We start from the raw sequence: 57,671 nt of genomic DNA on the forward strand, positions 1-57,671 counted from the left end.
TTTCTCGCCTTTGGTAGGGATCGAAAAGTTGGGTTTTAAACGCACCATTCCGATCTCGAGGAACGGTGAGATCCTCAATTCGACCATATCTTGTATCTAATATACGTTCGTAAGAGCCATTTTTACTGTTCTTAAGCTCTGGATGTTCAACTTCGAAGAAATTTTTCATCTCTTCCCTCATCAACATTTCAGCTTGTTCTTTAATTATCTTTTTTAACATGGGTTCTAATTGATTCATAAGTTCTTCATAGTTTATACTTATAGACATAGGTGGGGCACATCCTTTAAATGTTTTTTGTGGTGATTAACATTAAGGATACCCCACCTTGTTTTTTTAAGCCTAAAACTTACTTACACAGACTATTGTACGTCATCGACTTCGTCCTACGGGGTCTCACCATGTCCTCTAATCCCACAGGAGTCGTGTCATTTCCCCGACCACCTTGCCATGAAGAAGAGGGACGGAACATCAACCAATCTTAGAAGTTGCCACGTAGCCATTGATATAACAGCATGTTTGTCCTCTGTTTTCATTATGGAAGAAGACCTCCTATTCGGTTCCGTTCGTGAAAATAAGGCTAAGCAGAGAGGGCTGGAAAAAGCGGACTAGACGAAACCCACGGAGCAAAGCGAGGCCACTGAAAAAGTCTTTACAAGGCAAAATACAATGAGACCACCTACTATATATATCGGTGATCCCATCGACTTTGCCTTATATATTGATTGATTTAGTTCTAATTCTCTTATATTATCAATTTTTCAGTGTCCTCCTCCACGATTCTCACGCATAAGGCGTTCTGCTCACGTGAAGATGTTTCCGTTCTCCTCACAAAAGCAAGAAGGTCCGGGAAATTGCGAGACTCCACTTTAAAAGCGGAGGCGCCTTGGTCAGCGGCGTATGGACTGGACTGAGCTGTCGGAGATAAAGGAAACACGAAGAACATCGTGATTCGATGTTGACTTATCGTACAGAAGCGAGGGAAGTCTTACTAGCCGCTAGGCGCTGGAGCTGGATAACGCCGATAGGATTGATGAACTAGATTTAGCCTTCGTCCTTATAAACGTAAGAGCTGGGATGAACATGATCGGTGAGATCCCGCAAGGCGTAGCCTGAGGAAGCTCACCACATGCCCACGGAAAGTGAGTGATTTCCCGGACCTTCTAACGCCATCCTAGGTAACGGAAACTACCGAAATGTCTCGAAGCTGAGTCTTCCATAATCAGGAGCGTTAGTTAAATAAGCCCAATATAAAAAAAGCTCCACCCTAAAGGATGGAACTCGTTGATATCTCCTATTCTTCTTCTGCCCATTTTTTCAATGTCCTATATACTTCATCTTTCTTAACTTCCTCAATTTGATAAATATCAAATAGTTCTGAAAGCCATATCCCATCAATAGCTAGACGAATGATCGTAGCCTTAACAGGGTCAAGACCATCATTTTCAATCTTATCCTGCCAATTTGAATAAGCCTCTCGAATGGGGTGTAATAAATCTGAGTTTACAGCTTTAGCTGCGAGTAACCCGGCATTCATATCCTTATTCTCATAACTTTGATTAAATGTTACATTCAGGAATGAACGGGTCCATCTTCCTTTCTCTACTGGGTCGAGTTCAGCATTATTACTGATTTTTTCTTGATAATTACTAGCTAAATGTTCTACCATCCCCTGAACTAACGCTTCTTTTGATGGAAAGTGATAGAGCAATCCGCCTTTACTTATCCCTGCCTGCTTAGCTACCGCTTCTAACGTTAAATTAAAAATCCCCTGATCACTAACAATTTTGGATGCAGCGTGGAGAATCTCTATTTTCCTAGAACTTCTACCCATTCAAATCTCCCTTAATAAATTATTTTATTGTCTTAACTATACATTCTGGACGGTACAGTTTCAACTATATTACTTTTTTCCCGAGAAAGACATGATTCTATGTCTACCATTTATCCAAATGACTGCACTGTAATGAATTAAACCCCTATTAACATTCATTAATACCAAGAGTTCCTAATCTTATTATAATAAATCAACAACATTAACAGAAATTTCTATGCCATATATATCATGATTACTGTTCATATAGCAAAAAGTCTCATCCTTATTTTATCTCTAAGGATGAGACTTTTATCAATCCATATACCCCTCCCGGCATAGAGAATGCGTCTTACCTATGCTATAGAATAGAGCATCACCACCCTACACGATTCTCACGTATGAATATGAAGCTTCTGCTCACGTGTTTCCGTTCTCCTCACAAAAGCAAGAAGGTCCGGGAAATTGCGAGACTCCTCCTTTAAAAGCGGAGGCGCCTTGGTCAGCGGCGTATGGACTACTGAGCTGTCGGAGATAAAGGAAACACGAAGAACATCGTGATTCGATGTTGACTTATCGTACAGAAGCGAGGGAAGTCTCACTAGCCGCTAGGCGCTAGGCGCTGGAGCTGGATAACGCCGATGTGATTGATGAACTAGATGTAGCCTGCGTCCTTATAAAACGTAAGAGTTGGGATGAACATGATCGGTGAGATCCCGCAAGGCGTAGCCTGAGGAATCTCGCCACATGCCCACGGAAAGCGAGTGATTTCCCGGACCTTCATACGCCATCCTTTGTAACGGAAATTAGTAAGGATCCGCTTCATGTCCTTTTTCTTCTGCTTCGTCAACCGCATCAGCCGCCCCCGTACTTCCCATGGGAGAGCCGCCTTTCTTAGGGAGCTTTCCTTTTGTTGGAGTGATTTCCTCTCCAAACTCTTCGTTCATGCTAGCCTTGGCAAGATCAACATCTATCCCTAATCCATTGGCTACTTGTTTTCCATAGTCTTCATCACATTCCGAAAACATTTGAATCATTTTATGTTGAATATGGGAGTGAGCAGGTTTAAGAGAATTAACTAGATTATTAATTAAGTCTTCACGTTCCCAGTCTTTCAATAAGCGGTATCTTTCTCCCGCCTGCTTAAAGTTATTTTCCCTATCAATGGTTTCCTTTATAAGCTTCCCTTCAGCGTAGGGCTGATGAGGAGTGACTTTATGGTTTGACTCCTCTAACCCATTTAAAGTAGAGGGTTCGTAATTGACATGAGGATTCGATCCTTCTGGGCGATCCACGTAGTGAGACATTTGACCACCTTCTTGATTTGTTGCCACATGTTTTCTCGGTGCATTAACGGGCAATTGTAAATAGTTTGCTCCGACACGATAGCGTTGGGTATCAGAATAAGAAAAGGTACGCCCTTGAAGCATCTTATCATCTGAAAAATCCAGTCCATCAACTAAAACTCCTGTACCAAATGAAGCTTGCTCAATTTCATTATAATAGTGATCTGGATTTTTATTTAATACCATTTTTCCTACTTTTAAAAAAGGAAACTGATCCTCTGGCCAAATTTTTGTATCATCCAATGGGTCGAAATCGAGTTCAGGATGCTCATGATCATCCATCATTTGTACACAAAGCTCCCATTCCGGATATTCTCCTCTATCAATCGCTTCGTAAAGATCTTGAGTCGCATGGTTGAAGTTCTCAGCTTGAATGGCATTTGCTTCTTCTTGCGTTAAATTTTTAATTCCTTGTTTTAGTGGCTCCCAGTGGTATTTAATTAATTGAGCTTCCCCTTTTTCATTCACCCAACGATACGTGTTAACACCAGACCCTTGCATATGTCGATAGTTTGCAGGAATTCCCCATGGTGAAAACAAAAAGGTAATCATATGCATGGCCTCAGGGGTTTGACTTATAAAATCAAAAATACGTTCAGTATCCTGTATATTTGTCACAGGATCTGGTTTAAAGGAGTGAATCAGATCTGGGAATTTAATCGCATCCCGGATAAAGAAAACCTTTAAATTATTTCCAACCAAATCCCAGTTTCCATCCTCAGTATAAAATTTAACAGCAAACCCACGCGGATCTCTCAGCGTCTCGGGTGAACCTGCTGGGTGAGTCACCGTTGAAAATCGAACAAGTAACGGTGTCTGTTTTCCTTCCCCAGAAAATACTTTGGCTCTCGTATATTTTTCTACTGGTTCATCACCGACTTTTCCATACGTTTCAAAATAACCATGTGCCCCCGTTCCACGAGCGTGAACCACACGTTCCGGGACGCGTTCACGGTCAAAGTGAGAGATTTTTTCGATAAAATCATAATTCTCTAACGTAGCCGGGCCTCGATTCCCAACTGTTCTCATATTTTGATTATTTCTAACGGGATGCCCTTGTCTTGTCGTTAATGTATCTTCATGCTCATCCTGTGAAAAACGCTCATCTTCTGCTCCACCAGGACCTTGTTCTTTATTTTTACCCAAATTCATCCCTCCTAGATATTCTTCATTTAACAGTTTTTCTCAAATGTAGGGTTTTTATCCCATTTTTAAAATCCAGAAAATTTAGAAAAACTATCTATGAAACATAGACAGATTACAGTATGTAGTGTATAGTTCTAACCAAATAAATCTTTAATTACATACCTAATTCACTAGGGGTGCCTTTACTTAAGGGCTGAGATTCAAGTATAACTTGGGGACTCTTTGAACCTGAACTGGTTTAAAAACCAGCGGAGGAAAGTGACCGAGATTCCACATCTCCTTGATGTGAGGTTCATAATAATTATTGAATGAATCTGCCACTTTCCTTTTTCGGGAAGTGGCATTTTTTATTGCCTTGGGAGGAGAAGGGAGGTGAGTTCTTTGGAGCTTGTCGCCGTTACAAATGGAAAGATGGAGGAGCGCCTTTTAATAGAAATTATTAGAAAGGTTGCTTCATCATTGGATTTTATTATTTTACGAGAGACTCAAAAATCTCCATCTGAGTACCTCTCATTTACAAAAAAATTATTAGAAACTGGAGTCAGTAAAGAGAAGCTATATATTCATGGACGGGCAGATATTGCCTATATGACTGGTATTCGTAATCTCCACCTCCCAGAAAACGGACTGCCTATACAAGATTTAAAACACACATTTCCTACATTAAGAATTGGTATGTCCGTTCACTCGCTTGCGTCCGCTCGTTACGCGGAAAAGCAAGGAGCTGATTATGTAATGTTCGGTCATATTTATCAAACAGACAGTAAAAAAGGAAAGCAACCAAGAGGTTTGAAAGATTTAGTAGACATCACTTCTTCCCTTCACATTCCTGTTATAGCTATCGGAGGCATCAAACCCCTTCAGGCTAAAGATTTATATGTAAAAGGCGCTCATGGTTTGGCTGTCATGTCAGGAATATTTGACGATAACAATCCACTTTATGCAGTAGGCCAATACAGGAAGGAGGCTAAATTATATGAAACAAAACTTTGATGTACTCATTGTTGGAGGCGGGATTATTGGTCACTCTATCTCCTATTATCTAAATAAAGCCGGGGTTCACTCAGTCGTCATAGAAAAACAGGAAAGCGGCAATAGAGCAACAAAAGCCGCAGCAGGAATGTTGGGTGTGCATACTGAAAACAAAACAAATAATTCTTACTACCAATTTTGCTCGGATAGCCGCAACCAGTATCAGGAATTATCTAAAGAACTGTGGGATTTAACCGGCATTAATATAGGACTTTCAAACTTTGGAATGATGCAAGTAGCTCAAACAGAACAAGAGAAAAATGCATTACTTTCAAAAAGAGAGCCTTTTTCAAATTTAGAGTGGATAAATCAAGCTCAACTTAGGGCAAGAAACGAGCACCTATCTAACCATATTAAAGGTGCGTTACTCATGAAGGATGACGGCCATGTTGAACCTGCAAATGTATGTGAAGCATTTAAGCGAGGTGCACTATTACATGGAGGGAAAGTTACCGAAAACACAAACGTAATCGGAATTGAAAAAGAAAGGTCTTCTCAAGATTTTTTAGTCCATTTAGAAACTGAAACCATTCCAGTTGAGAAAGTTGTTCTTGCTTCAGGTGCTGAAAGTGGATCTTGGTTTGAGAATACTGGACTAACTAACCCAATTGTTCCTACTAAGGGTGAATGCTTCTCCATTCGTCCACGTATAACTTCTCTAACCGAAACCATTTTCAATGAGAGCTGTTACATTGTTCCTAAATCGGACGGTCGTTATATTATTGGGGCCACCTCACTACCATATGATCATAGCACCCATACTTCTGCAGGAGGCTTAGAAGATTTGATGAACAAAGCATTTTCACTTGTACCTTCGTTAAGAGATGAACCATTTCTAGACTATTGGTCTGGAATCAGACCTGGAACATTAGATCATATGCCTATCATTGGTGAACATCCCTCCCTTCAAGGATTATATTTTGCCACAGGCCACTATCGAAACGGTATACTGCTAGCACCTGCTACGGGTGAAATGATTACAAATCTCATTGTGAAAAGTCCGGTGGCTCAAGGTTTAGAAGAAACGTTTTCACCAAATCGCTTTCAAACTCAAGGAGGAAGCTTACATGAGTATACAAGTTAATGGGAGAATCTTAGAGCTAGAAAAATCAGTAGTTACTATCGCTGATTTGCTTCAAAGTTATAACATTCAGCAGAAGATTTCTGTCGTAGAACACAATAAAGAAATTATTAATAAAAGTCATTATGAACAAGCGAAGCTATCTGACGGTGATACGTTAGAAATTGTTCATTTTGTAGGAGGCGGATGATTATGTTAACTATCGGAAATGAATCTTTCCAATCTCGTTTGATGTTAGGAACTGGAAAATATCCAAGCTTTGAGATGCAGAAAGAAGCTGTAAAAGTATCTGAAACGGAGATTTTAACCTTTGCTGTTAGAAGAATGGATATTTTTGACCCTAGTGAACCTAATCTCTTAGAGGAATTGGATTTGGAAAAATACACTTTATTACCAAACACCGCAGGAGCTAAGACAGCTGAAGAGGCCGTTAGAATTGCTCGTTTAGCTAAAGCCTCAGGGCTATGTGACATGATAAAGGTTGAGGTAATTGGTTGTGACAAAACCCTACTACCGGATCCTTTTGAAACTATGAAAGCCTCTGTTCAATTATTAGAGGAAGGATTTACTGTTCTTACTTATACTTCCGATGATGTTGTTTTAGCTAGGAGATTAGAAGAGGAAGGAATACACGCGATCATGCCTGGAGCCTCTCCTATTGGGTCAGGGCAAGGGATCTCAAACCCAATGAACCTTCAATTCATAATTGATCAAGCGAACATTCCAGTTATTGTAGATGCAGGAATAGGCTCTCCAAAGGACGCCGCATTCGCCATGGAACTTGGAGCCGATGGCATTTTACTAAATACGGCCGTCTCTGCAGCCAACGACCCTGTAAAAATGGCAGAGGCTATGAAACTGGCTATTCAATCGGGTAGATTAGGTTATAACGCTGGTAGAATGCCTAAAAAAACATATGCCACAAAAAGCAGTCCTGAAAGTGGGATGATTAAGTAATGTCAGAGCGTTACTCAAGACAGGAATTATTCACTCCCATTGGTTCCTCTGGACAAGCTCTTTTAGCTGAAAAACACGTATTCATTGTAGGTGCAGGTGCTTTAGGAAGTTCCAATGCCGAAATGCTTACAAGGGCAGGGGTGGGCAAAATAACTATCATTGATCGTGACTATATTGACTGGAGCAACCTGACCAGACAGCAATTATATACTGAGGAAGACGCCCGCCAGTACATTCCTAAAGCGAAGGCTGCCGAAAACAGACTACGAACGATTAACTCAGAAATTGAAGTCAATGGAATTGCTGATGAATTTTCAGCAGAAACTGCAGGTGAACTGCTTCAAAATGTTGATATCGTTATAGATGGGACCGATAATTTTGAAACAAGATTCATTATGAATGACATCACGGCAAAACATAATGTTCCTTGGATTTATGGTGGTTGTGTCAAAAGCCATGGAATATCGCTCCCTATTCTCCCTGGTGAAACTCCCTGTTTGCAGTGCTTAATCGATCAAATTCCTCAAGAAGGGATGACGTGTGACACAGTAGGTATCATTAGTCCAGTTGTGCAAATGACAGCAGCCTATCAAACTACAGAATGCTTGAAATTTCTAACTGATCATCCCATGTCTACTGAAATGGTTTACTTTGATATATGGGAAAGACAGCATTCTTCTATCAACGTAAAAAAACTGTTAAACCCAACCTGCTCCTCATGCTCTAGCCATGCAACTTATCCTTACCTAACAAAGGAAAAAGGGATTCGTACGGCTGTCCTATGCGGACGTGACACAGTCCAAGTAAGACCAAGTGCAACTATTAAGCTAACGCTGGAAGACTTGTCAATACGTTTAAAGCCAATCTCGCAAAAACTTCACCAAAATAGAGAGTTACTTGTATTTACTGTAGAAGAGTTTAGATTAGTCGTTTTCAAAGACGGACGAACCCTCGTTCATGGAACAAGTGATGTGTCTGAAGCGAAAAAATTATATCAACAGTATATTGGAGCATAAAAAACACCCTTCCATTTGAATGATGGAAGGGTGTTTTCACTTATAAAGCAATGGGTTTCATGCTCTAAGCAACATACGATCCAATGCCTTTTTCGCATCGACCGCCGTTTCTTCTTCTACTTCAATCAAATTTGTAGGCTCCCCTTGAGCGATTGACTCAAGGGACCATGCTAAATGAGGTAGATCAATTCGATTCATTGTCAAACACGGACACATGTTGGGATTCAGTGATATGATATGTTGATCAGGATGCTGATTGATGATTCGTTTTACGAGGTTCATCTCAGTACCGATCGCCCATGAACTTCCGGGCGGAGCTTGATCAATCATTTGGATGATATAGTTGGTTGAACCTGATTTATCGGAAAGTTCCACCACTTCTCTCCTACATTCCGGATGAACAATAATGTTCATATCAGGGTTCTCTTCCCGGACTTGATGAACATTTGCTATGGTGAAATTCTCGTGAACTGAACAATGTCCCTTCCACAAAATCACTTTCACATCATCAAAGTCGCCTTCATAAACAAGTTCTTCTTTAATAGGATCCCATACAGCCATCTTATCTAAAGAAATTCCAAGGTCATAGGCGGTGTTTCGACCTAAATGTTGGTCAGGCAAAAATAGAATTCGTTCTTTTTGAGTAAAAGCCCATTTAATCATCTTCTCAGCGTTTGATGAAGTGACTGTTGCCCCACCATGTTTGCCGACAAATGCTTTAATATCAGCCGTTGAATTAACATAAGTTAGCGGAAGGATCGTTTCACTAAATTCAGCCATTAACCGTTCCCAGGCTTTTTCTGTCTGATTGAAATTCGCCATATCAGCCATCGTACAGCCCGCTCGCATATCCGGCAGGTAGACTTTTTGGTTATCTCTTGTCAAAATGTCCGCTGTTTCAGCCATAAAATGAACACCGCAAAAGACGATTGCTTCAGCTTCATGTTGTGAAGCTGAAATTTGGGCAAGCTGCAAAGAATCACCACGTGCATCAGCAAACTCGATGACTTCATCCTTTTGATAATGGTGACCAGGTAGAAATAGACGCGTTCCCATCTGCTCCTTCACTAGTTGAACACGATAAGCTAACTCATTGCTTTCCATTTGCATATATTTTTCCGGTATCGTTGGTGAAGAACTTTTCATCGTTTCAAAAATATTCATTTCTAAATCCCCCTCCCATTCTTTTGCACATTGACACTAATATCTAACGAAGGTGCCGAATGAGTTAAACAACCTAAAGAAATGTAATCGACAGCGCAATCACTAAATAAAGGCAGGTCCTGTATCGTTATTCCACCAGAGGCTTCGGTTATGATATGCGATGGAACAAGTTGTAAAAACTTATGAATATCTTCCACGCTGCAATTATCAAACATAATACAGTCCACTTCCGCTTTGACAGCCTCCAGCACCTGTGCTTCCGTTTCCGTCTCGACTTCGATTTTCACCATATGGCCAACCTTCTTGCGCAATTCTTGTACGGCTTTCGTAATAGAACCAGCAAAGCTAATATGATTATCCTTAATCATGGCAGCATCTGATAGTCCATTTCGATGATTGAATCCCCCTCCCATTCTGACTGCATACTTTTCAAACATCCTGAGACCTGGCGTGGTTTTGCGAGTATCACTAATTCTCGTATGCTCACTCTGTAAATGGAAAACCGCATCTTGCGTCAATGTTGCAATCCCACTCATTTTTTGCACAAGATTTAAAATAACCCGTTCCCCTTTTAGCAGACTGCTCCATCTTCCACGAGCAAACGCAATGGTATCCCCTTGTATAATTTTCTCGCCATCCCTTTTTAATAATTGTACGTGAACCGATGGATCAAGCACTTGAAAACCTGTAAAGATCACGTTGCCTCCACAGAAAACACCTGACTGCTTCGCATGGAACACAATCTCTCCTTCATAATCATCTTCAAATAAGTAATCACTTGTTACATCGATATCCCCGATATCCTCTATAAAAAAATGCTCCACTGCTTGTTTAAGCTTTAATTGATTGATAGGATCTCCTCATTTCTAAAGTCTGTGTTGTTTGTTTCACTTGCCATGTGTCATTTTCACATGGAAAATCACTCCGGAAGTGACCACCCCGGCTTTCCGTACGTGTAAGAGCGGCATTTGTGATCAGCCAACACGTTTGTAACATCGAGACAATGGACCACTGCTGTTTTGTAAGTTGACTAAAGTCCGCTCTGATCCACTTGTCAAGTTCAAACGATTCAATCCATTCTCGTTGAACTTGCAATGATTCTTCATCACGAACGATGCCTACCCGCTTCATCATATGGGATTGAATTTCTTTTTTTGTAGGTAATGATATATTAGGCAGGGCTTCATAGTCTGAACTGCGATGTGCATGATCAAGGATAGAAGCTGGCTCCTTAGCGATAAACGTTGCAAGCCGCTTTCCATAAACTAACCCTTCAAGGAGAGAGTTACTGGCCAATCGATTGGCACCATGCACTCCGGTACAAGCCACTTCCCCGATCGCATAAAGACCAGGAACATTCGTGCTTCCAAGATCATCTGTCTTAACACCCCCCATGAGAAAATGACTTCCGGGAGCTACAGGGATTTTCCCAAAAACTCCATTTCGATGACATAACGCTGTAACCGTGGGAAATTCCCCTTCAAAATCTTTTATTGTTGAAATATCTAAATAGACAGATTTCCCACTCTCTAACCTTTCAAAAATAGTTTGTGCAACTATGTGCCTTGGTCCTAAATCGCCCATGGGATGAACCCCGTCCATAAAGTAATTTCCCTGCTCATCCACGATCCGGGCTCCTTGCCCACGAACTGCTTCTGATACGAGTCCTTTCGTTTCTCCATTAGTAAACAACAACGTTGGGTGAAATTGTACGAATTCCATATCAACCACTTTAGCTCCCGCCCAATAAGCGAGTGATATTCCATCGCCTGTCGCTGCTTCGGAATTTGAGGTGAGCGAATAAAGCTGCCCACAACCTCCAGTCGACAAAACGACATGCGGAGCAACAGTTATTCGGGACTGATCGTTCTTCGTTTTACTTTTGACCCCATAACAGTGTCCGTTTTCATTAACAAGCAGTTCATAAACAGATTGATCCTCCAACATTTGCACATTACGTCCTAGTTTTTTTAGTAAATACTGCACGATTGTACGACCTGTTTGATCACCACCGCCATGAATAATTCGTGAAAATCTATGCGCTCCTTCTTTCCCGAGCTGAAGGTTGCCGTCCTCATCCCGGTCAAATAAACAGTGATCGTCTATCAGTTCCTGAATTATTGCTGGAGCCTCGTGTGTTAAGTCATAAACTGCCTGCCGATTATTCAAATGTCTGCCGGCTTCTAACGTATCTAAGTAATGTGAAAAAGTATGATCATCAGCACTCACTGCTGCTGCAACTCCTCCTTGAGCTAGTGAAGAATTGCTCTTCCTTTTATGCGACTTTGTGATAATAATCACATGTAAATGCCTAGGAAGATGTACCGCAAGCTGTAATGCGGCTATCCCACTCCCTACAATAATTACATCTACTTTGTTCAAAACTTCACCTCCAATGTTTACATATGTATTTACACATATATTTACATAGATTAAAATTGAATTCAAGTCTTTTTTTGTGAGGAGAAAATGCAATATGAACTATTTTGACTATGCAGCCACATGTCCAATTAGTGAAACAGCTTTAGAAACGTATATAAAAGCATCACGTGAATACTTTGGAAATACTCAAAGTGTCCATGACATTGGCTCAAAAGCAGATTTATTAGTCGAGCACTGCCGGCAAACTTTAGCTAACCTTCTACAAGTGGAGAGGGAGGGAATTACTTTTACCAGTGGAGGGACAGAAAGTAATATGCTTGCATTAAACGCCCTTGCAAGTGCAAAAAATGGCAATCATATCATCATTTCAACAGGGGAGCATTCATCGGTGCATAACACTATTTCAAAGCTTTCCGAAGAAAAAGGATATGAGGTAAGCGAAGTGTCATTAACCAATGAGGGGGTTGTCAATACTGAAGAACTAAAACGGGTAATTCGCAAAGATACAGTTCTCGTTTCCGTACAGCACGTAAACTCCGACATTGGAACAGTTCAGCCGATTGAAAAAATTCATGAGCTTTGCCAGGCGAATGGGATTTGGCTTCACAGTGATTGTGTCCAGTCGTTTGGGAAAATTGATCTGTCTAAGGTCACTTCCCTGGTAGATAGCTTCTCACTTTCAAGCCATAAAATTTACGGACCTAAAGGTGTAGGTGCTTTATACATCCGTCCTACTCTATCCTTTGTGCCCTTTTTTGAAGGTGTATCTCACGAAAATGGCGTTCGACCGGGAACTCTTAATACACCAGGAATTGCTGCTTTCACTACCGCTGCAGAAAATAACTTGACCAATCTAGAAGTGCGCCAACAGCATATTAAAACATTAAAGAAAGAATTTTTGGCTAGTTTGGAAGATGTGACTGATTTCGTGAATTTAATTGGCTTTAGCGCAGATTCATCGATCCCTATTCTCGGCCTTTGTATGAGAGAAATCGATGGTCAACACATGATGCTTGAAGGAAATCGCAGGGGTTACTCATTTTCAACAGGAAGTGCGTGTAAGGTTCGCGGCGGCGGCCTGTCGAAAACTCTTTTATCGATGGGAATTTCAGAAGAAGAAGCGAGAACTTTTATAAGAATCTCTTTTGGATTTGACCAAAATTTGGAAGATGTTCGCGGACTGGCGGCCTCTATGAAGAAAGTGATGAAGGAGCGTAATTTTATTGGGTAAAGGTGAAGGGAAATTGTAGAGAAATATTTCGCGTATTTGTGATTGTTCCTTAACTCTGTATGATTGTTCCCTAACGGTGTTTTATTGTTCCTTAACTCAATACGATTGTTCCCTAACGATGTTTTATTGTTCCTTAACTCAAAATTCACTTCCATGATAAGAATAAATTATGTCTTAAAGCTAAAAATATAGGCAGTCACTAAGAAGATAGGTGGGCCTATAGATTATGACAAAAAAATCGGAAAAAAATAAAAAACTCTCATGGTGGCAACTTTCACTCATCGGGGTCGGATGTACAATTGGCACAGGATTCTTCTTGGGATCTTCTCTTGCCATTAATAGAGGCGGACCAGGCGTCATCTTCGTCTTTCTATTAGCTGCTATAGGTACATATATTGTTTTTCAGGCGTTAGCAAAGATGACGGCTGAGCACCCTGAAAAAGGATCATTTCGTTCCTATGCAAAAAAAGCATACGGTAGATGGGCAGGTTTTAGTAATGGGTGGGTGTACTGGTCTTCTGAATTATTAATTATGGGAAGTCAATTAACAGCACTAGCCATTTTCTCTCAGTTTTGGTTTCCCAATCTTCCTTTATGGATGTTGTCCACTGTCTTTGGAGTGTTAGGGATCGGAGTAATTTTCACAGGTGTAGCTGGGTTTGAACGAGTTGAAAATATATTTGCTGTAATTAAAACGGCTGCTATCTTCATGTTTATCGTTATCGCTGTATTGGCCTTAACAGGGACACTCAGCGGAGGCCGACCCGATCCAACAATGAGTATGGGATTTGATGGACTATTTCCTATGGGGATTACAGGGATTTGGGCCGCGTTACTTTACGCGTTTTATGCATTTGGTGGAATTGAAGTTATGGGGATTATGGCAAATGAATTAAAGGATCCAAAAGATGCGTCCAAATCTGGGAGATTCATGCTTATACTTCTCGCCTTCGTTTATGTTGTTTCGTTAGGGCTAGCTTTATTTCTCGTTTCTTGGAAAAAGTTCAATGCAGATGAGAGTCCTTTTATTACAGCCTTAAATCAATATGACTTGTCCTTTGTTCCGCATGTATTTAATGGGGCTTTAATCATTGCGGGTTTTTCCACCATGGTTGCCTCCCTTTATGCTATTACAACAATCTTAGCTACTCTTGCAGAAGACGGGGATGCCCCCGCTTTTTTTGCTAAAACAGGAAAACGAGGCGTTCCTATACATTCGTTAATTCTTACAATTGGTGGGCTAGCCTTATCAATCTTCGTAGCCCTATTATTGCCTGAGAAGATTTTCGAATATTTAACAACGGCTGCAGGGTTAATGCTTTTGTATAATTGGCTGTTTATCCTGTTATCTTATAAAAAATTAATGAAGTTGACTACTGCCGAACGAATAAAGAGGTTAGTTGGGTTCACCCTGATTGCAGCCGCTATTAGTGGAACAATGTTCGACTCCACGAGCAGAATTGGTTTTTTTATCAGTTTATTATTTTTACTCGTCATAAGTATCATTACGCTTATAATGAGGAAAAAGTGGCAGGAATCTCCAGAATAAGCTTGTCCCAGTTAAAAATGGAACAATAACTTAACGGCTTTATAACCAAAATAGGCGGCAAAACCAAACATGAAAAGTCCCGAAAAGATTGAAATACGCTTTAACGTTCGGGTGGTTAGAAATTTCCTGAACCCACTGGAAATCAACGCCATCGTAACATCCCATAACATTAAACCCAAAATAATCGCTGCCCCATATAACACTAAATGGAAGTGATCATACCGAGTAATTGTATTGGCTAACACAGAGCCATAAATACCTAACCAAAATAAAATTGACAAGGGATTCGTGACCGAAATTAAGAATCCTGTTGCGAAAGTTTTTTTTAGAGGATCCTTTTGCCTGCTTTGATTAACTTCTAGCTTTTGTGAACTCGTTATACTTTCAAAACCCGTGTAAAGCAATACAAAAGCGCCGAATGACCATAGGAAAGTTTGCATAAAGGGAATTTCTAAGAAATGTATAACCCCAAAGAAAACCGCTAAAATATAAAGGATTTCTCCAGTTACCGAACCTAGTCCAATAAGCCATGAATGAAAAAAACCATTTTTAATCCCCTGATCAATTTGAGCCGCATTGATCGGTCCGATGGGAGCTGCGAGCGATAACCCCAGAAAAACATAACTTAAAAATACAGCCAAATTATTCACACCTCCAAATGTGGCTAGCTTGTACTCATTTTATTCTTCACTACAGAATTGTATGACGAGGCCACTGAAAAAGTCCTTTTCTATTAATAATGAACTTTTCGAAAAACACTATCCCAAAATCTAACGGGTTCAGTTTTCGAGTACAAAACATGAAATAACATACGAATGAAGAGACCAAATTGCATATGATTTGGTCTCTTATTATTCCTTGTTATATCAACGATGATCGGTATTTAAAATATTTATAGAGATTGTGGACGATTATAATTAAACTAACGAAACCGTATTGTTGAAGACTTGAATTCGAGATGTTTGTGTGAATTTTGGGGCTACGGGAAACGGCTCGCTTTCCATGGGGCGAGCGCTGAGCCTCCTCGGACTTCGTCCTGTGGGGTCTCAGCTGTCCCGCACATCCCATAGGAGTCTCACCGTTTCCCTCCGCCCCTTTACCATATAAGTGTCTCGATACCACTTCAAGGCAGCCATTCCTAAGTTTGCATGCAAATCTTGATAGAAGGCGGTCTTATTAAAATCCTTGATATAGAGAGGTTCATTGCAATAGAACACGGATAGTGGAAGATAGTCCTTCTGGGAAAGGGATTCGTTTCTCACACATCGAATGAGGGGCTTGGGAATCTCCCCGTTTCCTCGCCACCCATCCTTTGCCTTTAATGAACGGCCCTACTGCCATGAGTCGTCTTCTGTGTTCGCTACACCATATGTAATCAGTGTGCAGTTGCAAACTCTCTTCTATGAATAGCCTACAATTTGAAGAATCAGTTACTGAGGTTTCCGTTTGCCTCACAATGGCAAGGATCTTTAGTTGAAGAAGAAAATATAAAGAAAAACGCTTGGATATTAAAATGTCCAAGCGTTTTCTTTACCAATTGTAATGGTATTTAGTATGTTAATTGGTTCGATAATTTTGTTGCTATTTTTCCCTCTAAGTATGTTTTTGTACTCCAAAACCGAACTATTTCCCCAAAATCACATTGTTTTTTTCTGTCAAAGCGGAGGATTAAGTCCAATTTGCCCTAATTTATAAACTGAAAATGGGGATAGAATTTTCAGGGTTTTGCTTTTCTTAAAATTTACCGGACTTTTTCAGTGGCCTCTTGTATGACTACAAGGGGCCTTCATTTAGAGGACAAAAAAACACATTGCTTGATCTACAATGTGTTTTTACCTTTACTGGTTGTTCGCATGATGAGTTTCTTCAATCAATCTTAATAAGTCCGTAGCCCGTTGGATTTGTTGGGCATTTGCTTCCGTATTCACCGATGGGTCGTGCTTCGCTTTGGATAGTTCTTCTTCCGCTATTTTCACTTGTGATTGAGCTTCAACAAAACCAGTTTGGTCTTCCTGTGCCCTCTCCACTGCTAGTTTTGCATTATTCAATTGATTCATGACGTGTTCGAAATCCATTTCTCTACCTCCTGTCTTTTCATTACTTTTGTTTTTTTTACAGCATTTTATTCATCTTCATTAAAATAAAGGAGTTCTATCATGCGTGCTTTATCCTTTTATAAATAACTAAAACCACCCGAAATTGCAGGTGGCTTTGCAGATTGAAAATTTTACATAGTTTTTTCTTGCAGTACTTGCTCTCGTTGGTTGTAAAATTTGTAATACAACGGATAAGCTCGCGTATACCAAAGTTGAATCATAGGACCAAGAAATAGCATCGGTGCTAATGTCCCAAGACCCACTGGGCCGCCAATAACAAAGGCAAGGCTTGTCATCATTACAGCAACTAGCGTTTGACCTAGCTGCAAGCTTAAATTAAAACGGTGACTGATTGCTAAGAATAATTGATCAACGGGAGCACGCGGGAATTGCGGAAGTATATAAATCGCAACACCTAGCCCCACAATAGCAACACCAGCCAGTAAGGTGGTTACTTGAAAGACAAATGGAATTGTAGATAAATCTATATTTGCAAAAACAACCTCAAGCCAAAAGTCCAAAATAATACTTTCTAATACTAATGGAATAATTGCTCGAATCTCTGGTCGTTGCTTCATTAACTTTGCGTTTATAAAAATAATAATAAATTGAAATACTCCGTACCAGATTCCCACGGTTAAACCAAGAATATCAGAAACCCCGATAAAAAAAGCTGTCCAGAAACCCGCACCGAGTGTTGCGTTTATAATGAGTGTAACTCCCAAGAAATTGATAACCATACCAAGAAGGTAAACCGAAGAACGATATAACATGACGGTTTTCCTCCCCTCTAATAAAATGTGTGAACTAAAGAGGTTTCTCTTAAAATTCGTCTCCACATTTTAATAGCGATTTTCTTACACGTCAATACATTTAATCACGGTAAAAAAAGGTTGGAGTTATTTTCCATTACTTATCCAGCAACGCTTTTCCCTTTAGATAAAATTCATCCATTTCATCCTTAGGTACTAGTGCACCGCCTGTTGCCCAAATAACATGTGTAGCGTCAGCCTTTTTAGATAGAAGATTTTTAATTTTCATAGGTCCTAGTAGTCCTGCTGTAGCAGATGGTTCAATATAAATTTTTTCACTATCGGCCAATAAAGCTAATAATTTATGAAATTCATCATCCTCTATTGTATAAATCGTGCTAACTAGATGCTTACTAATTTCACTCGCAAAGCGTGATGGGCGGCCAACTGCTAATCCATCCGCTTCGGTAAGATTATCTATATCAAAACCCTGCACACTAACCTTCTCATTTTCACCGGTCATCATCCCTATTAAAACAGACGGAGAATGGGTCGGTTCAACAAATACACAATGGACATTATCTCCGAAGGTTTGTTTTAGACCAAATGTGATACCACCAGGAGCTCCGCCAACCCCGCATGGCATGTAAACAATTAATGGGTGATCCTGATCAACTATTATATTACTATATTCGATTTGCTTCTTTAGCCTTAATGCAGCTACACTATAACCTAAAAATAAATGCTTTGAATCTTCATCATCAACGAAATATCCTTTAGGATCTTGTATTGTTAGGGCTCTTCCCTTCGCAATAGCTTCACTGAAATCCCCTGTGTATTCATATACCTTTGCGCCTCTATTTCGCAAAAGCTTCTTTTTCCATGACTTTGCATCTGCAGACATGTGAACATCAACATTAAAGCCTAGCTTCGTACTAATTGTTCCTATACTTAAAGCTAAGTTCCCTGTTGAGCCCACACCTATCGTATAGTTATTGAAAAAATCTTTGAACTTAGGAGTAGAGAATACTTCGTAGTTATCGTCTTTAGAAACTAAATCATTTTCTAACGCAAGCTTCTCTGCATATCTTAAAACCTCATAGACTCCTCCACGAGCTTTAATTGACCCGGCAATCGGTAATTGATTATCGCATTTTAAGTATAAACTGCCTTCGAACGTTTGCTGATAATACTCTTGCATTCTTTCTTTCATTTTTCGAATTTCTATTAAAGGTGATTCAACAATACCGTCACTCGTTTCAGGAAAAGCTTTTGCTAAAAAGGGCGCGAATCGTTTCCAAAGGCGCTCAGCCTCAAAAATATCTTGCTTGCTAATAGGAAGAGATGGTACCTGGCGCATCTTTTTACAGTTCGTATTAGTCCAAACTACGGGTTCAAGTTTAGTTATTTTATTTAATAGAGGAAATAACGTATGCCACTCCTTTATTGATTTCCCTAATACTTTAGATTGTTCCATTGAAACCCTCCTAACATTATTTAATATTCTTACCTTTTCTTGTTAATTTTAACATTTATCACCTGAATTCCAGGATAACCCAAAACACAAGCAGACTTTTAATATATTTCCGATACTGTAAAGAAAACAAGTATACAGATTCAAACATTGCAAAAAGTAAATTAAACAACAGTATAATTCGCCTACAAAAATGCTTGGATTAGATCTAATCCAAGCATTTTTACGGGTGTTTATCCTTATATTTTTCACGATTTTGTGAGTGGTAAAATCCTTTATGAATATGAAACTAAAAATCGGCAAACTGTACCGACATGGAATGATTGATTGGATGGGGGTATTTGCCTCACTTTCAGCGGACGTATTCAAGTCTCCTTATCAAGGGTCTCGCTAGCCCATTTCCGTAGGAGCCTTCCTTCGTATGTTTCTCCCACAAAAAAACGAAACTACTTACTTTTGATAGAGAGATTTTTTGATAGAGAGACTATTTAGAGTCATAAGAATTCAGAGCATTAACAGAATGAGCGATAGCTGAACCAGCTTTCAGAGCCGTTGCCACAAAAATACTTTCAGCAACTTCTTCTTTAGATGCACCTTCTTGCTTTGCCCCTTTTGTATGAATATCAATGCAATATGGACAGCCGGTAGTATGAGCCACGGCGATGGCAATTAGTTCTTTCTCTTTGGCTGACAAAGCTCCTGATTTCATTGCTTGTTTATCAAAATCAACAAATCCTTGAAAAGCCTCTCCGGATAACTCAGCAAATTCTTTAATACGACTAAAATATTGCTTTTTGTACAACTCTGGATCTGAACTCTCATCATAAGCTTGAAGTGCATTCCCGCCATGAGCCATTGCAGATCCTGCTTTTAGTGCTGTTGCCACAAAAATACTCTCACTAAGTTCCTCTTTTGATACTTCATTTGTTTTTGCGTTTTTCACATGAAGTTCAATACAGTAAGGGCACCCCGTCGTATGTGCTACGGCAATTGCAATAATTTCTTTAAATTTAGCGGACAGCTTCCCTGGAGCTAATGCTTGTTTATCAAATTCAACAAAAGCACGAAAAGCTTCAGGGGCTAACGGTTCCATTTCTGGCAATCTAGAAAAGTATGATTTTTTGTACAAAATTTCGTTACTCAAAGTAAATTCCACCTTTTCGTTTAGTATGTAATCATGATTCATTTTACAGAAAATTCTCGTAAATGACTAATCAAATATTATGTTCATTCGCTCAAAAAATAAAGTCTGCCATTTAATAGTAAGTAGTTCCGATACCGTGGAGAAAATCTAAAATAACAGGTGAAATAACATACTTAAACACACAATGTTTAGCACCATAAAGAACAGTATATTTTCTTGTTAAACTAAAGCCCCAGTTTGTTTCATAACAAAAAGATCCGTTTGCCGTATGGAGTTTGGCCGGGATTCTGAAAGACAAACAGTTAAAGAAACCGACTTTTTGAATCGTTCCAGTACATTCAAGCCTGAAATTCTTGAGTCTCTGTACACAGTTAAAAGAAACAGCTTACATCATTTATGGAACGCTATATTCTTTCAATTCAAGACCTCGATCTTCAAACAAGCTCTGCATGAATGTTTCAATGTCAACGCTGTTTCCTTTTTAAAACAAGGGTATGGTCAATTAGCTAGTAGACAGGCAGGAATTTCATCTTTTTGAGAACGAAATCCATTATTTTCACTCATTAGGATTTATGGATTCGATCCTTTCGTCTCCCGAATGATTATGCCGGCTATCCGGAAATTCATGGTTTTGGAGTAAAGGCAGATACATCGTACTTTAACAGTAACGGTAAAACAGCATGATTTCGATAAAAACATACGGCAAGGGGCGGTGGGGAAGGGGGAGACTCCTGTGGGATACGCGGGTTAGATGAGACCCCGGAAGGCGCCAGCCTGAGGAGGCTCAGCGCACGCCCACGGAAAGCGACTCCTTCCCCACCGCCCCTTTCTCCACACCATCATCTCAGAATCGAATCTTCAATAATCCTTCACAGACTCCACAATTTCCTACTTGGTCTATAAAAATCAACATAGCAAATAGGCATACCGATTAACATAGTAATTAGCACGTTGACAGCATCTATTGTCATTATGTTATTTGGGGTTGTGATTTTGTATGATAATTCACGTGTTATTATCCCATAACCATTGATATATAAGAGGAAAATAAGAGACCAAATCATATGCGATTTGGTCTGCTAATTACAATGCTATTTCGTATGTTTCTCCACCGATACGGAACTACTTAATTTAACAAACAGACTTTAAAACTTTATGCGGTCCTGATATTTTTCGATTAACTTACGATTATGTTCCTCTACACCATCCAAGTTACCACTTAAAAAGATCGGCGGTTCCTCTCCACTTTCTTGAAGACTTACGATAGTTTTCGCCAATAAGTCTTGGATAAGAGCCGCTCCAATCACAGATGAAACCGGAGCGAACGCTTGAGCAATTCCTTCTACTTCTAAAGCTGCATCACCTATAGGAACTTGGGTGTCGATCACAATGTCGACGACTTCTTCTAATCTTTTTCCTGAAGGATGCCGTGAAGGCTGTGTAAAGGAGTATTCCATCGACATTAAACCGATAACATAAGCTCCTTTCCCACGACTATAGTTTGCTACATCAATCGGAGCTGGATTACGGCCAGAAGTAGAAATTACGATTACTACATCTTCTGCTCGTACATCTTCTGCTGCTAGGTAACCCTCTGCGAAATTGGGCGTTTTTTCGTATTCACTTGATTGCACAGCTCCCTGACTAAGGGTGAGTGGTTCAATGATCATCGGACGAATCGGAACCAGCCCTCCCGCTCTATAATAGGGTTCTTGAGCGAGCAAACTTGAATGACCGCAGCCAAACAAATGGATAATTCCATCTTTATTAAGCTGCTCGGTTATCATCCGACTTACAGAGGTTAAATGTGTGCTTGTCGATTTTTCTAAGTTCATAAGCTGATCTGAGACTTTCGATAAATAGGACAACATATTCCTCTCCTTATGCACGATAAATATCACTAATAAATTTATAACGATCAGCACGGTAGGACGATTTAACGACTTCAAACGGGGTTCCATCGGTTAAGAAACTGTTCCGCTCAATATACAAAACGGCGGAGTCCGTGGGTATATCCAATAATGAGGCTTGATTTTCATCAGCAGTTGTTGCTTCGATCATTTGATTAGCCTTTCCAATTGGCTGCTTTTTTGTTTGTTCTATATAATGGTAAAGTGAACCAAGGACGATCGCTTCACTTAGCCCGGGAAACATAGCTACGGGAAGAAAGTTCTTTTCAATTGCCATTGGTTTTTGATCTGCATAACGAATTCTTTGAATTTGGTAAACATCCGCTTCTTCCTCGATCGCTAATTTTCGCGAGATATCCAGAGGTGCAGCTACCTTTTCAAATGAAATTAATTTACTACTCGCCTCCATGCCCCTCTTCTTCATATCTTCAGTGAAACTAGTTAATCCTTGTAGGGGCTGTTCGATTTTTTCATCTGCAACAAATGTGCCTTTTCCTTTTTCACGAAATAAGACTCCCTCGTTCACCATATTAGTCATGGCCTGTCTGACCGTCATCCGACTTACCTCATAACTTTCCGATAGCTCACGCTCGGAAGGGATCATATCGGAAGGGCGGAATTCATTATTTGATATTCGTTGTTTAATATCTTCTTCAATCTGATAATACATAGGGAGTGGTGACTTTTTATCAATCATATACTATTTGGTCTCCTCTCAATGCCCTACTTTCATATAAGCTTCTTCATCTACAATTAAAGTGACATTCTTGTGGTTTTTCAAGGCAGATGCCGGCATATTTTCGCTTGGCTCATCTTCTAATAGACTTTTGATTGCCGCTGCTTTCCTCTCACCTGAAGCAATTAAAATGACTTTTTCACTTTTTAAAATCGAACGAATCCCCATTGTAATCGCTTGTTTTGGAACATCCTCTAAGGAGTCAAAAAACCTAGCATTCGCTTTTCTGGTAGACTCTGCTAACTCTATGATGTGGGTTTCACTAGTAAAAGACGTTCCAGGTTCATTAAAACCAATATGCCCATTTTGACCAATCCCAAGCAGTTGCAAGTCAGGCGGGCCTACTTCTTCAATCAAACGTTCGTATCGCTCACATTCTTTGTCCTGATTGTTTGCTTTCCCATTAGGAATATACGTACGATCAGGATTAATATTAATTTCATCAAATAAATGTTGTCTCATAAAGAAATGATAGCTTTGAGGATCCGATTTGTCCAATCCGATATATTCATCCAAGTTCATTGTTGTCACTTGTTGATAATCAACAGCTCGCTTTTTATATCCTTTAATGAGTTCTTTGTAAGTTCCAAGTGGAGATCCCCCTGTTGCTAATCCTAGGACCGATTTCGGTTGATCATTTACTTGTTTTTCAATAAGTTCACATACTTTTTCACTTAATTCTTGATAGTCTTTCATGACAATAATTTTCATGCTGTGTCCTCCCTGCGATCGTGTGCAATTACTCCTCGACAAACCGTCATTACAACGCTATAATTCTCATCTAAAATCACTAGGTCTGCATCTTTTCCTTCAGTAATACTACCTTTCCGTTGATAAACTCCTAATTGGCGTGCAGCGTTTGTTGAAGTAATCTGTACGAGGTCCTCTATTTTAAGATTGGTATTCTGCTTCATATTTGCTACGGCTTCTTCTAAAGTTAAAATACTACCCGCTAATGTTCCATCAGATAAGCGCGCTTCCTTCCCCTTTACATTGACCTGTTGCCCCCCAAGGTCATAGGCACCTTCAGGAAGGCATTTTGCTCGCATTGCATCAGTAATTAAAATAGTCCGGTCTGCTTGAGTATGGTGGTAAGCCAACTGAACAGATTCTGGACGGGCATGAACGTGGTCAACGATCATTTCTACCATCAATTTTTCATTTAAAAAGGCCGCTCCAACAATACCGGGTTCACGATGATGCATTCCGCTCATTTGGTTGTACAAATGCGTGACGTGACGCGCACCTGATTGCACTGCCTCTGTCACTTGGTCGAAAGTAGCTTCACTATGCCCTATCGAAGCGACAATTCCTTTTTTACAAACATGTTTAATAAAATCTATTGCGCCAGAAATTTCAGGCGCTAAAGTAACCAGGCGAATATTATAGTCACTTGCTTGATTCCATTGATCAAAATGTTCTATAGAAGGAGGAGCAATGTGTTGTAGCGGTTGAGCTCCAGCCTTTTTTTTTGAAATAAACGGCCCTTCCAAGTGAATCCCTAACACTTCGGCCTGACCTGTTTCTTGCTGATTATTCATGTAGTTCCCAACATTTGTGACTGCTCGAGAAATATTTTCTTTTGATTGCGTCATCGTTGTAGCCAAAAAGCTAGTCGTCCCTTCTCTTGGCAAAATAGCCGCCATTCCCGCAATCGCTTCTTCACTGGCATCCATTACATCGTAGCCATCCGCTCCGTGAATATGACCATCGATAAATCCAGGCACAAGAGTCCAACTTTCTCCTTCTCCATCTATTGTTACATCCGCACCGCCTATTGGATGATGAGAGATAGCGAAGATTTTTCCGTCGTTGACCTGTATACAGCCTGAATTAATCGTTTCAGATTCTGTTACAATCGTTAGGTTAGTCCATTCGATACTACCTGACATCGTATTCACTCCTTATCATCAACTTAGGGAGAAGCAATGTGCTTCTCCCTAAATATTTATTGGATCGTTATAACCCCTGTTTGACCTTCTGATTGCTTTCCTTGCTGATGAAGCGTTACCGATTCATTTTTTAGGTTAGTAAAAATAATCGGTGTCACCACAGAAGGAGCTTTACTTTTCACAAATTCAAGGTCCACTCGGAGAAGAGGATCGCCTTGTTTAATAGACTGGCCAGCTTCTATTAACGTTTCGAACCCTTCACCATTTAGTTTGACAGTATCAAGTCCTACATGAAGAAGAATTTCCAATCCATTATCTGTTTCGAGTCCAATAGCATGTTTAGTCGGAAATACTTGAACCACTTTTCCGTCCACTGGTGAGCGGAAGGTATCTTCATCTGGGTCAATTGCAAAGCCAGGACCCATCATCCCTTGAGCAAACATCTCATCTGGAACTTCTTCAAGCGGCATGACAACACCAGAGTTTGGCATAACAAAATCATTCTCTTTTAGCTCGCGATTCCCTTGTTCCGTGTCTTTTTGTTTCGATTCTTCCTTTTCATTATCAATCGGAGGCGCTTGATTTCCTTGCTCCATCCGTTTTTTTATCGCTTCCGCCAAAAATTCTACAGAAGTTCCGACAATTACTTGAAGGTTCTGTTTGCCCATCTTCATGACGCCCCGTGCTCCGTATGACTTCAAAGCTTTTTCATTTACTTGGTCACGGTCCGCCATTTGTAAACGAAGTCTCGTTGTGCAGTAATCTAAGGACTTAATATTTTCGGGGCCACCAAGAGCTTCCAGGTAACGATAAGCTTTCACATCATTATCATCCGTTTCTTCACCAGACTGTTCAACTTCTGGTGTATTCTCATCGTCCTCATCATCACGGCCTGGAGTTTTTAAATCAAGCTTCGTAATTAGGAAGTAGAATACAACAAAATAGATCGCTGCAAAAACAACACCCATAACAATGAGCAATAATGGATTCTGGGCGATCCCATAGTTTAATGAATAGTCGATCAACCCTGCAGAGAATCCAAAGCCATGCCTAATATCTAACATAAAGGCCACAACCATAGAAAGACCTGTTAATAAAGCATGAACAAGATAAAGCAGTGGAGATAGGAACATAAAGGAAAACTCAATCGGTTCGGTAACCCCTGTTAAAAAGGAAGTTAGACCAATACTTAAAAGCATTCCTCCAACGGCTGATTTCTGATGTTTTTTCGCAGCTGCATACATAGCTAAACACGCTGCTGGCAAACCAAACATCATGATTGGGAAAAATCCAGCTAAGAAGTAACCTGCATCTGGATCGCCATTTAAGAAACGATTAATCTCGCCTCGGACAACTTCACCAGATCCGGTCGTAAAGGTACCAAAATCAAACCAAATTAAAGTATTCATAACGTGGTGTAAACCTACAGGAATAAACAAACGGTTTAGCACACCATAGACACCAACACCAAGCTCGCCAGCGTTCAATATCCAGTTTGCCGTGGCATCCAATGCATATTGTGGAAACACCCATAAATAACCAAAGGCAAAGGAAAGAATAACCATGACTAGTGAAGTAATAATCGGTACGAACCTTTTCCCGCCAAAGAACGATAGAAACTCTGGGAATTTCACATCATGGTAACGGTTGTATAACATCCCCGCAATCACACCAGCAATAATACCCGCAAATACTCCCATATTAATATCTTCATTAATCGCTTCAATTCCGCCTTCAAGAACTAAAACACCAACAGCTCCTGCTAGAGCAGCTGCTCCGCTTCCATCCTTCGCAAATCCCATCGCAATACCAATCGCGAAGATCAATGAAAGGTTTCCAAGGATTCCATTTCCTGCAGCCGTCACGAAAGGAATGTCAAGCATATCTTCCATGCCAAGGCGTACAAGAAGTGCAGCAGCCGGTAAAGTTGCAATTGGGAACATTAAGGATTTCCCAATTCTTTGTAAGAAATTCAACATAAAAAAGTCACCTCTTTATTCATAAATTCTAAAATGAAAACGTTTCATATTTGTACTGTATCACGAGGTTATATAGTTGTCTATACCATTTTTAAAAATATAGGTTGCCTTCCTCAGATCTTGTTGTTAATTAGTGTTACAAAAAACATTGATTTCTTTATTAGGCAAGTTACTTATCTTATTCCGTTAAAGCCCCAGACTGTGGAAGACTCAACTTCGAGACATTCCGGTGGTTTCCATTACAAAGGATGGCGTTAGAAGGTCCGGGAAATCACTCGCTTTCCCACCAGCCCTTTCTCCACACAATCATCTCGGAATCGAGTCTTCAACAATACTGCCTGATGATTGAATAAACTTCTTTCTCAACTTGGACAAATATATCAACATTAACTTTTACATAGCCAAAGTATAACTAATTTATATTTTACGAAAAGACTACAACTCATATAAGATAGATAATGTTATGTCTTATCAAGGAGGGATATTATGTTCGACCAACCGATAGAAAAGCAGGAAGAAACAACTGCACTATCAAAAACCCAACATGGCATTTTCCTATTCTCCATCTTTTGTTTTTGGTTTTCTACATATATTTATATTCCGACATTTGGAGTGTACTTGGAAGACACTGGCCTGAATTACTCTGCCATTGGCATCATTTTAGGCGCTTACGGGATTTCTCAAGTCCTGCTTCGTTTACCACTTGGTGTATTCTTGGAGTGGCTTGACAGTTCAAAAAAGAAGTGGCTTATTTTCGGTTTTATCATGGCTATAGTTAGCGGGATTCTTCTTGTTTATTCTGAATCTTTTTCTCTCATACTCATAGCCAGACTTCTTGCCGGTGTTACAGCTTCAATGTGGGTAATGGCTACCATTATGTATGGACAGTATTTCCCAGTGTATAAAAGCACGAAAGCTATGAGCACCATGCAATTCATTACTGTTTTCACTCAGTTCATCAGCATGGTTCTTTGCTCGGTTCTTATCCAGTGGTATGGATGGACTTTCCCATTTTGGATTGCTACCTTAACAGCGGTGTTAGGGGCGGCCTTGTTACTATTTGTCCCTGAAGTTAGAAGGCCAACATCACGAAACACCTCCTCCTACTGGAACATCTGTAAGAAAACGTTCAAAGTGAAAAATTTAATGAATATTTCTATTTTATCCATTATTGGCCATGCTATTCTTTTTATTACTATCTTTGGTTTTTCACCAATCTATGTCGTAAATCTTGGTTATGGTGAACAAGCGATTACGTGGATCGTTTATGCTTTTTTTATCCCGCATGCGCTCGCATCGTTGGGATTAGCCTTTTATAGTTTGGATCCAGCTTACAATCGAGCAGCATTAATTATTAGCTTTGCTTTCTCTAGTCTATGTTTAGCTGTTCTCTCTGGGACAGACTCGATTGCGCTCGTACTTTTATCCCATGTTGGTGTCGGATTAGCTCTTGGTTTTGTATTGCCCATCTTACTTGGTGAGGCTGCTTCACTTGGCTCTTCAGACATGAAACTTCCAACGATGGGTTTCTATCAATCCTTGTATGCGATAGGAATCTTCCTAGGACCTATTGTGGCAGGAGAAATTGCGGCACGCGCTGACTTAGAGGCTGTCTTTTACTTTGCAACAAGTCTTTCTGTCATCGCTATTCTTGTATTGATATTAGGAAATTACGCGTCTTCTTCTAAAGCCAATTAAACGCAAAAAAAGCTGTGAGATCAACTTAGATCCACAGCTTCACTTTTATAAAACTATTTACTTTTCAGCTATTCCTGCGAATTAATTTATACGTACCTATCCCCTTTGCCAGTAGCTGCCCTTGATGATCATATAATTCACCTTCAGCCGTTACGGTTCGATACCCTTGCTGCAAAATTCTTCCCTTTGCCGAAACATCTCCATTAGAGATAGGGGCTAAGTAATTGATATTAAGGTTCATTGTGGTACAACGTGTCTTCGTTGTCGAACGTATGGCCATGCCTAAGATTAGGTCGAGCATTGTCGCATGAACCCCTCCGTGCAAGGTTCCATTAACATTTAATAGTTGTTCTTTTATAGGAAGATTAAGAAGCACGTTCCCTTCCTCAAATTCAACAATTTCAAAACCTATATGCGAGAAAAACGGACTAGCTTCAAAGCTTTCTCGTACCTCATCTATTACCTTGGTCAAGTTAACGTCACCCCTTTATTTCCCTTGAAAATTTGCTTTGCGTTTCTCTAGGAAAGCTTGCGTTCCCTCGTTTTTGTCCTCCGAATTAAACAAAATTGCCTGGGACAGTTTCTCAATCATTAATCCTGTTTTCATATCTGTTTCCGTCCCCATATGGACAGAAAGTTTCGCCAGTTTTACTGCTAAAGGTCCTTTAGCTAAAATCTGTGATGCTACTTCTTCTACTTTAGTAGCTAAATCTTCAGGCGCTACTGCCTCGGAAACTAATCCAAATTGAACAGCTTCTTGAGCATTCATCATTTTCCCTGTTAAAATCATTTCTAGAGCTTTCCCTTTTCCCACCAACCTTGCTAGTCTTTGGGTTCCACCGGCACCTGGAATAATGGAAAGAGTCAGCTCTGGTAATCCCAGTTTTGCATTGGTCGATGCAATTCGAATATCACACGCCATCGCCAATTCACAACCCCCTCCAAGCGCGTATCCATTAATCATAGCAATCGTTGGTTTGTCATAGCTCTCAATCATGTCGTAAACGTACTGCATTCCCTTAGGATCTAGAGCATCTACCGCGGATTTTTCGTTTAGCTGTTGAATATCAGCACCTGCAGCAAAAGACTTTTCTCCTTCACCTGTAAAAACTACTGCTCCTACTGATTTTTCATTAGTTAGTAGATTTAGCGCATCAACGATTTCATCCAGCGTTTCTTTGTTTAGTGCGTTACGTACTTCTGGACGGTTAATCGTAATGTAAGCCAACTCTTTCTTAGTAGTTACATCGATATTTTGATAATTCACCTTATCATTCCTTTCGATTAAATGGATTATTTAGAGGAAAGTACTTTAAAAGTTCCGACTCCTTTGGCAACGATGTTCTTCATTTTGTCGACAACCACTCCTTCTCCTGTAATCATTTTCTCATCCTTATAAGTAATCGAAGCAAAAGCTGTATAGGCTCCCTTATTTGTTAGGTCAAAAAAGTTCATATTAAGATTCACCGTAGTCGTCGGATTTCCCATCTCGCTACTAATTGTAGAACCAACTACAATATCTAGCATACTTGCAAACACACCTGCCGGGATCGTTCCATCTTCGCTCAGCACCTTCTCTTTAATATTAAGCTCTAGCTTGATAGGTTGATTTTCACCTTTATACTTCTGATACCCGATATAGTCAAAAAAAGAAGAGTGATTGTTCATTCGTAAATATCCCCCAAAGCTATCCTGTTTTCTTAATACCAATTAAACTTGTTCAATCATCATCGCCATCCCTTGACCACCACCAGCACATAAGGTGGCAATACCTAAAGATTCCTTTTTTCTTTTCATCTCATGGATTAATGTTGTGATGATTCTTGCCCCACTCGCACCAACCGGATGACCAAGTGCTATTGCACCGCCATTAACGTTCACTTTTTCTGGATCCAAAGAGAGCTCTCGAATGACTGCCAGCGCTTGGGCTGCGAATGCCTCATTTAACTCAACAAGCCCAATATCTTCCACTTGTTTAGACGTTCTTTCTAATAATTTTTTCACAGCAGGTACAGGACCGATCCCCATAACCTCAGGTGAAACACCGGATGTGGCCCAATCAATAATTTTTGCAACTGGTTGAAGACCTAACGCTTTAGCCTGAGATGCTTTCATAATTACGAGCGCTGTTGCACCGTCATTTCGTCCACACGCATTTCCTGCAGTTACCGTGCCATTCTCTTTAAAAGCAGTACGTAAAGATGAAAGTTTTTCAATGGTTGTTTGCGGACGAGGGTGTTCATCAGTATCAACAACAAACGATTTCCTTTTCTCATGTACTTCTACAGGAACAATTTCCTCTTTAAACCTACCTTCATTAATCGCCTGGAATGCTCTTTTTTGACTTTCAATAGCAAATGAATCTTGATCTTCTCTTGAAACATTGTATTGCTCAGCAACATTTTCGGCAGTCATACCCATCCCAAGATTTCCCCCATAAATTTCCTTGGGTTGTTGACCGGCTTCTGAGTTAGAATCTACTAACTCTGTTTTGTCACCGCCAAATCTTGAGTTTCTAAGATAGATAGGGGAACGACTCATACTTTCTGTTCCACCAGCCACGACTATCTCCGCCTGATTAAAAGCAATTTGTTGAACAGCCGAAGCCACAGCTTGCATCCCCGATGCACACAAACGATTAATTGTATAAGCAGGGGCTGACTCTGGTATCCCTGCACGTAAGGCAGCTACTCTAGCAACATTAGAAGATTCAGTAGTTTGTCTGACTTCGCCTAGAATAGCTTCATCTATTTGGTCTGGTGATACCCCCGCTCGATTGATCGATTCTTTAATAGCAATAGAGGCTAAATGTCCTGATGATAACCCTTTTAATGAGCCACCGTATCCGCCAATAGGCGTCCTGACAGCACTAACAATAACAAAATCATCTTTCATCGGTTAACCTCCTTTAGAATCTAGCTATACTCTTTTTTCAACTGGCCAGATATAATGTTTTTTTGAATTTCAGACGTTCCTTCATAAATCCTAGTAATTCGCGCATCGCGGAAAAATCGTTCAATTGGATAATCAGCAATATATCCGATCCCTCCATGAACTTGGACTGCTTTATCGGCGACCCGATTATAGACTTCTGATCCATATAGCTTCAGCATCGCTGCTTCTTTAATTACCTTTTTCCCTTCATCTACCATCCAGGCCACACGATAAGTGAAAGACCTTAGGGCTTCAATCTCAACCGCCATCTCCGAAACCATATGGGCAACTGCCTGATGTTCAATAATAGGAACACCAAACTGCTCCCTTTCTTGAACAAACTGCATCGATAAATCCAGCAGTTTTTGACATGACCCTAAATTTCTTGCAGCCAATCCTGCTCGGCCATTCGTCAGAATTTTTAAGGCGTTAACATAGCCTTCACCTTCGACTCCTAACACATTCTCTACAGGAACTTCGCAGTCTTCCATAATTATTTCTGCTGACTGAGATCCGTGTAAGCCCATTTTCGGCTCCACCGCACCCACTTGAAAGCTGGGAAAGTCCTTTTCAACTATGAATGACGTAATTCCTTTTGAACCTTTACTTGCATCCGTTACAGCCATAACTGTGAAAATGTCTGCGTCTGTGGCGTTAGTAATGTAATGCTTTGTTCCGTTTAATAGATAATGGTCACCCTGTTTCACGGCGGTTGTTCTTAAATTTGTTGCATTAGACCCAGCACTTGGTTCCGTGAGTGCAAATGCCCCAATCGTTTCTCCACTTGCCAACGCCGGTAAGTATTTTTTCTTTTGAGCTTCATTTCCTAGTTCTACAATTCCTACCGTTCCAATACCTGTATGTGCGCCAATTAATGTTGTATAACCATTGTGGGTTGCCCCTATTTCTTCATATAAAGCACACTTTCCTACCATTCCAATGCCTAATCCTCCGTAAGCTTCCGGAATACTAAGACCAAACAGTCCCATTGCTTTGGACATTTCTAGAATACGATCAGGGATTCTGTCCTCTTTTTCAATCTCCATGGCCACCGCTTCTACTTCTGTTTGTATGAAATCACGAACGTTCTTTTTCAAAAACTGTATGTCTTCCTCGAAATTAAAATCCAACGGTTTCACTCCCTTTACGAATAGTTGTAAAATCCCCTGCCCGTTTTCTTACCTAAATGACCTGCCTTCACATACTTCGTCAAGATCGGACAAGGGCGGTATTTTTCACCTAACGTTTGATGTAAATATTCCATGTTGCGCAGCCTTGTATCTAAACCAACTAAATCTGCTAATTCCAATGGTCCCATCGGATGATTTAACCCTAGTTTCATCGCTTTATCGATATCTTCAACAGATCCAACACCTTCCATTAGCATGTTCATCGCTTCATTACCGATATGACAATTCATTCGACTTACCGCAAACCCAGGGAATTCATTAATTCTGACACATTCCTTTCCAATCCTTTTACCGAACTGAAATGATTTTTCAATCGTTTCCTCAGACGTTTCCAAACCACAAATGACTTCGATTAGTTTCATCTTAGGTACCGGATTAAAAAAATGCAGAGCAATACATTGATTCGGACGATTGGTTTGTGCGGCAATTTCCGTAGGGCTCATCGTCGAAGTATTAGTTGCTAAGATGGCATGTTTAGGCGCATGCTTATCAAGCTCTTTAAAAATCTTCACCTTTAATTCCATAATTTCCAGGACAGCTTCAATGACTAAATCAGCATTTTGTACCGCCTCTTCCATGCTGATGGAATAATGAATATTCCCTCTCCTAATCATCGCTTCTTCCTCGGTTATTTTTCCTTTCTGAACACTTTTTTGAAATTGCTCTTCAATATATTGCTTGCCATCTTCCAAAGTTTCCTTATTAATGTCCTGAACGACAACTGGTAAATTTTCTAGCGCGCATGCAAAGGCGATTCCTCTGCCCATTGTTCCTGCACCAACAACAGTGATATTACCAATCACTGTTTAAACACCAACTTTCAACTTCTTGAACTCTTCCGTTAGCAAAGGAACCACTTCAAACAAATCTCCGACTATTCCATAATCAGCCACATTAAAAATGTTTGCTTCCGGGTCTTTATTAATAGCTACAATTGTTTTGGAATTCGACATTCCCGCTAAGTGCTGGATGGCTCCAGAAATCCCACAAGCTATATAAAGATCTGGTGTTACAACCTTCCCCGTTTGACCAATTTGCAGTGCATAATCACAGTATTCTGCATCACAGGCTCCACGTGAAGCTCCGACAGCGCCACCCAAAACATTAGCTAATTCATTTAATGGTTCAAACCCTTCTTCACTCTTCACACCTCTGCCTCCAGCAATTACAACTTTTGCTTCTGATAAATCTACTCCGTCCGTTGAATTACGGATAATTTCCTTAATCCGTGTGCGAAGGTCTTTAATCTCTACATTATTTACTGTTACTTCACCTGTACGATCTTCATTTTTTTTAAGGGGTTCAATATTATTCGGACGAATGGTTGCAAAAGCAATTCCTTCCTTAATTACTTTCTTTTCAAAGGCTTTCCCAGAATAAATCGGTCTTGTAAAAATAATTGTGTCTTCTTGTTGTTCAATACCTGTAACGTCAGATATTAGCCCTGTTCCTAACTTGCTTGCCAGTCGTGGTGCTAAGTCTTTACCTAAAGCTGTATGGGCAAAAATGATTCCCTCCGGCTTTTCTGTTTCGATCACGTTACCTAAGGCTTGTGTATAGCCGTCAGATGTATAGTTTTTTAGTTGCTCATCCTCAACAGTAATGACACGGTCCGCACCATAATGAATCATTTCATCAGACAACGATTGTACTGTTTCTCCTATCAACAGAGCTACAATTTCTCCGTCTCCAGCTATGGTTTTTGCAGCTGCAATGGTTTCAAAGGATACATTTCTTAAGTGATGATCACTAATCTCTCCTAGTACTAATACTTTTTTCATACGTGTTTGCCTCCTTTTTTAAATTACTTTTGCTTCCTTTTGTAGTAATGAAACTAATTCATTCACTTGTACGCTTACTTCACCTTCCAATACTCTTCCAGCTTGTTTTTCTAGAGGTAGATAGACTTCTATAGTTTTAGTCTTAGCTTCTACATCCTCTTCCTCAAGATCAAGATCATCAAGCTCCAACTCTTCAAGAGGCTTTTTCTTCGCCTTCATGATCCCTGGAAGGGAAGGATAACGAGGTTCATTTAGTCCTTGCTGTGCTGTGATTAGAAGGGGCAGTGATGTCTCAATAATCTCTTCATCTCCTTCAACATCACGGTTAATCGTTGCTTGTGTACCCTCTATTTCCAGGTTTGTAATCGTCGTAATATAAGGAATGCCAATAAATTCAGCCAGTCTTGGACCTACTTGACCAGATCCTTCATCAATAGCAACATTTCCTGCCAAAATGAGATCCACCTCTTTATCTTTAAAGTATTCTGATAATATCTTGGCTGTTGTGTAGGCATCACCATCTTCTAGATCATCCTCTGTATTTATTAAAACGGCTTTATCTGCTCCCATTGCTAAGGCAGTACGTAATTCCTTTGCTGCCTCTTCTTCACCTATCGTAACGACGGTCACTTCACCACCATGTTTATCCCTTAATTGAACAGCTTCCTCCACGGCATAGTCATCATATGGATTAATGATAAACTCAGCACTTTCTTCAACAATTTTTCCGTCTTGGATGACAATCTTTTCCTCAGTATCAAACGTTCGTTTTAGAATGACAAACAGATTCATAGTTGATCCTCCCTCGTATAAATAATTAATTAACTGTACTGATAAAAACCTTTTCCTGTTTTACGTCCAAGGTCACCTTTTTCCACTTTTTCTTCTATTAATTTTGCCGGTTTATCTTCCTCACTTCCGGTTTCCTGATAACGCTGCATCCTTACAAAATAGTTCACATCAATTCCAGTTAAATCCATTAATGCAAAAGGACCAATTGGATGGTTTAATGCTTTTGTGCACACCGTATCGATCTCTTCATGGGTTGCGTAACCATTTTCTAAAAGGAAGACGGCTTCATCCATTAACTTTCCAAGGATTCGATTAGCGATAAATCCGGAGATTTCTTTATTCAGCATGACAGGAACTTTCTTTATTCTCTCAACAAAGGTGAAAACTGTTTGAGCCGTTTCTTCAGACGTATGTGGTCCTTTAACTACTTCAACTAATTCCATGACCAAAGGAGGGTTGAAAAAATGCACGTTGCAAACCTTATCTGGATGTTTTACTACATCAGCGATTTTTGAGCTAACAATAGTCGAACTGTTGGTAGCAATAATCGTATGGTCTGGAGTCACTTCATCAATCTTTGAGAATAATTCCCTTTTTACGTCCAGCTTCTCTACTACTGCTTCTATGACGAGATCCACTTGATTAATAGAAGCTAGATTAGTATTAAAAGTTAAGCGTTCAAAAGCTTCTTCAACCTGGTACTCAGTAAGTTTTCCTTTCTGAATACGACGGTCCATGTGACCTTTCAGTGAATCCTTTGCTGTGGATAAACTCTCTTCTTCAATATCATTAAGAATGACGTGATAACCTTCTAGAGCACAGATCATAGCAATTTGTGAACCCATGGCGCCCGCACCAATGACAGCAACTTCCCGAATGGAATTTTCTTGCATTATTTTTTTCCTCCTTCAGTGATTTTTCTTTTTTCCTCTTCAACTAGTTTTCTTTTTAACAGTTTTCCAACAGTATTTCTTGGTAATTCGTTACAAATTTCGAATTGTTTAGGAACTTTATACCGTGTTAAGTTGCGGTAACAGTGTCCTTTTAACTCTTCAAAATCAATCGTACGTCCCTGCTTTGGCACAACAAATGCCTTGACTACTTCTCCGCTTTTCTCGTTTGGTATTCCAACGACAGCTGTTTCTTTCACATCAGGATGTTCATATAAAACGCTTTCAATTTCTTGCGGATAAATGTTAAAACCACCATTTATAATCATTTCTTTTTTTCTACCAACGATATAAAAGTAACCATCCTCGTCAGACATAGCTAAGTCTCCAGTATATAACCAACCACTTCTTAACGTTTGTTGTGTCTCTTCACTATTTAGCCAATACCCCTTCATGATCTGCGGTCCTTTGATTATTAACTCACCTACACAGTTTTCCGGTAATTCCCGGTTTTCTTCATCGACAATTTTACTGTCTGTCCCCGGAAGTGGTATGCCGATACTTCCGACTTTTCTAACGCCATTTGTTGGATTCCGATGGGTAGATGGAGAAGCTTCAGTTAATCCAAAACCTTCACCTATCACTGCTCCTGTTAATTTTTCAAAACTTTTAATAATCTCTACCGGCAAAGGAGCTGAACCACTTGAACAAAACTTCAAACAATGCAAACCATAAGATTCAACGTCAGGATGATTAACAAAGGCGTTATACATTCCAGGAACGCCAGGAAAAAAAGTCGGTTGATATTTTTTGATTTTCTCTAAAACATCGTCTACTTCAAATTTCTTAAATAACAGAAGGGATGCCCCAGTATAGATTCCTAGATTCATCGCACTAGTCATGGCGTACACATGATAGAGCGGGGTTGCTATAAGGACAACTTCTTTTCCAAAAAGCATGTTTTTTCCATACATGGCATGGCTTTGAATAACATTTGCCACAAGGTTAAAATGTGTTAGCATGGCTCCCTTCATTTTTCCAGATGTACCACCTGTATACTGGATAACTGCTACATCATCTTTAACGGAGATAGGTATTTCTTTTAGTAAAGGAGAAGAATTCTCTATTAAAAATTCTAGTGAACGATGATCGGTTGTATCAGCTCCCGCTATAAAAATATGGCTTAGCTTTTGAATATCGTTCACTTGATCTACGGTTTCCAAGTTATTCTTCTCTGCTACAAGGCAAGTAGTATTCGAGTCGCTTATAATTTGTAAAAGCTCACGTGCTGTATACCTCGGATTAATTTGGACGACAATCATCCCTAACCTCTGAGCAGCATAATAAGCAACAATGTAATCCGGATGATTAGAAATCATCAATCCAATTCTATCCTGTTTCACTAAGCCCATCTCATGCCAGGCCCCTGCCAGTCGATCAACCTTGTCCTTTAACTCTTGATAAGAGATTTGAATATCCTCTAAGATGATGGCTGTTCGACTTCCGTATTTCTCAACTGTCTGCTCTAATAGTGAATATAATGATACTTCAGGATAGTTTATCTTCTTCTCCATTTCCGATGGATATGCCTTATACCACTTTCGCTCTGCTAATTCATTCAACTAAAATTCTCCTCCTTTCTAAATTCCTTCCTATATGCTTTATTCCAGAACTCCAACCTCTTCATAGTATTTCTTTGCTCCTGGGTGTAAGTTTTCAGATTTAATCCCATCAAGTGCTGTTTCTATTGTAAAATATTTAGCTCTTTCAGGAATTTGATCTTCAAATGCCTCAATATTTTCCCAAAATAATTCAGTCAGATCGTATACATATTCATCTTCTATATCACTTCTTGCAGATAGCATTGTGACCATGGTATATGTTGGAATATCTTCATCAAGGTCTTTGTATGTTCCACCTGGAATTTCTCCCGAAGAGATCCCTAAGCCTTTTTCTTCTATACTGTTAAGCTTATCCTCGTCAATAGGTATGACCTTAATAGGTTTCGTTATTTCTATTTCTTGCAAAGCAGGGATAAACGGTGCCCCTCCGCCGACAAAAACTTCTACATTATTGTCTTTTAACATAGATGCTCCGTCTGAGTAATTACCATAGGAAACCTTACCTCCAGCTTCTTCAATTGTTTCTTCATCAATTTCGTATTCCTCCATCATCTTCCAAAATGCTACTGGTCCTCCCCCACCTTTTGGACCTAGAAAAATATGTTTATCTACTATGTCTTCAATTGCATTGATATCATCATTATCCGTTGTTGTAGCAATCGTTTGATAGACAGGGTACAAAGCTCCAATAGCTGAAACTTCCTCAAGTTGTTTTTCAAATCCATCTCCACCTTCAAGTGCGGATGTAAAATCTGATGTATAGTTTAATCCCATTTGAATATCTCCAACTTCTAGAGATTCAAGGTTCCCAGTTGACCCTCCCTCAATTTGTGATACATTCAATTTCGAAAATCCATCCATATAAACATCGATCATAACGGTCGTAATTGGATACCAACCCGATCCCATTGGTCCACTTCCAATTTTAAGAAACTCACTAGGTGCTTCCCGTTTATCACCAGAATCACTTGATGTTGTCTCACTACATGCCGTAAGCAATATCGAAAAAGATACCAGCAAAATTATACTTATAAATTTTTTTTTCATAAAAACATTCTCCTTTTTTAAGGCTGATCAATATCAACCGCTCATTTTTTGAGTTTTTTCAGGTACAAATGCTGTATATTTCTTTTGCCATATAATTAAAATAATCACAATAGAGAGACCAATTAAATCACCTATAACTCCTGGCATTACAAGGAAAATTGCACTAGCAAACATTAAAAGTCTTTTAACAATACCTAATGTTCCTAGAAAGTAATTTTCTAACGCCCCTGCAAAGAACAGACAGCTTAAAAAGGCACTGACTACCGCTATAGAAATACGAGTCGTGTCTCCTCCTTGTAGAAGTAACTCAGGATTATAGACAAATAGAAATGGAATAAAGAATCCACCTAATCCGATTTTTATTGCGTAAAGCGCGGTCTTGGTTGGATTTGACCCTGCGATTCCTGCAGTCGTATAAGCTGTAATAGCTACCGGAGGAGTTAAACCGGAAAGTACCCCAAAGTAAAATACAAACATATGAGCTGCAACGATGTTTACTCCAAGATCAACCAAAGCAGGAGCTCCTAGTACAGAAAGGATCACATAGGCAGAGACAGTTGGCATCCCCATTCCCATAATGATAGAGGCTGCAGCCACAAGGATTAACAATAGCAGCATATTTCCTCCTGCCACATCAATCACAAACCTGGAAAATGTAATCCCTAAACCTGTTAACGAAACAGCTCCAACAATAATCCCTGCCGTTGCACAAGCAGCTATCACAATAAGAGCATTTCTCGCTCCATTTTCAAGTGCAGCTAAAATATCTAGAAGATTCATTCTTGTTGCTTTACGGATCCAGCTTAATATAACCGTTGCCAAAATGGCATAAAAGCCAGATTTCATTGGACTATAACCGTAAATCATTAATCCAATAATAATCAGGATCGGTAAAAATAAATAACTTTGCTTTAATATAATTTGTTTAAGGTCTGGCAGCTGTTCCTTGGGGATACCTTCCATTTCTAAACGTTTGGCATGAAAATAAACAACCATCCCCGCTATAAAGAAATATACGATGGCTGGTATGAGTGCGTACAGTGCGAGAGTAATATAAGGAATACCCACACTCTCAGCCATTATAAATACAGACGCCCCCATAATTGGTGGCATTATTTGTCCACCTTGGGAGGCAACTGCCTCGACAGCAGCAGAAAATCTCTTGCTATATCCTAACTTCTTCATCAGTGGAATTGTGAAAGACCCTGTAATTGCAGCATTGGCAGCACCGTTCCCAGTAATAGTCGCTACTAGTGCACTTGATCCAACTGCAGATAAAGCAGGCCCACCAGTTTTATTTCCAAAAAGACCAAAAGCAAAGTTCGTAAAAAATTGTCCTCCCCCCGACTTCATTAAAAATGACCCAAAAATAACAAATAGTATTAACACAGTTGAACTTACATAGATTGGGGCACTGAATATACCAAGCGTACCGTTAAACATGTGATCAACCACTTTTTCATATCTTACGCCTGGATGTGCTAATGCCCCAGGGAAATACTGCCCTAGAAAGATATAAGCTAGAAAAAATACTCCAATCGCAGACATCAGTATCCCATTTGTTCTCCTAGTAGCCTCAAGTACAAGTGCGATAAAAGCAGTTCCAAAGATAAGATCACTGTTATTTATATTACCTTGGCGACTTTGAATAGCTTCCGCACCCGTTATCATATAAAAAGCTGTAACGATGGTCAGAAGAACGATTAGAATGTCCATGACTCCGAACTTTTTTCCCTTTTTGAACGGAAATAACAAAAAGATTAACAACATTGCCCATAAAACGTGCACACTTCTCTGTTGCCAAGAAGGTAGTGTCCCATAACCTGCTGTATAGACGTGAAAAATGGATAATCCAATGGCCAAGAAACTAATTATCAAAATAAGAATTCTAGAACCGTTCCACTTTTCTTTCCGACTTGTCCAAAGTTCTTCTACAAGTGCTGGTTTTTCCTTTATTGTAGTGTCCAGCTTTTGAGTGCTTGTCTTTTCAACTCCCATTCTCTTTCACCTCCTAGTTTTCTACTACTTATCCTCAGTTCAATACCACATGCATCTAATTTAAACTGAACAACATCACACCCATTGTTAGCGCTTTCAATTTTGTCAATGACTATTTATACAGTGACCGCTAATTCTCTTCTAAGATTTTTCTAGCAATGACCACTCGTTGAATTTCATTTGTACCTTCATAGATTTTTGTTATTCTTGCATCACGATAAAAGCGTTCAACAGGATATTCTCCAATGTAACCAATCCCGCCATGGATTTGAACCGCTTTATCTGCCACTTTATTAAATACCTCTGAAGCGAACAATTTAGCCATTGATGCTTCTTTGATCACTTTCTTTCCCTCGTCTACTTTTTCTGCAGCCATCATCGTTAACGTTCGTGCTGCTTCTGTTTCGGTAGCCATATCAGCTAACATCCATTGGATCCCTTGATTACTTGCAATCGGTTGACCAAATTGCACACGTTCTTTTGCATAGCTTGCTGAGAGTTCTATTAATTTATCACAAGATCCTACTGCTCTTGCTGCTAAACCGATACGTCCCTCTCCAAGTATCTTCAAAGCATTCATATAACCCATACCGACCTCACCAATGACATTCTCTTCCGGCACTATACAATTATCAAATATTACTTGAGCAGTATATGAACCTCTCAGCCCCATCTTTTTATCTTTTTTACCTACAGTGAGCCCCGGAAAATCCTTCTCAATTAGGAAAGCTGTAATTCCACCTTTGGCCCCTTTTTCCTTATCAGTTAAAGCAAATACGGTGAAAACATCAGCTACAGGGGCATTTGTAATAAAATGTTTGCTTCCATTAACAATCCATTGATCATCTTTCTTCTCAGCTTGGGTAGATAAATTAGTAGCATCTGATCCCGCTCCTGGTTCTGATAAGGCAAATGCAGCAATTTTATTACCAGCAGCCATATCTGGAAGATACTTTTGTTTCAAATCTTCCGAAGCAAGCTTAACTAATCCAGTACTTCCAATCCCTGTATGGGCACTAATTAGAGAAACAAAACCATTATGTGTCCTTCCGAGCTGTTCTAGTATCACAGCTTTTCCGACAGTGTTTAAACCAATGCCTCCATATTCTTCGGGAATGCTCATACCGAACAAACCAAGTTCTTTTGCTTTTTCTACCAAATGTTGTGGGATTTCATCTTCATCCTCGATCTGTTGGGCATATGGTTCCACCTCATTTTCTACAAAGTTTTTAATCATAGTTTTCATTTGTTGTAACTCATCTGTGACTGTAACTGTCATTTGAAATCATCCTTCCTTTTTATCTCTTCACTCTAACTATTGCAATATTCGTGCCAACATTATTTTTCACAACAGATAAACATAAAAAAAGCCTGTATTATACAAACTAAATAGTTCGGTTTTGGAGTATAAAAACATATTTAGAGGGTGGTAAAGAAAAACGCTTGGACATTTTAATATCCAAGCGTTTTTCTTTATATTTTCTTCTTCAACTAAAGCATCCTTTAGCTTCGAGAGATGTTGTTTCCGTTATGGTTGAAAGCGTTTGGAGGTCCGGGAAATCACTCGCTTTCCCGGACCTCCTTGCCATTGTGAGGCAGACGGAAACCTCAGTAACTGATTCTTCAAATTGTAGGCTATTCATAGATGAGAGTTTGCAACTGCACACTTGTTCCATATGAAGACGACTCATGGCAGTAGGGCCGTTCATTAAAAGCAAAGGATGTGTGAGAATCGAACCCCTTTCCTAGAAGGACTATCTTCCACTATCCGTGTTCTATTGCAATGAACCTCTCTATATCAAGGATTTTAATAGGACCGCCCGCTATCAAGATTTGCATGCAAACTTAAGAATGGCTGCCTTTTCTTGAAGTGGTATCGAGACACTTATATGGTAAAGGGGCGGAGGGAAACGGTGAGACTCCGATGGGATGTGCGGGACAGCTGAGACCCCACAGGACGAAGTCCGAGGAGGCTCAGCGCCCGCCCCATGGAAAGCGAGCCGTTTCCCGCAGCCCCTACATTCACACAAACATCTCGAATTCAAGCACAATCTCTGATTTTGTATGCTAATTTATATGTTAAATACCGATATTCCTTGTTATTTCATGTTTTGTACTCGAAAACTGAACCCGTTATATGCAGACTTCACCCTTTACTTAAAAGGAGGAGATAATAATTCTTATTTAAAATTTAGAGATTAAGCAAGAATTATTTTTGCAATTTTAAAATAATTCAAAAACGAATCAAAATAAACGATAATCAGGCATTTTTTGATTCATTTTTAAATTAACCGATACAATTATGAATCATGTAGTTAGTTCTCTTCTCCTATTCAACTATCGTTTCCTTATGTGGAAGTAGACAGCTGTATGACCTGTAATGGAATGGTTGGCTTTCTCTAAACCCTTTCTCTGTTTCTAACAACGGAACCATTTATTCCAGTTAACTTTAACCTCATTTGGTGATCTAACTTCTCATACGTCGCTTGTTAATAACAGAAAGCTATATACAATCATCTTACTAATCGCGTATATCATCACTTCGATGCTTGATGATTAATAAAATTAAGGATACTATAAATGGATTGAAGTGTAGGTGTGGAAATTCCAAGGTCACTCGCTTGCCTGACGATCGAACCACACATTGATTCAACTTCCATACTTTTTCCTTTAAGACGATCTTGCAGCATCGATGTTTGATGATCTCTGGCAAGTTCTGCATGACTGAAAATGGTTGATATTGTTGTTTCGGGGACAACATTAATTCCCTTTTTAATGGCAACTTGTACTACTTCAGAACATGCAGATGATGCTGTTTTTCTTAAAGGTTCATCATCTAAGATTTCCCCAACTCGAGCACCTGAAGCTGCTGAAAGTGGATTAAACGTGACATTCCATAGAAGTTTGTTCCATTTTTTCTCGAGAATGTTGGATGAATGTATTGTTTCTATTCCGGCCTTTTGAAATTGTTCTATAATAGCTAAGCATTCTTCCGTTGTTGATGGGTCTAACTCTCCTAAAACAAGTTTCACTCTCCCTTGTTGGCGGACCTTTCCTGGTGCATCCACAAAAGCTTGTACATAAGTAACGACAGATAGGATCCGATCGATATCAAAAAAATCTTTTAACAATTCTTCATTATCGACGCCATTCTGCATTGTTATAATAAGCGCGTTCTTCTTCAATATAGGACGTAGTTGGTTGGCCATGCTTGTTGTGTCGTTTGATTTAACACAAAATAATACTATGTCTGATTGAGCTAAATCACTTGGTTGATCAGTGAAACGATTAGTAATATGTAGGTTATCCTTTTCTCTATTAATGAACAGTCCATCCTTTTTCATGACATCAAAATGGTTACCCCTGGCCAAAAAAGTCACATGATGTCCTGCATTTTGTAACAGTCCGCCAAAAAAACAACCAACTGCACCTGCGCCTGCAATTCCTACGTTCATTCTAACCTTCCCCCTTATTAAGATTTAGGTTGTATTTTTTCAGTTTTCTAACAATCGTTGGTTGACTCGTATCCAATGCTTTTGCAATTTCATAGGTGTTTTTATACTTTTCCACCGCCAAACCTAGTACTTTTACTTCTGCCATTTCTGTGGCTTCCTTTAATGAAACAATAGAGGAAGAGCTTATATTCGTTTCTTTAGTCTCTCGATATTCATACGGAAGATTATCTACCTGTATGTTATCTTCCGGTGTAGTTACCACTAACCTTTCTATTAAATTGGAAAGTTCCCTAATATTTCCTGGCCAGTCATAATTGAAAAAGAAGTCTTTTAACTCCGTGTTGATCGTCTTGGTCATATCGTACTTACGGTTGGATTGTTCCAGAAAAGTTTGGACTAAAGGTAAAATTTCATCACGGCGGTCTCTCAAAGATGGGATGACTACTGGAAGCACATTCAGTCTATAGTATAGATCCTCTCGAAAGTCTCCATTTGCTACCATCTTCTTTAAGTTTCGGTTAGTAGCCGCAATAATTCTTACATCGATCTTCTTTGGCTTCGTCCCCCCAATTCTCTGGATTTCATTTTCTTGCAAGACCCGTAGCAGTTTGACTTGTAACAATAATGGAAGCTCTCCAATTTCGTCTAAAAACAGAACACCTCTATCAGCCATTTCAAACATTCCTGGCTTTCCTTGACGACTTGCACCAGTAAAAGCACCACCCTCATAACCAAACAATTCAGATTCTAATAAGTCAGGAGGGATGGCTCCACAGTTTATTTTAATAAATTCACCTTTTTTGGAACGAATATTGCTGCTTGTGAATATGTGTTTAGCGATCACGTCTTTTCCGACTCCAGTTTCCCCTAATATTAAGACGCTAGCATCGATATCAGCTATTCTATCTACCGTGTCATAAATCAATTTCATTTTCTCGCTATTAATAACTACACCATTTAATTGTTTCGTTTTATTTTTCAGCAGATCAAGTTCTTTTTTGTACTTGTTATTTAACTCATTCAACTTTCCTAACTCAGATTGCAGTTCATTTAAGTCTGATAGGTCCCTTATATTTGTAACAACCTTTTCAACATCTCCCTCCTCATTAAACACAGGAGCGCCCGTGATTAAGGTTTCTTTACCTGCGAAATTTTCTTGTACAAGCGAAACTGTTCTGCGCTGCTTCACTACTCTATGAGTCACTGAGTTCTTGAGGATCCCCCTTTTAATTAGAGCGCTTACATTTTTACCTATATAATATTCCTTTGGGATACCGGTAAGCTTCTCAATAGCGGAGTTTGTTTTCCAAGTGACTCCTTTATAATCAGTGATATAGATTCCGTCATATGAATTTTCAATAATTGCATCCAACTCACGAGTCAACTTTTTCAACTCTTTGTTCTCATTTTTTAGTTCAGATAACTCCTGCGTTTCTGTGCCAACTAATAAAAGATCATTTGTATCATGTAAAGGACCCTCGATAAAAACAAATCGTCTTCCACAAGCTTCTGCCATAATCATTTTTGAAGAATGATTTGTTTCCCATTCGGAAAAAGCGTTATAGATCTTTTCCCCTTTCGTTATTTTCTCTCCCATATGTGTTTTCAATAAATGATTATAAGACAGCACTTTCCCATCTTGATTTATAACTAAAGCGGGAAGAGGAATCCGTTCGACTACGTCCGTAAGAACCATTGTTTCACCACCTTCGAATTTTAGGCATGTTAGGCCTTTAAATTGGGAAAATCAACATTGTCATTTAAAATCTACCTGAAACCGTACACTGTGATGACGACAATAACAAGACTAACTACACTCATAATATAAGTTCCATTCCATCTAAAACCTATGGTCAATCCATTACGACTTAAACATTTACTTACTATAATGTTAATGGCATTTAGCGGACACAACACGGCCGTCATCGACCAGGACATAATAAAAATAAGTGCCAAGAATTCTGGTGATATACCTAGGTTAGACGCTGAAACTTGAGCAGCAAGAATAGGAATGACTACAATCTGATGTATGCCAATGAAAGCACAAACGAGAACAAGTCCGAAAATAATAAGAACAAATAATAAGAGGGAATGTTCAGCAAAACCTAGCAAAAAAGTTTGAATATAACTGGCAAATGTCGTATTTGTGAGAGCCCTTCCAAATAACCCGGCGCTTAAAAATAATGTAATCTCATTATCCATAAGTGAAACACTACGGGAATAATTTTTCCATTCAAGTAATAATTTTCTCCACTTAAAAGTTAAGATTCCCCATAGAATAGGCATAGTTATAGCTATAATACTAACGAGCATCAGCATCGAGATGCTCGTAATATATTCCAGTACTAATAAAGATATAATTAACGTTACAAGCATGCCGACTAACTTGCCAATCTTTCTAAGATGAAAGCTTGTATTTTCTTCTACTTCCACCTGAGTTGGTCTCGGTTTCTCCTTCTTAGATAATTTCTCTTTAACCGAAGAATTAAATAATAAATTACCAATTCCCAATTGAATAACAGCTACGGATAAGCCTATTCCTATGTAACGGCTAATCTCTCCACCTACTTGATGTAATACTAAGGCTACTGAGGCAAAGTAAGGTGACCAGAGCATAGCTGATGTAAAGCCTATTAAATAAGACTTACCAAGAATTTTAGGGCTAATGTTAAGTTTTTGCACCATTTCATGAACCATTTTTACAGTTCCCATATTCAATATAGGACTTATTAACGCAATAAAACTCGACAGGCCAAAGAAAGCGAGCCTAGGATTATTTTCCCACTTTTTCATAAAATAATTAAGTGATGCAAAGTAACCACCTGTCTTTAAAGGAATAGACAATAAAGGAACTAGGATAATTAGTGTGAGAAGTGGTAAATTCTGCTGAATTCCTTCAAGGCTGGCAATAAGAGGTTGTTCTTTAGATGTAATATTTATTATACAGCCTAATGAGAGTAAAGTTAATGTGATGTACTTTGGAATCCCTCGAACTGAAGTAACGCTTATAAAAAAGACGACAAACCCAAACATAGACAACAGGTAAAAAAGTGATTCTGCCGGATAAAAGAAGTAAAGCATATAAATAAAACACATCGCTAAAATAATCATTGCTTTACATTTCTGAATAATAAACAAAGAGGTTATCTTCAAGCGTTCTCACCCATTCATCCTTTTGACAAGAAAAAACAAAGGCTTTAGCCAATAATTGGCCAAAGCTCTATTTTTTCTTTTTGACTTCAAAATTTTTGTATTTACTACAAAAGATCTTCTTTCTTTTATTCTCCTTTGTTCTACAATTCCCTGCTTTTAAAACGATTTCAAGAACTTCCAAGGTTTTATCTCTTCTCGGAAGTTTCTTTGTTTGCTTCTTCAAAAGGCCAAGCAGGCAAGGAATTCGACAGTTGTCTATCTGAACGGTAACCTAGCAAATACTCAGCTTGCATAACCGTATGAATTTCCCGAGTTCCTTCATATATAACAGGGGCTTTGGAGTTACGTAAAAATCTTTCAACTGGATAATCATTAGAATAACCATAAGCTCCATGGATCTGGACAGCATCGTTAGCTGCTTCATTGGCATAGTCACAGGCCTGCCATTTAGCTAAAGATGTTTCTCTTGTATTTCGTTTTCCTTTATTCTTTAATTCTCCGGCACGAAAGACAAGCAGTCGAGACATTTGATAGCCTGCTTCCATTTTAGCAAGCATTTGTTGGACTAACTGATGTTTGCCAATTTCTTTTCCGAAAGTCTTTCTTTGATGACAGTATTGAACACTTTGTTCGATGCAAGCAAGGATTTGCCCGCAAGCTCCAGCAGCTACAGTAAATCTACCATTATCTAAAGCTGCCATGGCAATTTTAAAACCTTCTCCTTCTTCCCCTAATAGGTTTTCTTTCGGTACCTTTACATTATCAAAAAATAATTCACCCGTATTTCCTGCTCTTATCCCAAGTTTGCCTTTGATGGCTTGTGATGAGAAGCCAGGCAGCGTACGTTCCACGATAAATGCTGAAATCCCCTTATGGCTCTTACTTTTATCCGTATATGCAAATACAAGGAAATGATCGGCATGATCACAAAGGGAGATCCACGTTTTTTGTCCATTTAAGATATAAGAATCGCCATCTTTAATAGCTGTAGTTTGCAAAGATGCTACATCAGAACCAGCATTTGGTTCTGTTAGACCAAACGCTCCTACCTTTTCACCTTTCGCTTGTGGAACCAAGTATTTTTGTTTTTGTGCCTCATTTCCCCACTGTAATAACGTCATACTGTTTAAACCTGTATGCACAGAAACAGCTGTTCTAAACGCTGTATCGCCTCGTTCTAATTCCTCACAAACAATAGCCAACGTATTATAGTCCATGCCACTGCCACCGTATTTCTCTGGGATGCATACTCCCATCAAGTCAAGTTGAGCTAGTCGCTTCATGATCGACGACTCAAAATGTCCTTCTGCATCCCATTCCTGAATATAAGGATTAATTTCTTTGTCAACGAATTGACGCACCACTTTTCTTACCATTTCTTGTTCTTGCGTTAATTCAAAATTCATCATTATTCCTCCTTAGCAAAATAAAAAAACCAGCCATATCAAAGAAACCTTGATACAACTGGCTTTGATCCATGTTATTTCCCCATGCGAATGAGGCCTCATAGATTCACAGTTTTGATGTTTACAATTTTAATTAACTTGGAAATTCACTGATCATGAAAGAGTTTTTCTTTCTAGAAGTGAATGTTATAGTATTAGTATATAGTTTTTTTAATTTTCTGTCTACAAAAAACACAAAATGCATTCATTCGAAAAAACATATATAATAGGTAATGGAAGCGCTTTATATTATATCACTAAGTTACTTACCAAAAAGATTTATTACCGTAAGCTTCTTCAAAGGGGTGGAAGAATGAAGTTAGAACTTTTACAAAAACAGAAAATGGTAATGACACCCGAATTAAGCCAGGCGATAACCATGCTTCAGTTTAATATGGTTGAAATGGAACAATTTATTCAAGAACATGCACTAGAAAATCCACTTATTGAACTTGAAGAAAATAAACACAATATAACTATTCAGCAAGATTATGTCTCTTCTAACCATCGATCAAAACCAACGAGTAACCACTCCGAAACAGACCAACTCGATTATGTAAAAAACGAAGAAAAAGGATTGTCAGAACATTTATTAGAACAATCTCAATTTCTTAATATTGATGAAACTGAACGAGCTATTTTACGTTATCTAATTCTTAACTTAGATGAAAAGGGCTATTTATCGATAAGTACAGAAGAGACTATCCGATTATTAAATGTTACTGAAGAAAGAGTCCTTTCGGGAATAAACCTTCTACAACAACTCGAACCTGCAGGTATAGGGGCAAGAAGTTTAAAGGAATGCCTATTATTACAATTGCGAACTTATTATCCACACAATAAATTAGCTGAGCAACTGGTTTCCGACTCTCTTGAGCTTATCGCAGATCATCAATGGAAGAAAATATCTACATCGCTAAACATATCTCTAGATGAGGTGAATTCCCTTGTAAACATCATTCAAAGCCTTGATCCTAAACCATGCAGAAATTTCTCTCATGCTATTATCAAATATTTAATGCCAGATATTTTTATAGATAAAAGCAAAGGCACATATACTATTTCTCTTAACGATCGTTTCACCCCAACCATCCGTATGAACAAGCAGTATAGCCCCTATTTAAAACAAAATAATGAAACGTCTAACTATCTTAAAAAAAACTACGAAAAATATTTGTGGTTAGTAAAAAGTATAGAACAACGCCGCTCCACAATACTCAAAATTACCGAGGTCATTATCGATAAACAAATAGACTTTTTTGATAAAGGAATAGCATTTCTTCATCCCCTAACTCTTAAAGAAGTAGCTTCGGAAATAGATGTTCACGAATCAACAGTTAGTCGGGCGACGAAAAATAAAATCATCCAAACCCCAAGGGGGACACTTGAACTTCGAATGTTTTTTTCCTCTAAACTAGGAAGTGACCAAACTAATGTATCGTCTGCTAAAGTAAAAACATTATTAAAGCAATTGGTGTTTAGTGAGGATAAAAAGGCTCCCCTTTCTGATCAAAAGATTTCTAATTATTTTAGTGATCATGAAGGGATTAACGTATCACGAAGAACCATTTCAAAGTATAGAGAGTCCTTAAATATTTTATCCTCTTCGAAACGTAAGCGATTATAGCAAAAAGTCCTGATCAAGTCTTAATTGATCAGGACTTTTCGTATATTATCAAGCTTATGCCGTTATAGGGCAGTACAATGGAAGATTTGATTTTGAGATTGTGGCGGCTGTTCCGTCATCGGTATGAGGAGAAGGTTGTCGGGGAAATAACTCGCTTTCCGTGGGAGTACGGTGAGCCTCCTTGGACTTCGTCCTACGGGGTCTCACCATGTCCTCTAATCCCACAGGAGTCTCATCATTTCCCCGACAACCTTGCCATGAAGAAAAGGGACAGAACATCAACGAATCTTAGGTGTAGCCACGTAGCCATTGATATAACAGCATGTTTATCCTCTGTTTTCCCTGCCCTCCCAAACTCCATACGGCAAACGGACCTCCTTGTTATTAAACAATTTGGGGCCATAGCTGCACTGTTGCTATAGAATAAAGCGTCACCCCACGCAATTCTCAGCATGAGGCGTTCTGCTCACGTGAAGTAGCTTATCTGATGTTTCCCTTCTCCTCACTTAAAGCAAGAAGGTCCGGGAAATTGCGAGACTCCTGTGGGATGAACATGATCGGTGAGATCCCGCAAGGCGTAGCCTGAGGAAGCTCACCACATGCCCACGGAAAGCGAGTGATTTCCCGGACCTTCAAACGCTATCCTTTGTAACGGAAACCACCGGAATGTCTCGAAGCTGTCTTTCCACATAAGGTTAGAAGTGTTGAAGACTCAATTCCGAGATGATTGTGTGGGCTATGTTGCTATCGAAATCGTGCTGTTCTACCGTCCCTGATAAAGCATGAGATACCTGATATAACGCCAATTGAAGCCTGATGTAGACCAAGGAATATGGCCATCACAGATCTATTGAGCCATGTTAAAAATCGGGTGTGAGAGCCTGTTTATAGGAGATGTACCTATTAAGGGACCTTTAAAAAAACTCTGTGGAAATAATTTCAGGTCATAAACGGTAGCTAGGAGCTTACCTGATGTGTCTGCCTACCATCACCACCTCTCCTTGTGAAGACCGTTTCTGAATCTATATTACAGATTAATAGTACAGGATCAATTTCATGGCACAAGCAGATCATTTCAACGGCAATATTCTCACAGCACTCCCCCTGATTTTCATAAAAAAGGGTTCCGTTCCACTCTTCATAGTCATGGGGGATGGGAAACTGCGAGACTCCTGCGGGAAAGGATAGACTGGCGAGACCCCGCAGAGCTTTAGGAGGCTTGCCGTCTTCCCCGCGGAAAGCGAGTGGTTTCCCATCCCCCATGCTCCGATAAAAAGCAACGGAACCGCGATTCTTTTATTGAATAATCCGAGGCTTTAAGCGATATGCAAGAAAGCACCTTCCAGCACAATTCTCACTCGTAAGGAATGCTTTTCACTTGAAGCACCACACCTGATGCTTCCGTTCTCCTCACGAAAGCAAGAAGGTCCGGGAAATTGCGAGACTCCACCTTTATAAGCGGAGGCGCCTTGGTCAGCGGCGTATGGACTGGACTGAGCTGTCGGAGATAAAGGAAACACGAAGAACATCGTGATTCGATGTTGACTTATCGTACAGAAGCGAGGGAAGTCTCACTAGCCGCTAGGCGCTGGAGCTGGATAACGCCGATGTGATTGATGAACTAGATGTAGCTTTCGTCCTTATAAGGCGTAAGAGATGGGATGAACATGATCGGTGAGATCCCGCAAGGCGTAGCCTGAGGAAACTCACCACATGCCCACGGAAAGCGATTGATTTCCCGGACCTTCAAACTCCATCCTTTGTAACGGAAATTACCGGAATATCTCGAAGCTGAGCCTTCCATAATCGGGGGGATTTAACGGAATAAGAAAAGCAACTTGCCTAATAAATAAAGCCAAGTCGAATGGCTTCCGCAATCCCCTGGCCACGATGGTTTACGTTCAATTTTTTTAGAGCAGAACCTGCATAATCTCTTACGGTAAATGGACTAATCTCAAACAATCCAGCAATTTCTTTAATAGAGTAGCCCCACGCCAACTGTTGCAATACCTCTGTTTCACGTTTACTAAGAATTATCTTTTGTTCGCTTGGGTTGTATAAAAGCTGTCCTAGACATTTTCCGTACAGTTCTAGTGATGTGATTAAATCTTTTGAAAGCGCCCCTTCCTTCGTATACCTATCCAAAAAAATGGTACCGACAACTGTCGAGGACTGAATAACAGGGACGATGATTAAGAAAGACAAATTAAAGCGGTCCACATACTTATCAGGAAATAAATTACCACGACCTGCATGGCTTACTACCTCTGCCTTTTTTGAATGAACTGCTGAATACACGGGAGGAATACTTCTTACATCTTCCCGAATCTCACTCATTCCATAGGTTCCTGATCGGTCCATTCTAATGATCCCTTCTCCTGTAAAACTTAAAGGGGAGTAAGCAAACAACGACACACGTAAAAACGGGAATAACTCTACTAAACCTCTTACAGCTAATTGCACCTTGCGATCGTGTTCCTCCTCAGGATTGATCCCTCTTATGTAATCTACAATCCTATCATCATTCATCGGTTTTCCTCCCTACCTTTTCAGGGATATAACTGAACTTCAAGTTGTATTATCATATAAATGTAAGCACTTTCATTATAACATGGAATATTCAGTAAATTCATCCAAAAAGGGGCTGAAAAATGAGAGAAGAAATTTTGACGACAAGCGCACGTGGACTGCAGGAAGACTCATTTCCATTTCGGTTGTACCAAAAGGCCAAAAAGTTAGGTGTCTGGGATCCTAGAGATATTGATTTCACACAGGATAAAGAAGACTGGAAAACATTATCATCACCTCAGCAGCAATCGATATTACGGCTTATCTCTCAATTTCAAGCAGGCGAAGAAGCAGTTACTCTAGACCTCTTACCAGAGATCATGTTAATCGCTAAACAAGGACGTATTGAAGAAGAAATGTTTTTAACCACTTTTCTATTTGAAGAGGCCAAGCATACAGAATTTTTTCGTATCGTTTTGAATATTCTTGGCGAACACGGAGATCTTTCACACTTTCATAGTGACACATATAAGAAAATCTTTTACGAAATATTGCCTGAAGCAATGGATCGCCTCCGTACAGACGAAACCCCCGAGGCACTGGCAGAAGCCGCTGTTGTCTATAATATGTTTGTCGAAGGAGTTCTCGCTGAAACAGGGTATTGGTCGTTTTATAAAATGCTAGATTCATTTGGAAAAATGCCTGGACTCATGAAAGGGATTGAATATTTAAAACGAGATGAATCCCGGCATATTGCTTATGGCACCTTTTTATTGCAGCGTCTCGTCTGCGAGCACCCTCACTTGTATGACCACATTACCAAAAAATTGAATGAATTAGCTCCATTGTCTTTGCAATTAAACCAAGAAGGTTCAGAGCAATCAGCTTACGACGTTCCACTTGAGGAAACGATGAAATTTTCTCAAAACCAGTTATCTATCCGACTAGAAAAAGTAGCTAGGGCCCGTGGCAAAACGATAGAGGAAATCTATAAGACGAAGGAAAAAGTATGATCAAGGAGGTCTTTGAATGACAACAAAAACAGATATCCTCCAGTTCCCTATCTATATTAATGGGGAATGGGTAGCCGCTAAAAATGGTGAAACGTTTGAAATTACAAACCCTGCAACCGGACAAGTATGTGCCCATGTCGCCAAAGGTACGAAGGAAGATATCGATACCGCTGTTCAATCAGCTCGTCGTGCTTTTAACTCAGGGATATGGTCGAAAAAGTCACCAGAGGAAAGAGCAAAAATTCTTATCCAATTTTCCAACAAAATCGCGGAAAACGCTGAGCAACTTGTATATCTTGAGTCGATTAGTTCTGGAGGCACCCTCAACCGAATTGCTAATTCAGACATTCTGCAATTGGTTGAACTGCTTCAAGAAACAGCTAAATTTACTCGTGAATATCAATATGTAGAATCATTACCTACGAAGACATTTCCCGGCCCAAGTGACAATCAAGTATGGAGGGAGCCGATTGGCGTTTGCGCAGCGATAACACCATGGAATTTTCCTATGATTCTCGCGATGTGGAAAATTGCCCCTGCACTAGCCATGGGTAATTCAATTGTCATTAAGCCCGCCTCCTATACGCCACTGTCTACATTGAAATTAGCAGAGTTAGCGGTTGAAGCTGGTCTTCCTGGAGGTGTGTTTAACGTTGTCGCAGGGCCCGGTTCTAGTACAGGTGCAGCACTCGTTACCCATCAGGAAGTAGACAAAGTAGCCTTTACTGGTTCAACTGAAGTGGGACGAAGTATTATGCAACAGGCTGCGGGCACGGTGAAAAAGGTATCCCTCGAATTAGGAGGTAAATCCCCTGCTATTGTTTTACCAGATGCCCATTTAGACACTACGATTCCAGGAATTTTATTTGGAGTTTTCCTTCATTCTGGACAAATATGCGAGTCCGGTACCCGTGTGTTCGTTCATGATTCTATTTATGATGAAGTGATAGAAAAACTAAAATATGCAGCATCTACCATTAAACTAGGTCATCCTCTAGAAAATACAACCGGCATGGGACCACTAGTTTCAGAGCGACAATTACAGAAAGTACTAGATTATATTGAAACCGGGAAACAAGAAGGAGCCTCACTTATTTGTGGCGGTAAACGCGCCGTATCTGGAAACCTAAAAGATGGATTTTACGTAGAACCAACGATATTTGCCGATGTAAATAATACTATGAAGATTGCTCAAGAAGAGATTTTTGGTCCCGTACTATCTGTCATTCGTTATTCCGATGTGCAAGAAGCCGTTGACCTTGCCAATGATACCATCTACGGGTTAGCAGCGGGAGTTTGGTGTGGTGACGTTAACAAAGCACTGCCTATCGCAAAGGAGTTAAAAGCCGGCACCATATGGATTAACGACTGGCACATGTTTAGAAGTGATGCTCCATTTGGTGGCTATAAGCAAAGTGGTTTTGGTCGTGAACTTGGCCGTCATGCACTCGATGAATATACTGAAACGAAACATGTTCATACTTCTTTGGTTCCTGAACTTGAGCAAAGACCGTGGTATAGCATCCTTTTTGGAAACGAATAGAAAATGATTAACCTATCCTAAAAAAAAGCAGGTGATCGAATGGTAACATCATATTTTAATTTTTCTGTTCGAACTGTGATTCACAACGGATCTGGTTCACGTACAAAACTTCCTGAATTGATCAAGAACCTTGGCGGTAAGAGGGTGGTGTTATTCACAGATAAAGGTCTCACAGATGCAGGAGTCACCGAAAAAATCACCGAGTTATTTGAATTGATGCCAGGGGATGTTAAACTCGTTGGCGTTTTTGACCATATTGTTCAAGATGCAAAATCAACCATCATTAATCAAGCAGCTAAATTTTTCAAGGAAAATAATGGGGATGCATTATTGGCTCTTGGTGGTGGCAGTGTTCTTGATACTGTCAAAGGGGTTAAGTGGATGCTTCATAACAATTTCACAGATGTTCATGAGCACCTATTAGGAAACGTACTCGAATCATGGCCTGATGTACAACCCATTTCTATTCCACACGTTGCCGTTCCTACAACGGCAGGTACGGGTGCAGAAGTTTCTCCAATTTCCGTTATCTATAATGAGCAGGTTAACGTGAAAGTAAACATTATTAATCCCTTTATTAATGCTGACATGGCCGTCCTAGACCCTGAACTAACCATTGGACTTCCTCCTAAAATTTCAGCCTTTACTGGATTTGATGCCTTAACACATGCGGCTGAAGCTTATTTTTCACCACAGGCCAATCCCATGACTGATGCGTATGCATTACAATCCACACGGATGATTACAGAAAATATCACAACAGCTGTTCATAAAGGGCAAAGTCTTAAGGCTCGTGCAAACATGCTGATGGCCAGTTCAATGGCTATCTCTGCTTTTAGTCTTTCTCTTAATGCTATTCCCGTTCACAATATCGCACATGCATTAGGGGCAAAATACGGAATTCCGCATGGTCTGGCAAATGCTGTTCTTTTGCCGAATGTCATGGAAAGTTTAGCTCCTATGTATTTACCAAGAATCAAAGGTTTTGCAGAAGCACTTGGAATTGAAAATATTTCAGATTCTCCGGAATTATGCCTGGGGCAAGTCACGAGTTACATCCGTGACCTTAGGAATCAAGTTGGCTTAGGGAGCACTTTTGAAGAAGCAAACATAGATCTTAACCACTTAAAAGATATTGTTACGGCAGTCCAGTCAGATCCTGCCGGAGTCTTTTTCCGTATTCCAGAAGAAATTATTAGCAAGGTTATAAAAGAAGTTTCAGGATCGGAAGTCACTTCAAAATAACAAACAAATCCCCCAACGATAGCCTATCAATCTGGCATCGATGGGGGATTTTCGATTAATTAGAACTATAACTTATTCTTCAACTTCTATTGATACAATCTCACCATCTTCTACAGCTGCCATACTCAAGCCTGTTTTAAATCCTCCATCATCGCCAATCTCAGGGATGGAGTATACCTCTTTATCTTCAGGTAATTGTTCCAATCCAGCTTGTATATGAGACCGAATTGCTGTTGGATCGTCCACAGTTCCAGCTGCTTTCATTGCTTCCATAAATATATAGACAGAAACATAGTGAAAACCTGCTTCTGAGCCTGGGTCTTCATCATGTTCTTCTCGATATGTTTCAACGAACTGGTCTGTACCAGGATATTCAGAATCTACTAAAGGCGTAACACCAACAGATCCTTCAAACATGTCATAAGTTTCTTCACCAACAATTTTCCTCATTTCATCAAGTTTGGCCTGATCCATGATGATAAAACCACCTTCAAATCCCAATTCTCTCGCTTGTTTTGCTAATTTTGCAGTTGGTTCAGAAGGTCCGCCAATAAAGAGTACATCAGGGTCGTTTTCTAGTGCATTAGTAACGGTAGTAAAGAAATCCGTTTCTTTGGAAAAATCAATTGAGGCATCGTATACGACTTCTCCTCCTTCTTCTTCCCAATGAGGTAATAAATGTTCGGACCAATCTTTACCATACTGTGAAGCAGTTGGCAGGGCGGCAATTTTATTTCCAAAACGCTCCATTGTATAATCAGTAAAAGGTTCCATATACCCATCATAACGGGGCGGGATCCTTACAGTAAGTTCGTTCCCTTCAGCTGTAACACCAGGCTCACTTGTATAAGCACCAATTAAAAAGTTCTCTTGTTCGTTAAACACCTGCATGGCTTTTATTCCACCACTATGCGGGGAGTATATAATAGGTGTTTGGTCTTCCTGTACTAGTCTCTTAGCATTAGCTGCTGTTTCATTAGGTAAATACTTATCATCTAATGGAACAAGATTTAACTTATATGATTGATCATC

Annotated in this window: 48 protein-coding genes and 1 riboswitch (1 of these 49 running past the window's edge); of the genes, 13 read left to right on the forward strand and 35 right to left on the reverse strand. The window is 39.6% G+C overall.

Annotated elements, in window-relative coordinates:
- The 3 genes from ACFQIC_RS09565 to ACFQIC_RS09575 form a co-directional block, all read right to left on the reverse strand.
- The coding region (locus tag ACFQIC_RS09565) for a transposase (RefSeq protein ID WP_390217063.1) at positions 1-268 on the reverse strand (268 nt) is incomplete at its 3' end.
- Positions 269-1,292: 1,024 nt separating this feature from the next.
- Positions 1,293-1,832 carry a TetR/AcrR family transcriptional regulator gene (locus tag ACFQIC_RS09570; RefSeq protein WP_204708036.1) on the reverse strand — a complete coding sequence of 180 codons (540 nt, stop codon included), beginning with the start codon at positions 1,830-1,832 and terminating at the stop codon, positions 1,293-1,295.
- A gap of 785 nt (positions 1,833-2,617) precedes the next feature.
- Positions 2,618-4,309 (reverse strand): catalase, encoded by a 1,692-nt coding sequence (locus ACFQIC_RS09575; RefSeq protein WP_204708037.1) that lies wholly within the window; start codon positions 4,307-4,309, stop codon positions 2,618-2,620.
- A gap of 156 nt (positions 4,310-4,465) precedes the next feature.
- A riboswitch (TPP riboswitch) is annotated at positions 4,466-4,577 on the forward strand.
- Between the two features lie 98 nt (positions 4,578-4,675).
- Between ACFQIC_RS09575 and ACFQIC_RS09580 the strand changes: the two genes are divergently transcribed.
- From ACFQIC_RS09580 to ACFQIC_RS09600, 5 genes are read left to right on the forward strand one after another with little or no spacing between them, the layout of a single operon-like run.
- Positions 4,676-5,296: a thiamine phosphate synthase gene (locus ACFQIC_RS09580; RefSeq protein WP_204708038.1), complete on the forward strand. Its 621-nt coding sequence runs from the start codon at positions 4,676-4,678 to the stop codon at positions 5,294-5,296.
- On the forward strand, positions 5,280-6,419 hold the full coding sequence (gene thiO / locus ACFQIC_RS09585) for a glycine oxidase ThiO (RefSeq protein WP_204708039.1): 1,140 nt from the start codon (positions 5,280-5,282) through the stop codon (positions 6,417-6,419). Before ACFQIC_RS09580 ends, thiO begins: the two co-directional genes overlap by 17 nt.
- The gene (thiS, locus tag ACFQIC_RS09590) at positions 6,403-6,606 is read left to right on the forward strand and encodes a sulfur carrier protein ThiS (RefSeq protein ID WP_204708040.1); all 204 of its coding nucleotides are present in this window, start codon (positions 6,403-6,405) and stop codon (positions 6,604-6,606) included. Before thiO ends, thiS begins: the two co-directional genes overlap by 17 nt.
- Positions 6,603-7,373: a thiazole synthase gene (locus tag ACFQIC_RS09595; protein ID WP_204708041.1), complete on the forward strand. Its 771-nt coding sequence runs from the start codon at positions 6,603-6,605 to the stop codon at positions 7,371-7,373. Before thiS ends, ACFQIC_RS09595 begins: the two co-directional genes overlap by 4 nt.
- Positions 7,373-8,389 (forward strand): ThiF family adenylyltransferase, encoded by a 1,017-nt coding sequence (locus ACFQIC_RS09600; protein WP_204708042.1) that lies wholly within the window; start codon positions 7,373-7,375, stop codon positions 8,387-8,389. Before ACFQIC_RS09595 ends, ACFQIC_RS09600 begins: the two co-directional genes overlap by 1 nt.
- A 57-nt stretch (positions 8,390-8,446) precedes the next feature.
- On the opposite strand, the gene nadA is transcribed toward ACFQIC_RS09600, so the two are convergent.
- Genes nadA through nadB form a run of 3 tightly spaced genes read right to left on the reverse strand, consistent with a single transcriptional unit; the run spans position 8,447 to position 11,935 of the window.
- Positions 8,447-9,553 (reverse strand): quinolinate synthase NadA, encoded by a 1,107-nt coding sequence (nadA, locus tag ACFQIC_RS09605; RefSeq protein WP_204708043.1) that lies wholly within the window; start codon positions 9,551-9,553, stop codon positions 8,447-8,449.
- A gap of 2 nt (positions 9,554-9,555) precedes the next feature.
- Positions 9,556-10,404, reverse strand: a complete 849-nt coding sequence (gene nadC / locus ACFQIC_RS09610; protein WP_204708245.1) for a carboxylating nicotinate-nucleotide diphosphorylase — start codon at positions 10,402-10,404, stop codon at positions 9,556-9,558.
- Positions 10,385-11,935, reverse strand: a complete 1,551-nt coding sequence (gene nadB / locus ACFQIC_RS09615) for an L-aspartate oxidase (protein ID WP_204708044.1) — start codon at positions 11,933-11,935, stop codon at positions 10,385-10,387. Before nadB ends, nadC begins: the two co-directional genes overlap by 20 nt.
- Positions 11,936-12,029: 94 nt before the next feature.
- On the opposite strand from nadB, the gene ACFQIC_RS09620 reads away from it, so the two are divergent.
- A complete protein-coding gene (locus ACFQIC_RS09620) occupies positions 12,030-13,166 on the forward strand; it encodes an IscS subfamily cysteine desulfurase (protein ID WP_204708045.1) in 1,137 nt (378 codons plus the stop codon).
- Positions 13,167-13,392: 226 nt separating this feature from the next.
- A complete protein-coding gene (locus tag ACFQIC_RS09625; RefSeq protein WP_204708046.1) occupies positions 13,393-14,715 on the forward strand; it encodes an amino acid permease in 1,323 nt (440 codons plus the stop codon).
- A gap of 11 nt (positions 14,716-14,726) precedes the next feature.
- On the opposite strand, the gene ACFQIC_RS09630 is transcribed toward ACFQIC_RS09625, so the two are convergent.
- The 5 genes from ACFQIC_RS09630 to ACFQIC_RS09650 all read right to left on the reverse strand — a co-directional run bounded on the left by ACFQIC_RS09630 (position 14,727) and on the right by ACFQIC_RS09650 (position 20,181).
- Positions 14,727-15,356: a LysE family transporter gene (locus ACFQIC_RS09630; RefSeq protein ID WP_204708047.1), complete on the reverse strand. Its 630-nt coding sequence runs from the start codon at positions 15,354-15,356 to the stop codon at positions 14,727-14,729.
- Between the two features lie 1,197 nt (positions 15,357-16,553).
- On the reverse strand, positions 16,554-16,790 hold the full coding sequence (locus tag ACFQIC_RS09635) for a hypothetical protein (RefSeq protein ID WP_204708048.1): 237 nt from the start codon (positions 16,788-16,790) through the stop codon (positions 16,554-16,556).
- A gap of 152 nt (positions 16,791-16,942) precedes the next feature.
- A complete protein-coding gene (locus ACFQIC_RS09640) occupies positions 16,943-17,584 on the reverse strand; it encodes a YczE/YyaS/YitT family protein (RefSeq protein WP_204708049.1) in 642 nt (213 codons plus the stop codon).
- A gap of 136 nt (positions 17,585-17,720) precedes the next feature.
- Positions 17,721-19,040, reverse strand: a complete 1,320-nt coding sequence (locus ACFQIC_RS09645; protein ID WP_204708050.1) for a D-serine ammonia-lyase — start codon at positions 19,038-19,040, stop codon at positions 17,721-17,723.
- 481 nt (positions 19,041-19,521) lie between these two features.
- Positions 19,522-20,181, reverse strand: a complete 660-nt coding sequence (locus ACFQIC_RS09650; protein ID WP_390217064.1) for a carboxymuconolactone decarboxylase family protein — start codon at positions 20,179-20,181, stop codon at positions 19,522-19,524.
- A 268-nt stretch (positions 20,182-20,449) separates the two neighbouring features.
- On the opposite strand from ACFQIC_RS09650, the gene ACFQIC_RS09655 reads away from it, so the two are divergent.
- Entirely contained in the window at positions 20,450-20,719 is a 270-nt protein-coding gene (locus ACFQIC_RS09655) for a hypothetical protein (protein WP_390217065.1), read from the forward strand.
- Between the two features lie 607 nt (positions 20,720-21,326).
- Here ACFQIC_RS09655 and ACFQIC_RS09660 read toward each other — a convergent pair.
- From ACFQIC_RS09660 to nagE, 5 genes are read right to left on the reverse strand one after another with little or no spacing between them, the layout of a single operon-like run.
- Entirely contained in the window at positions 21,327-22,052 is a 726-nt protein-coding gene (locus ACFQIC_RS09660) for a sugar isomerase domain-containing protein (protein WP_204708052.1), read from the reverse strand.
- A 10-nt stretch (positions 22,053-22,062) separates the two neighbouring features.
- Positions 22,063-22,788, reverse strand: a complete 726-nt coding sequence (locus ACFQIC_RS09665) for a GntR family transcriptional regulator (protein WP_204708053.1) — start codon at positions 22,786-22,788, stop codon at positions 22,063-22,065.
- Positions 22,789-22,806: 18 nt separating this feature from the next.
- Positions 22,807-23,538, reverse strand: a complete 732-nt coding sequence (nagB, locus tag ACFQIC_RS09670; protein ID WP_204708054.1) for a glucosamine-6-phosphate deaminase — start codon at positions 23,536-23,538, stop codon at positions 22,807-22,809.
- On the reverse strand, positions 23,535-24,719 hold the full coding sequence (nagA, locus tag ACFQIC_RS09675; protein WP_204708055.1) for an N-acetylglucosamine-6-phosphate deacetylase: 1,185 nt from the start codon (positions 24,717-24,719) through the stop codon (positions 23,535-23,537). The genes nagB and nagA overlap by 4 nt, the downstream gene beginning before the upstream one ends.
- 56 nt (positions 24,720-24,775) lie before the next feature.
- Entirely contained in the window at positions 24,776-26,698 is a 1,923-nt protein-coding gene (gene nagE / locus ACFQIC_RS09680) for an N-acetylglucosamine-specific PTS transporter subunit IIBC (protein ID WP_204708056.1), read from the reverse strand.
- Positions 26,699-27,184: 486 nt separating this feature from the next.
- Here nagE and ACFQIC_RS09685 point away from each other — a divergent pair, with 486 nt between their 5' ends.
- Positions 27,185-28,396 (forward strand): MFS transporter, encoded by a 1,212-nt coding sequence (locus ACFQIC_RS09685; protein ID WP_204708057.1) that lies wholly within the window; start codon positions 27,185-27,187, stop codon positions 28,394-28,396.
- Between the two features lie 64 nt (positions 28,397-28,460).
- On the opposite strand, the gene ACFQIC_RS09690 is transcribed toward ACFQIC_RS09685, so the two are convergent.
- The 17 genes from ACFQIC_RS09690 to ACFQIC_RS09770 all read right to left on the reverse strand — a co-directional run bounded on the left by ACFQIC_RS09690 (position 28,461) and on the right by ACFQIC_RS09770 (position 48,664).
- Positions 28,461-28,868: a PaaI family thioesterase gene (locus ACFQIC_RS09690; RefSeq protein WP_204708058.1), complete on the reverse strand. Its 408-nt coding sequence runs from the start codon at positions 28,866-28,868 to the stop codon at positions 28,461-28,463.
- A gap of 15 nt (positions 28,869-28,883) precedes the next feature.
- Positions 28,884-29,663, reverse strand: coding sequence for an enoyl-CoA hydratase/isomerase family protein (locus tag ACFQIC_RS09695; RefSeq protein WP_204708059.1), 780 nt, complete (start codon positions 29,661-29,663; stop codon positions 28,884-28,886).
- 26 nt (positions 29,664-29,689) lie between these two features.
- Positions 29,690-30,106 (reverse strand): PaaI family thioesterase, encoded by a 417-nt coding sequence (locus ACFQIC_RS09700; protein WP_390217066.1) that lies wholly within the window; start codon positions 30,104-30,106, stop codon positions 29,690-29,692.
- Complete coding sequence (locus tag ACFQIC_RS09705; RefSeq protein ID WP_204708061.1) at positions 30,107-31,291, reverse strand: thiolase family protein; 1,185 nt, start codon at positions 31,289-31,291, stop codon at positions 30,107-30,109.
- Positions 31,292-31,311: 20 nt separating this feature from the next.
- Complete coding sequence (locus ACFQIC_RS09710; RefSeq protein ID WP_204708062.1) at positions 31,312-32,460, reverse strand: acyl-CoA dehydrogenase family protein; 1,149 nt, start codon at positions 32,458-32,460, stop codon at positions 31,312-31,314.
- Positions 32,461-32,474: 14 nt separating this feature from the next.
- Complete coding sequence (locus ACFQIC_RS09715) at positions 32,475-33,320, reverse strand: 3-hydroxyacyl-CoA dehydrogenase family protein (protein WP_204708246.1); 846 nt, start codon at positions 33,318-33,320, stop codon at positions 32,475-32,477.
- Positions 33,321-33,326: 6 nt separating this feature from the next.
- Positions 33,327-34,301 (reverse strand): electron transfer flavoprotein subunit alpha/FixB family protein, encoded by a 975-nt coding sequence (locus ACFQIC_RS09720; RefSeq protein ID WP_204708063.1) that lies wholly within the window; start codon positions 34,299-34,301, stop codon positions 33,327-33,329.
- Between the two features lie 18 nt (positions 34,302-34,319).
- A complete protein-coding gene (locus tag ACFQIC_RS09725; protein ID WP_204708064.1) occupies positions 34,320-35,093 on the reverse strand; it encodes an electron transfer flavoprotein subunit beta/FixA family protein in 774 nt (257 codons plus the stop codon).
- Positions 35,094-35,122: 29 nt separating this feature from the next.
- Positions 35,123-35,986, reverse strand: coding sequence for a 3-hydroxyacyl-CoA dehydrogenase family protein (locus ACFQIC_RS09730; RefSeq protein ID WP_204708065.1), 864 nt, complete (start codon positions 35,984-35,986; stop codon positions 35,123-35,125).
- Positions 35,986-37,605 (reverse strand): long-chain-fatty-acid--CoA ligase, encoded by a 1,620-nt coding sequence (locus ACFQIC_RS09735; RefSeq protein ID WP_204708066.1) that lies wholly within the window; start codon positions 37,603-37,605, stop codon positions 35,986-35,988. The genes ACFQIC_RS09730 and ACFQIC_RS09735 overlap by 1 nt, the downstream gene beginning before the upstream one ends.
- 39 nt (positions 37,606-37,644) lie before the next feature.
- A complete protein-coding gene (locus ACFQIC_RS09740; protein WP_204708067.1) occupies positions 37,645-38,652 on the reverse strand; it encodes a TAXI family TRAP transporter solute-binding subunit in 1,008 nt (335 codons plus the stop codon).
- Between the two features lie 33 nt (positions 38,653-38,685).
- Positions 38,686-40,650: a TRAP transporter permease gene (locus ACFQIC_RS09745; protein WP_204708068.1), complete on the reverse strand. Its 1,965-nt coding sequence runs from the start codon at positions 40,648-40,650 to the stop codon at positions 38,686-38,688.
- A gap of 130 nt (positions 40,651-40,780) precedes the next feature.
- Complete coding sequence (locus tag ACFQIC_RS09750) at positions 40,781-41,929, reverse strand: acyl-CoA dehydrogenase family protein (RefSeq protein WP_204708069.1); 1,149 nt, start codon at positions 41,927-41,929, stop codon at positions 40,781-40,783.
- Positions 41,930-43,187: 1,258 nt separating this feature from the next.
- A complete protein-coding gene (locus ACFQIC_RS09755; RefSeq protein WP_204708070.1) occupies positions 43,188-44,105 on the reverse strand; it encodes a ketopantoate reductase family protein in 918 nt (305 codons plus the stop codon).
- 1 nt (position 44,106) lies between these two features.
- Positions 44,107-45,801 carry a sigma-54 interaction domain-containing protein gene (locus ACFQIC_RS09760; RefSeq protein WP_204708071.1) on the reverse strand — a complete coding sequence of 565 codons (1,695 nt, stop codon included), beginning with the start codon at positions 45,799-45,801 and terminating at the stop codon, positions 44,107-44,109.
- A gap of 71 nt (positions 45,802-45,872) precedes the next feature.
- Complete coding sequence (locus tag ACFQIC_RS09765; protein ID WP_390217067.1) at positions 45,873-47,243, reverse strand: hypothetical protein; 1,371 nt, start codon at positions 47,241-47,243, stop codon at positions 45,873-45,875.
- A 200-nt stretch (positions 47,244-47,443) separates the two neighbouring features.
- The gene (locus tag ACFQIC_RS09770; protein ID WP_204708073.1) at positions 47,444-48,664 is read right to left on the reverse strand and encodes an acyl-CoA dehydrogenase family protein; all 1,221 of its coding nucleotides are present in this window, start codon (positions 48,662-48,664) and stop codon (positions 47,444-47,446) included.
- Positions 48,665-49,016: 352 nt separating this feature from the next.
- On the opposite strand from ACFQIC_RS09770, the gene rpoN reads away from it, so the two are divergent.
- Positions 49,017-50,330, forward strand: coding sequence for an RNA polymerase factor sigma-54 (rpoN, locus tag ACFQIC_RS09775; protein ID WP_204708074.1), 1,314 nt, complete (start codon positions 49,017-49,019; stop codon positions 50,328-50,330).
- A 1,842-nt stretch (positions 50,331-52,172) separates the two neighbouring features.
- Here rpoN and ACFQIC_RS09780 read toward each other — a convergent pair.
- Complete coding sequence (locus ACFQIC_RS09780; RefSeq protein ID WP_204708075.1) at positions 52,173-52,859, reverse strand: LuxR C-terminal-related transcriptional regulator; 687 nt, start codon at positions 52,857-52,859, stop codon at positions 52,173-52,175.
- A 122-nt stretch (positions 52,860-52,981) separates the two neighbouring features.
- On the opposite strand from ACFQIC_RS09780, the gene ACFQIC_RS09785 reads away from it, so the two are divergent.
- From ACFQIC_RS09785 to ACFQIC_RS09795, 3 genes are read left to right on the forward strand one after another with little or no spacing between them, the layout of a single operon-like run.
- A complete protein-coding gene (locus tag ACFQIC_RS09785) occupies positions 52,982-53,851 on the forward strand; it encodes a R2-like ligand-binding oxidase (protein ID WP_204708076.1) in 870 nt (289 codons plus the stop codon).
- A 16-nt stretch (positions 53,852-53,867) separates the two neighbouring features.
- The gene (locus ACFQIC_RS09790; protein ID WP_204708077.1) at positions 53,868-55,394 is read left to right on the forward strand and encodes an aldehyde dehydrogenase family protein; all 1,527 of its coding nucleotides are present in this window, start codon (positions 53,868-53,870) and stop codon (positions 55,392-55,394) included.
- A 39-nt stretch (positions 55,395-55,433) separates the two neighbouring features.
- Positions 55,434-56,639: an iron-containing alcohol dehydrogenase gene (locus ACFQIC_RS09795; RefSeq protein ID WP_204708078.1), complete on the forward strand. Its 1,206-nt coding sequence runs from the start codon at positions 55,434-55,436 to the stop codon at positions 56,637-56,639.
- A gap of 72 nt (positions 56,640-56,711) precedes the next feature.
- Here the strand turns inward: ACFQIC_RS09795 and ACFQIC_RS09800 are convergent, their stop codons facing one another.
- Positions 56,712-57,671, reverse strand: the 3' portion of a protein-coding gene (locus ACFQIC_RS09800) for an ABC transporter substrate-binding protein (protein WP_204708079.1). It continues 288 nt past the right edge of the window; 960 of the gene's 1,248 nt are visible here — the last part of the coding sequence; its start codon lies off the right edge, out of view; its stop codon occupies positions 56,712-56,714.

Source organism: Halobacillus seohaensis (assembly GCF_042663045.1).
GTDB classification, from domain to species: Bacteria; Bacillota; Bacilli; order Bacillales; family Halobacillaceae; genus Halobacillus_A; species Halobacillus_A seohaensis.

Bases quoted from the DNA above. Each gene is read 5' to 3' on its own strand.
- ACFQIC_RS09600 (WP_204708042.1), top strand. From the start codon at position 7,373: ATGTCAGAGCGTTACTCAAGACAGGAATTATTCACTCCCATTGGTTCC.
- ACFQIC_RS09770 (WP_204708073.1), bottom strand. From the start codon at position 48,664: ATGAATTTTGAATTAACGCAAGAACAAGAAATGGTAAGAAAAGTGGTG.
- ACFQIC_RS09760 (WP_204708071.1), bottom strand. From the start codon at position 45,801: ATGGTTCTTACGGACGTAGTCGAACGGATTCCTCTTCCCGCTTTAGTT.
- rpoN (WP_204708074.1), top strand. From the start codon at position 49,017: ATGAAGTTAGAACTTTTACAAAAACAGAAAATGGTAATGACACCCGAA.
- ACFQIC_RS09685 (WP_204708057.1), top strand. From the start codon at position 27,185: ATGTTCGACCAACCGATAGAAAAGCAGGAAGAAACAACTGCACTATCA.
- ACFQIC_RS09725 (WP_204708064.1), bottom strand. From the start codon at position 35,093: ATGAATCTGTTTGTCATTCTAAAACGAACGTTTGATACTGAGGAAAAG.
- ACFQIC_RS09705 (WP_204708061.1), bottom strand. From the start codon at position 31,291: ATGAAAGATGATTTTGTTATTGTTAGTGCTGTCAGGACGCCTATTGGC.
- ACFQIC_RS09790 (WP_204708077.1), top strand. From the start codon at position 53,868: ATGACAACAAAAACAGATATCCTCCAGTTCCCTATCTATATTAATGGG.
- ACFQIC_RS09620 (WP_204708045.1), top strand. From the start codon at position 12,030: ATGAACTATTTTGACTATGCAGCCACATGTCCAATTAGTGAAACAGCT.
- ACFQIC_RS09755 (WP_204708070.1), bottom strand. From the start codon at position 44,105: ATGAACGTAGGAATTGCAGGCGCAGGTGCAGTTGGTTGTTTTTTTGGC.
- ACFQIC_RS09750 (WP_204708069.1), bottom strand. From the start codon at position 41,929: ATGACAGTTACAGTCACAGATGAGTTACAACAAATGAAAACTATGATT.
- nagB (WP_204708054.1), bottom strand. From the start codon at position 23,538: ATGAAAATTATTGTCATGAAAGACTATCAAGAATTAAGTGAAAAAGTA.
- nagA (WP_204708055.1), bottom strand. From the start codon at position 24,719: ATGTCAGGTAGTATCGAATGGACTAACCTAACGATTGTAACAGAATCT.
- thiS (WP_204708040.1), top strand. From the start codon at position 6,403: ATGAGTATACAAGTTAATGGGAGAATCTTAGAGCTAGAAAAATCAGTA.
- ACFQIC_RS09635 (WP_204708048.1), bottom strand. From the start codon at position 16,790: ATGGATTTCGAACACGTCATGAATCAATTGAATAATGCAAAACTAGCA.
- ACFQIC_RS09640 (WP_204708049.1), bottom strand. From the start codon at position 17,584: ATGTTATATCGTTCTTCGGTTTACCTTCTTGGTATGGTTATCAATTTC.
- ACFQIC_RS09745 (WP_204708068.1), bottom strand. From the start codon at position 40,650: ATGGGAGTTGAAAAGACAAGCACTCAAAAGCTGGACACTACAATAAAG.
- ACFQIC_RS09720 (WP_204708063.1), bottom strand. From the start codon at position 34,301: ATGAAAAAAGTATTAGTACTAGGAGAGATTAGTGATCATCACTTAAGA.
- ACFQIC_RS09785 (WP_204708076.1), top strand. From the start codon at position 52,982: ATGAGAGAAGAAATTTTGACGACAAGCGCACGTGGACTGCAGGAAGAC.
- ACFQIC_RS09655 (WP_390217065.1), top strand. From the start codon at position 20,450: ATGGAGTTTGGCCGGGATTCTGAAAGACAAACAGTTAAAGAAACCGAC.
- ACFQIC_RS09625 (WP_204708046.1), top strand. From the start codon at position 13,393: ATGACAAAAAAATCGGAAAAAAATAAAAAACTCTCATGGTGGCAACTT.
- ACFQIC_RS09645 (WP_204708050.1), bottom strand. From the start codon at position 19,040: ATGGAACAATCTAAAGTATTAGGGAAATCAATAAAGGAGTGGCATACG.
- thiO (WP_204708039.1), top strand. From the start codon at position 5,280: ATGAAACAAAACTTTGATGTACTCATTGTTGGAGGCGGGATTATTGGT.
- ACFQIC_RS09740 (WP_204708067.1), bottom strand. From the start codon at position 38,652: ATGAAAAAAAAATTTATAAGTATAATTTTGCTGGTATCTTTTTCGATA.
- nadA (WP_204708043.1), bottom strand. From the start codon at position 9,553: ATGAATATTTTTGAAACGATGAAAAGTTCTTCACCAACGATACCGGAA.
- nagE (WP_204708056.1), bottom strand. From the start codon at position 26,698: ATGTTGAATTTCTTACAAAGAATTGGGAAATCCTTAATGTTCCCAATT.
- ACFQIC_RS09730 (WP_204708065.1), bottom strand. From the start codon at position 35,986: ATGCAAGAAAATTCCATTCGGGAAGTTGCTGTCATTGGTGCGGGCGCC.
- ACFQIC_RS09575 (WP_204708037.1), bottom strand. From the start codon at position 4,309: ATGAATTTGGGTAAAAATAAAGAACAAGGTCCTGGTGGAGCAGAAGAT.
- ACFQIC_RS09795 (WP_204708078.1), top strand. From the start codon at position 55,434: ATGGTAACATCATATTTTAATTTTTCTGTTCGAACTGTGATTCACAAC.
- ACFQIC_RS09780 (WP_204708075.1), bottom strand. From the start codon at position 52,859: ATGAATGATGATAGGATTGTAGATTACATAAGAGGGATCAATCCTGAG.
- ACFQIC_RS09665 (WP_204708053.1), bottom strand. From the start codon at position 22,788: ATGATTGATAAAAAGTCACCACTCCCTATGTATTATCAGATTGAAGAA.
- ACFQIC_RS09660 (WP_204708052.1), bottom strand. From the start codon at position 22,052: ATGTTGTCCTATTTATCGAAAGTCTCAGATCAGCTTATGAACTTAGAA.
- ACFQIC_RS09570 (WP_204708036.1), bottom strand. From the start codon at position 1,832: ATGGGTAGAAGTTCTAGGAAAATAGAGATTCTCCACGCTGCATCCAAA.
- ACFQIC_RS09595 (WP_204708041.1), top strand. From the start codon at position 6,603: ATGATTATGTTAACTATCGGAAATGAATCTTTCCAATCTCGTTTGATG.